This window comes from Microbacterium excoecariae, from assembly GCF_011326725.1.
Lineage (GTDB): Bacteria > Actinomycetota > Actinomycetes > Actinomycetales > Microbacteriaceae > Microbacterium > Microbacterium excoecariae.
The window spans coordinates 1,303,158-1,360,281 of record NZ_JAANCO010000001.1 but is presented as its reverse complement, the minus strand read 5'-3'; the positions used below and the strand labels follow the sequence as shown (position 1 = coordinate 1,360,281).

The 57,124-nt window shown below is 70.8% G+C and carries 53 protein-coding genes (2 of these 53 only partly in view); 15 read left to right on the top strand and 38 right to left on the bottom strand.

Going from position 1 to position 57,124, the window contains the following annotated elements:
- The 3 genes in view from G8E01_RS06145 to G8E01_RS06135 are tightly spaced (each overlapping or abutting the next) and all read right to left on the bottom strand, a layout consistent with a single transcriptional unit that may run on beyond the window.
- On the bottom strand, positions 1-5 hold the 5' portion of the coding sequence (locus G8E01_RS06145) for a CbiQ family ECF transporter T component (protein WP_166317282.1). The gene continues 604 nt to the left of window position 1, outside the view; the window shows 5 of its 609 coding nt (coding positions 1-5); its start codon is at positions 3-5; its stop codon lies beyond the left edge, outside the window.
- Positions 2-682, bottom strand: a complete 681-nt coding sequence (locus G8E01_RS06140; protein ID WP_166317279.1) for an ATP-binding cassette domain-containing protein — start codon at positions 680-682, stop codon at positions 2-4. Before G8E01_RS06140 ends, G8E01_RS06145 begins: the two co-directional genes overlap by 4 nt.
- Positions 679-1,269, bottom strand: a complete 591-nt coding sequence (locus G8E01_RS06135; RefSeq protein ID WP_166317276.1) for a biotin transporter BioY — start codon at positions 1,267-1,269, stop codon at positions 679-681. The genes G8E01_RS06140 and G8E01_RS06135 overlap by 4 nt, the downstream gene beginning before the upstream one ends.
- Before the next feature lie 53 nt (positions 1,270-1,322).
- Between G8E01_RS06135 and G8E01_RS06130 the strand changes: the two genes are divergently transcribed.
- Positions 1,323-1,871: a TetR family transcriptional regulator gene (locus tag G8E01_RS06130; protein WP_166317273.1), complete on the top strand. Its 549-nt coding sequence runs from the start codon at positions 1,323-1,325 to the stop codon at positions 1,869-1,871.
- A gap of 1 nt (position 1,872) precedes the next feature.
- Here G8E01_RS06130 and G8E01_RS06125 read toward each other — a convergent pair whose 3' ends face one another.
- The 7 genes from G8E01_RS06125 to sufB form a co-directional block, all read right to left on the bottom strand.
- A complete protein-coding gene (locus G8E01_RS06125; RefSeq protein ID WP_166317270.1) occupies positions 1,873-3,303 on the bottom strand; it encodes an MFS transporter in 1,431 nt (476 codons plus the stop codon).
- On the bottom strand, positions 3,300-4,454 hold the full coding sequence (locus tag G8E01_RS06120; RefSeq protein ID WP_166317267.1) for an aminotransferase class I/II-fold pyridoxal phosphate-dependent enzyme: 1,155 nt from the start codon (positions 4,452-4,454) through the stop codon (positions 3,300-3,302). Before G8E01_RS06120 ends, G8E01_RS06125 begins: the two co-directional genes overlap by 4 nt.
- Before the next feature lie 75 nt (positions 4,455-4,529).
- Positions 4,530-4,859, bottom strand: a complete 330-nt coding sequence (locus G8E01_RS06115) for a metal-sulfur cluster assembly factor (RefSeq protein WP_155048295.1) — start codon at positions 4,857-4,859, stop codon at positions 4,530-4,532.
- A gap of 10 nt (positions 4,860-4,869) precedes the next feature.
- The gene (gene sufC, locus G8E01_RS06110) at positions 4,870-5,640 is read right to left on the bottom strand and encodes a Fe-S cluster assembly ATPase SufC (RefSeq protein ID WP_166317264.1); all 771 of its coding nucleotides are present in this window, start codon (positions 5,638-5,640) and stop codon (positions 4,870-4,872) included.
- Between the two features lies 1 nt (position 5,641).
- Positions 5,642-5,968 (bottom strand): non-heme iron oxygenase ferredoxin subunit, encoded by a 327-nt coding sequence (locus G8E01_RS06105; RefSeq protein ID WP_338100755.1) that lies wholly within the window; start codon positions 5,966-5,968, stop codon positions 5,642-5,644.
- Entirely contained in the window at positions 5,965-7,182 is a 1,218-nt protein-coding gene (gene sufD, locus G8E01_RS06100) for a Fe-S cluster assembly protein SufD (RefSeq protein ID WP_166317261.1), read from the bottom strand. The genes G8E01_RS06105 and sufD overlap by 4 nt, the downstream gene beginning before the upstream one ends.
- A 2-nt stretch (positions 7,183-7,184) precedes the next feature.
- Positions 7,185-8,603: a Fe-S cluster assembly protein SufB gene (sufB, locus tag G8E01_RS06095; protein WP_155048292.1), complete on the bottom strand. Its 1,419-nt coding sequence runs from the start codon at positions 8,601-8,603 to the stop codon at positions 7,185-7,187.
- A 232-nt stretch (positions 8,604-8,835) separates the two neighbouring features.
- Here sufB and G8E01_RS06090 point away from each other — a divergent pair, with 232 nt between their 5' ends.
- Positions 8,836-9,729, top strand: coding sequence for a COX15/CtaA family protein (locus G8E01_RS06090; RefSeq protein ID WP_166317258.1), 894 nt, complete (start codon positions 8,836-8,838; stop codon positions 9,727-9,729).
- A gap of 2 nt (positions 9,730-9,731) precedes the next feature.
- Here G8E01_RS06090 and G8E01_RS06085 read toward each other — a convergent pair whose 3' ends face one another.
- Complete coding sequence (locus G8E01_RS06085) at positions 9,732-11,222, bottom strand: MFS transporter (RefSeq protein ID WP_166317255.1); 1,491 nt, start codon at positions 11,220-11,222, stop codon at positions 9,732-9,734.
- 25 nt (positions 11,223-11,247) lie between these two features.
- On the bottom strand, positions 11,248-12,183 hold the full coding sequence (locus tag G8E01_RS06080; protein ID WP_166319756.1) for a heme o synthase: 936 nt from the start codon (positions 12,181-12,183) through the stop codon (positions 11,248-11,250).
- 333 nt (positions 12,184-12,516) lie between these two features.
- On the opposite strand from G8E01_RS06080, the gene tkt reads away from it, so the two are divergent.
- The 6 genes from tkt to pgl are packed head-to-tail and all read left to right on the top strand — an operon-like array spanning position 12,517 to position 20,599.
- Positions 12,517-14,613 carry a transketolase gene (gene tkt / locus G8E01_RS06075; protein WP_166317252.1) on the top strand — a complete coding sequence of 699 codons (2,097 nt, stop codon included), beginning with the start codon at positions 12,517-12,519 and terminating at the stop codon, positions 14,611-14,613.
- Positions 14,610-15,716, top strand: coding sequence for a transaldolase (gene tal / locus G8E01_RS06070; RefSeq protein ID WP_166317249.1), 1,107 nt, complete (start codon positions 14,610-14,612; stop codon positions 15,714-15,716). The genes tkt and tal overlap by 4 nt, the downstream gene beginning before the upstream one ends.
- A complete protein-coding gene (locus G8E01_RS06065; RefSeq protein ID WP_166317246.1) occupies positions 15,713-17,311 on the top strand; it encodes a glucose-6-phosphate isomerase in 1,599 nt (532 codons plus the stop codon). The genes tal and G8E01_RS06065 overlap by 4 nt, the downstream gene beginning before the upstream one ends.
- A gap of 20 nt (positions 17,312-17,331) precedes the next feature.
- Positions 17,332-18,885, top strand: a complete 1,554-nt coding sequence (gene zwf, locus G8E01_RS06060) for a glucose-6-phosphate dehydrogenase (protein WP_166317243.1) — start codon at positions 17,332-17,334, stop codon at positions 18,883-18,885.
- Positions 18,882-19,871 (top strand): glucose-6-phosphate dehydrogenase assembly protein OpcA, encoded by a 990-nt coding sequence (locus tag G8E01_RS06055; RefSeq protein ID WP_166317240.1) that lies wholly within the window; start codon positions 18,882-18,884, stop codon positions 19,869-19,871. The genes zwf and G8E01_RS06055 overlap by 4 nt, the downstream gene beginning before the upstream one ends.
- On the top strand, positions 19,868-20,599 hold the full coding sequence (gene pgl / locus G8E01_RS06050; RefSeq protein ID WP_166317237.1) for a 6-phosphogluconolactonase: 732 nt from the start codon (positions 19,868-19,870) through the stop codon (positions 20,597-20,599). Before G8E01_RS06055 ends, pgl begins: the two co-directional genes overlap by 4 nt.
- Positions 20,600-20,677: 78 nt before the next feature.
- Here the strand turns inward: pgl and G8E01_RS06045 are convergent, their stop codons facing one another.
- The 16 genes from G8E01_RS06045 to G8E01_RS05970 form a co-directional block, all read right to left on the bottom strand.
- On the bottom strand, positions 20,678-21,031 hold the full coding sequence (locus tag G8E01_RS06045) for an RNA polymerase-binding protein RbpA (protein ID WP_155048286.1): 354 nt from the start codon (positions 21,029-21,031) through the stop codon (positions 20,678-20,680).
- Positions 21,031-21,279 (bottom strand): preprotein translocase subunit SecG, encoded by a 249-nt coding sequence (secG, locus tag G8E01_RS06040; protein WP_338100754.1) that lies wholly within the window; start codon positions 21,277-21,279, stop codon positions 21,031-21,033. The genes G8E01_RS06045 and secG overlap by 1 nt, the downstream gene beginning before the upstream one ends.
- 108 nt (positions 21,280-21,387) lie before the next feature.
- Positions 21,388-22,176: a triose-phosphate isomerase gene (tpiA, locus tag G8E01_RS06035; protein ID WP_205827232.1), complete on the bottom strand. Its 789-nt coding sequence runs from the start codon at positions 22,174-22,176 to the stop codon at positions 21,388-21,390.
- Positions 22,167-23,381 (bottom strand): phosphoglycerate kinase, encoded by a 1,215-nt coding sequence (locus G8E01_RS06030; protein ID WP_166317228.1) that lies wholly within the window; start codon positions 23,379-23,381, stop codon positions 22,167-22,169. The genes tpiA and G8E01_RS06030 overlap by 10 nt, the downstream gene beginning before the upstream one ends.
- Before the next feature lie 101 nt (positions 23,382-23,482).
- Positions 23,483-24,487, bottom strand: coding sequence for a type I glyceraldehyde-3-phosphate dehydrogenase (gene gap / locus G8E01_RS06025; RefSeq protein WP_166317225.1), 1,005 nt, complete (start codon positions 24,485-24,487; stop codon positions 23,483-23,485).
- Between the two features lie 106 nt (positions 24,488-24,593).
- On the bottom strand, positions 24,594-25,220 hold the full coding sequence (locus G8E01_RS06020) for a superoxide dismutase (protein ID WP_166317222.1): 627 nt from the start codon (positions 25,218-25,220) through the stop codon (positions 24,594-24,596).
- A 140-nt stretch (positions 25,221-25,360) separates the two neighbouring features.
- Positions 25,361-26,341: a DNA-binding protein WhiA gene (gene whiA, locus G8E01_RS06015; protein WP_166317219.1), complete on the bottom strand. Its 981-nt coding sequence runs from the start codon at positions 26,339-26,341 to the stop codon at positions 25,361-25,363.
- Positions 26,342-26,467: 126 nt separating this feature from the next.
- On the bottom strand, positions 26,468-27,346 hold the full coding sequence (gene rapZ / locus G8E01_RS06010) for an RNase adapter RapZ (RefSeq protein ID WP_166317216.1): 879 nt from the start codon (positions 27,344-27,346) through the stop codon (positions 26,468-26,470).
- Positions 27,347-27,370: 24 nt separating this feature from the next.
- Positions 27,371-29,278, bottom strand: a complete 1,908-nt coding sequence (gene uvrC / locus G8E01_RS06005; protein WP_166317213.1) for an excinuclease ABC subunit UvrC — start codon at positions 29,276-29,278, stop codon at positions 27,371-27,373.
- Between the two features lie 6 nt (positions 29,279-29,284).
- Positions 29,285-32,194: an excinuclease ABC subunit UvrA gene (uvrA, locus tag G8E01_RS06000; RefSeq protein ID WP_166317210.1), complete on the bottom strand. Its 2,910-nt coding sequence runs from the start codon at positions 32,192-32,194 to the stop codon at positions 29,285-29,287.
- 52 nt (positions 32,195-32,246) lie between these two features.
- Positions 32,247-34,331: an excinuclease ABC subunit UvrB gene (gene uvrB, locus G8E01_RS05995; protein ID WP_166317207.1), complete on the bottom strand. Its 2,085-nt coding sequence runs from the start codon at positions 34,329-34,331 to the stop codon at positions 32,247-32,249.
- A gap of 62 nt (positions 34,332-34,393) precedes the next feature.
- Positions 34,394-34,996 (bottom strand): dephospho-CoA kinase, encoded by a 603-nt coding sequence (coaE, locus tag G8E01_RS05990; protein ID WP_166317204.1) that lies wholly within the window; start codon positions 34,994-34,996, stop codon positions 34,394-34,396.
- Between the two features lie 25 nt (positions 34,997-35,021).
- Complete coding sequence (locus G8E01_RS05985) at positions 35,022-35,948, bottom strand: hypothetical protein (RefSeq protein ID WP_166317201.1); 927 nt, start codon at positions 35,946-35,948, stop codon at positions 35,022-35,024.
- Positions 35,942-36,436 carry a hypothetical protein gene (locus tag G8E01_RS05980; protein ID WP_166317198.1) on the bottom strand — a complete coding sequence of 165 codons (495 nt, stop codon included), beginning with the start codon at positions 36,434-36,436 and terminating at the stop codon, positions 35,942-35,944. The genes G8E01_RS05985 and G8E01_RS05980 overlap by 7 nt, the downstream gene beginning before the upstream one ends.
- Positions 36,437-36,572: 136 nt before the next feature.
- On the bottom strand, positions 36,573-38,030 hold the full coding sequence (gene rpsA / locus G8E01_RS05975; RefSeq protein ID WP_155049451.1) for a 30S ribosomal protein S1: 1,458 nt from the start codon (positions 38,028-38,030) through the stop codon (positions 36,573-36,575).
- A 237-nt stretch (positions 38,031-38,267) separates the two neighbouring features.
- Positions 38,268-39,050: an SDR family oxidoreductase gene (locus G8E01_RS05970; protein ID WP_166317195.1), complete on the bottom strand. Its 783-nt coding sequence runs from the start codon at positions 39,048-39,050 to the stop codon at positions 38,268-38,270.
- 139 nt (positions 39,051-39,189) lie between these two features.
- Here G8E01_RS05970 and G8E01_RS05965 point away from each other — a divergent pair, with 139 nt between their 5' ends.
- Together G8E01_RS05965 and G8E01_RS05960 are read left to right on the top strand one after the other, a co-directional pair.
- Positions 39,190-39,579, top strand: a complete 390-nt coding sequence (locus G8E01_RS05965) for a DoxX family protein (protein WP_166317191.1) — start codon at positions 39,190-39,192, stop codon at positions 39,577-39,579.
- A gap of 152 nt (positions 39,580-39,731) precedes the next feature.
- Entirely contained in the window at positions 39,732-40,877 is a 1,146-nt protein-coding gene (locus G8E01_RS05960; protein ID WP_166317188.1) for an FxLYD domain-containing protein, read from the top strand.
- A 30-nt stretch (positions 40,878-40,907) separates the two neighbouring features.
- Here G8E01_RS05960 and G8E01_RS05955 read toward each other — a convergent pair whose 3' ends face one another.
- The 7 genes from G8E01_RS05955 to G8E01_RS05925 form a co-directional block, all read right to left on the bottom strand.
- Positions 40,908-41,369, bottom strand: a complete 462-nt coding sequence (locus G8E01_RS05955) for a hypothetical protein (RefSeq protein WP_166317184.1) — start codon at positions 41,367-41,369, stop codon at positions 40,908-40,910.
- A 165-nt stretch (positions 41,370-41,534) separates the two neighbouring features.
- Positions 41,535-42,560, bottom strand: a complete 1,026-nt coding sequence (ilvC, locus tag G8E01_RS05950; RefSeq protein ID WP_166317182.1) for a ketol-acid reductoisomerase — start codon at positions 42,558-42,560, stop codon at positions 41,535-41,537.
- Positions 42,561-42,599: 39 nt separating this feature from the next.
- Positions 42,600-43,106, bottom strand: a complete 507-nt coding sequence (ilvN, locus tag G8E01_RS05945; protein ID WP_155049446.1) for an acetolactate synthase small subunit — start codon at positions 43,104-43,106, stop codon at positions 42,600-42,602.
- A gap of 5 nt (positions 43,107-43,111) precedes the next feature.
- The gene (locus G8E01_RS05940; RefSeq protein ID WP_166317179.1) at positions 43,112-44,914 is read right to left on the bottom strand and encodes an acetolactate synthase large subunit; all 1,803 of its coding nucleotides are present in this window, start codon (positions 44,912-44,914) and stop codon (positions 43,112-43,114) included.
- A 45-nt stretch (positions 44,915-44,959) separates the two neighbouring features.
- Complete coding sequence (gene ilvD, locus G8E01_RS05935; protein WP_338100753.1) at positions 44,960-46,669, bottom strand: dihydroxy-acid dehydratase; 1,710 nt, start codon at positions 46,667-46,669, stop codon at positions 44,960-44,962.
- Positions 46,670-46,744: 75 nt separating this feature from the next.
- Positions 46,745-47,506 carry a trehalose-phosphatase gene (otsB, locus tag G8E01_RS05930; RefSeq protein ID WP_338100752.1) on the bottom strand — a complete coding sequence of 254 codons (762 nt, stop codon included), beginning with the start codon at positions 47,504-47,506 and terminating at the stop codon, positions 46,745-46,747.
- Positions 47,503-48,930 carry an alpha,alpha-trehalose-phosphate synthase (UDP-forming) gene (locus tag G8E01_RS05925; RefSeq protein WP_166317176.1) on the bottom strand — a complete coding sequence of 476 codons (1,428 nt, stop codon included), beginning with the start codon at positions 48,928-48,930 and terminating at the stop codon, positions 47,503-47,505. Before G8E01_RS05925 ends, otsB begins: the two co-directional genes overlap by 4 nt.
- Positions 48,931-49,017: 87 nt before the next feature.
- Between G8E01_RS05925 and G8E01_RS05920 the strand changes: the two genes are divergently transcribed.
- From G8E01_RS05920 to G8E01_RS05910, 3 genes are all read left to right on the top strand, one after another.
- Entirely contained in the window at positions 49,018-49,257 is a 240-nt protein-coding gene (locus G8E01_RS05920) for a hypothetical protein (protein ID WP_166317173.1), read from the top strand.
- An 88-nt stretch (positions 49,258-49,345) separates the two neighbouring features.
- Positions 49,346-49,795, top strand: a complete 450-nt coding sequence (locus G8E01_RS05915) for a MarR family transcriptional regulator (protein ID WP_166317170.1) — start codon at positions 49,346-49,348, stop codon at positions 49,793-49,795.
- Complete coding sequence (locus tag G8E01_RS05910) at positions 49,792-51,018, top strand: MFS transporter (protein WP_166317167.1); 1,227 nt, start codon at positions 49,792-49,794, stop codon at positions 51,016-51,018. Before G8E01_RS05915 ends, G8E01_RS05910 begins: the two co-directional genes overlap by 4 nt.
- A 6-nt stretch (positions 51,019-51,024) precedes the next feature.
- On the opposite strand, the gene G8E01_RS05905 is transcribed toward G8E01_RS05910, so the two are convergent.
- A complete protein-coding gene (locus G8E01_RS05905; RefSeq protein ID WP_166317164.1) occupies positions 51,025-52,356 on the bottom strand; it encodes an MFS transporter in 1,332 nt (443 codons plus the stop codon).
- A 175-nt stretch (positions 52,357-52,531) separates the two neighbouring features.
- Here G8E01_RS05905 and G8E01_RS05900 point away from each other — a divergent pair, with 175 nt between their 5' ends.
- Both G8E01_RS05900 and G8E01_RS05895 read left to right on the top strand, forming a co-directional pair.
- The gene (locus tag G8E01_RS05900) at positions 52,532-53,131 is read left to right on the top strand and encodes a PadR family transcriptional regulator (RefSeq protein ID WP_205827230.1); all 600 of its coding nucleotides are present in this window, start codon (positions 52,532-52,534) and stop codon (positions 53,129-53,131) included.
- 1 nt (position 53,132) lies between these two features.
- Complete coding sequence (locus tag G8E01_RS05895) at positions 53,133-54,890, top strand: sulfatase (protein ID WP_166317158.1); 1,758 nt, start codon at positions 53,133-53,135, stop codon at positions 54,888-54,890.
- A 6-nt stretch (positions 54,891-54,896) separates the two neighbouring features.
- Here G8E01_RS05895 and G8E01_RS05890 read toward each other — a convergent pair whose 3' ends face one another.
- Together G8E01_RS05890 and G8E01_RS05885 are read right to left on the bottom strand one after the other, a co-directional pair.
- Positions 54,897-55,901 (bottom strand): substrate-binding domain-containing protein, encoded by a 1,005-nt coding sequence (locus G8E01_RS05890; protein ID WP_166317155.1) that lies wholly within the window; start codon positions 55,899-55,901, stop codon positions 54,897-54,899.
- Positions 55,902-55,923: 22 nt separating this feature from the next.
- Positions 55,924-57,124: the 3' portion of a D-arabinono-1,4-lactone oxidase gene (locus G8E01_RS05885; RefSeq protein WP_205827431.1), read on the bottom strand. It continues 65 nt past the right edge of the window; 1,201 of the gene's 1,266 nt are visible here — the last part of the coding sequence; the start codon falls outside the window, past its right edge; it ends in the stop codon at positions 55,924-55,926.

The window sequence follows — 57,124 nt, the reverse complement described above, 5'->3', positions numbered from 1 at the left end:
ATCACGCGGCCTCCGCGCGATAGGCGGCGATGATCTCGTCCGGCGCGCCGACCGCCGCGAGGCGCCCCTTCTCGAACCGGAGCGCGACGTCGCACCGCGCGGCAAGGTCGAGGTCGTGGGTGACGAGGACGACCTGCCGGGCGCCGGCGCCCGACAGCAGGAGGTCCCCGATGCGCCGGGCGTTGTGCAGGTCGAGGAGGGTCGTCGGCTCGTCCGCGACGAGGATCCGCGGCGCGCCGAGGAGGACCGCGGCGAGCGCCAGGAGCTGCTTCTGGCCGCCCGACAGACTGTAGGCCGGCTGGTTCGCGTGCGCGGCGAGGCCGAACGCCTCGAGCTGCGCCGCGACGCGGCTCGCGACCTCCCCGCGCGGGACGCCGGCGGCACGGGCCGACAGCGCGAGGTCCTCGGCGGGGGTGGGCATGAGGATCTGGGCGTCGGGCTGGGTGAAGAGGAAGCCGACCCGCTCGCGGGCGCGCTTCGGCGCGCGCCCGACGTCCACCCCGTCCACCTCCACGCGCCCCGCGGTGGGGCGTACGAGGCCGTTGAGCGTGCGCGCAAAGGTGGACTTGCCGGATCCGTTGCGCCCGATCACCGCGACGCGCGGCTCCGCGAGGGCGACCGTGACGTCCGCGAGGATCGTCGCGCCGTCGATCTCGACGCCCAGACCGTGGGCCTCGATCACGGCGCGACGGCCCGCGCGCGGCGCACGGGCGCGGGGAAGGCCGGCGGGTAGGCGCGGTACAGCGCGAGAGTGAGCGCGGTCGCGACGGCCGCCTTGATCGCGTCGCCCGGCAAGAACGCCAGGGACGTCAGCGCCGTCTCCCCGAGGCCGAGGCCCGTCGAGGCGGCCTGGACGGGAATCCCGAACGCGTAGACCACAGCAATGCCGCCCACGACCGCGCCGAGCGCCGTGCGCCACCAGGTGATGCGGCGCGCGCCGGCGTGCACGATCAGGCCGACGACCATGGCGCCGGGGAGCCACCCGATGAGATACCCCGACGCCGGGCCCAGAAACACCCCGAGCCCGCCGCGCCCGCCGGACAGCACGGGGAGCCCGATGGCGGCGAGGAGGAACACGACGCCGACGGCGGCGCCCGCGCGGCGCGCGCCCAGCACGGTTCCGGCCAGCATGACGCCAAGGGTCTGGGCGGTGATGGGGACGAGCCCCGGTACCGGGATGGGCGCGACGAACCCGAGCGCGACGATGATGCCCGCAAACACCGCGATCCGCGCGATGTCGCGCGCCTCCCACTGCCGTTCTTCCGCCACGTCTACTCCTCCTGAACACCGTTCATTGAACGCCGTTCAGTATAGTCATACGCATGAGCGAACGCGGACTCGGGCGCGCGCAGATCGTCGCCGCGGCCCTCCGGATCCTCGACGAGTACGGCCTGCCCGACCTGTCGATGCGCCGCCTCGCGGCCGACCTCGGCGTGCGGCCCAGCGCGCTGTACTGGCACGTCGAGAACAAGCAGACCCTGCTCGCCGCGGTCGCCGACCGCATCGTCTCCGAGGCCGGCGCCGCGGGCGGCCTCGCCGACACCGCGCGCGCCGTGCGCCGGGCGCTGCTCGCCCACCGCGACGGCGCCGAGGTCGTCCTCTCCTCGGCCGCCCTCGCGCTCGGCGACAACGCGGTGTACGGGCTGCTGCGCGACGCGCTCGCGCGGGAGGCGCACCCGGATCCGGATCGCGGGGCGACGGTCCTCGCGCAGTTTCTCCTCGGGCACGCCTCGCTCGTGCAGCAGCGCATGCTGGCCGCCGTGATCGGCGCGTACGACCAGGATCCGGGCGCGATCGACCGCGAGGCGCTCGCGGACTTCGACGCCGGGATCCGCGCGCTCCGCGACGGGCTCGGCCGCGGAGCCGCGTAGCTCAGCCGCGCAGCTCGGCGGCGTGTCCCAGCCGGAGCCCCGGCACGACGGAGAGCGCCGCGAGCCCGGCGGCGAGCGCGAACATCGCGACGAAGGCGCCCGCGCTCGTCATCCCGCCCAGCGCGACGAACACGAGCCCCATGATGGCCATCGTCGAGGCCGTGCCGACGGCGTCCGCGATCTGCAGCGCGGCCGAGTTGAAGCCCTGATTCTGCCGGGTGGAGTACGCGAGCGAGAGGACGGTCAGGCGCGGGTAGACCGCCCCCGCGCCGAGCCCCGCGAAACCCCAGGAGAGGATCGGCACCCACGCCGGGACGTCGAGCACGGCCGAGGCCCCGACGATCGCACAGGCGAGGATCAGGAGCGCCGCCCCACCCACGGCGATCCGCGCGTTCCCGAGACGGTCGCCCCGCGCGCCGACGAAATTCGCGCTGACGGCCCAGGTCAGGGCGGACACGGTCAGCCCGAGGCCCGCCCACGTCGGGCCGAAGCCGTACTGCTCTCGGAGCAGGTAGGGCACGTAGATCTCGGCGCCGAAGACGCTGCCGGCGACGAGACCCCGCGCCACGATCACGCTCGGGAGCCCGCGCCCGAGGCGGTAGGCGCCGCGCGGCAGGAGCGGGCGCATGGCGAGGAGCACGACCGCGAGCGCGACGACGGCGACGAGGACGCCCGCGAGGCCCGGGCCGGCCGACTCCCCCGCGCCCTCCCCTGCGATGCTGAGCACGAGCGCGCCCGCGGCGACGGCGATCGCGAGACCCACCCGCCGGCCGATCCCGCCGGTCTTCTCCCCCGGCGCTCCGGCGCCCAGGCGGCGAAGCGCCGGGGCGAGCATGGCGATCGCGACGACGGCCAGGGCCGCGACGCCGCCGAACACCCACCGCCAGTGGAAGAACTCCGTCACGGCGCCCGCGAGCGCGGGGCCGACGAGCGAGGGCACGACCCACGCGGCCGAGAACGCACCCATGACGCGGCCGTGCAGGTTCGCGGGGAACACGCGCGCGACGACGACGTACAGCGAGACGATCTGCCCGCCCGACCCGAGCCCCATCACGAGGCGGCCGGCCACGAGAACCTCCATGGATCCGGCCGCCGCGTCGATCACGAGCCCGGCGACGAAGGCCGCGGTCGCGAGGAGCAGGGGCCACACGGGGCCGCGCCGATCGGACCACGCCCCCGCGACGACCATGCCCACGACGCTCGTCGCGAACATCCCGGAGAAGGCGACGGCGTAGAGCGCGTGGCCGTCCAGGTCGTCGGCCACGGCCGGCATGACCGTCGTGACCGCGAGCGACTGGATCGCCGCGAGGAATACCAGCGCGATCGCGCCGGCCGTCGTCCACACGTACGCGCGGCCCCAGATCGAGCCGCCCTGCCGCGGCGGCTGAATGGGCAGCGGCCCCGAGTAGCTCCCGGGGTCGGCGTGGGTCACGAGGCCGCGACCCGGCCGATGCGGCGCACGGCCTCGGTGAGGACCTCGGGGCCCGTGCCGTAGTTGATCCGCACGTGGCCGGCGCCCGGCGCGCCGAACGACGGCCCCGGGTTCAGCGCGACGCGCGCGTCCGCGAGGATCCGCGCCGCCGCGTCGTCTCCGAATCCCGCGCCCGCCAGGTCGACCCACGCGAGGAATCCGGCGTCGCCCGGCGTGTACCGCGAACCCGGCACGTGCTCCGCCAGGAGATCGACGAGGAGGCGCTGGTTCAGCGCGAGGCGCGCGATCAGCGCGTCGAGCCACGCGTCGCCCTCCTCGAACGCCGCGATGCCGGCCTTGATGCCGAACAGCCCCGTGCGCCACTCCACCTCCGCGGGGATGGCCCGCACGAGCTCCCGCTTCGTTGGCGAGGCGGAGACCATGTGGGCGCACTTCAGACCCGCGAGGTTGAAGGCCTTGGACGCCGAGAGCACGGCGACGCCGACCTCGGCCGCCTCCGGGGAGACGGACAGGAATGGGGTGATCTCCGTGCCCGGCATGCCGAGGGGCGCGTGGATCTCGTCGCTGATGATCGTCGCGTCGTGGCGCTCGGCGATGCGCGCGAGCTCGGCGAGGTCGGCGGCGGAGTGCGCCGTGCCGGTCGGGTTGTGCGGGTTGCACAGCAGCATCGCGACGGCGCCGCCGGCGAAGGCGCGCTCGATGCCGTCGAGGTCGAGGCGCCACGCCCCGCCCTCCTCCATGAGGGGGACCTCGACGGCCTCGGTGTGCGCCTCGTCGTGCACCATGAAGAACGGCGGATACACCGGGGGCGTCACGACGACCCGGTCGCTCGGCGCCGCGACGGCGCGCACGAGCTCCGCGACGCCCATCATCACGTCGCACGTCGTGCGCACATCGGCCGGGTCCACGTCCCACCCGAAGCGCCGGGCGGCGAAGCCCGCGAAGGCCTCCGGATAGCGCGTGCGCGGGGGCACATAACCCGTGTCGCCCACGCGCAGGGCCTCCGCGAGGACCCGCTCGATGGGCTCGGCGAGCGCGAAGTCGGTCTCGGCGACGAACAACGGCAGGACGTCGGCGTCGTGCGTCGCCCACTTCGTGCTCGTGCGGGTGCGGAGGACATCGAGGGGCAGGGCGTCGAGCGGCGTGGTCACGGTCTCGACCCTAATACCCCTCCCCGACAACGCACCGCGGGCCCCGGGACGAATCCCGGGGCCCGCGGCAGGGGCTCAGATCGCGAAGCCGAGCGCGCGCATCTGGTCGCGCCCGTCGTCCGTGATGCGCTCGGGGCCCCACGGCGGCATCCACACCCAGTTGATGCGGAAGCGCTCCACGACGCCGTCGAGCGACTGGGCGGTCTGCTCCTCGAGGACGTCCGTGAGCGGGCACCCGGCGCTCGTGAGCGTCATGTGGATCACGAGCGCGTCGTTCTCCTCGTCCCACGCGAGGTCGTAGATGAGCCCCAGGTCGACCACGTTCACCCCAAGCTCGGGGTCCATGACGTCCTTGAGCGCCTCCGTGACCTCGTCGTACTTCTCCGACGTGAGGGTGGCGGTCATGGGTGCGACCTTACGCCTCGAGCGGGGCGTCCGCCGGCAGGTACGCGGCGTAGCCCTCGCTCTCGAGCCGCTCGGCGAGCTCCGGGCCGCCCTCCTCGACGACCTGGCCCGCGACCATGACGTGGACGAACTCGGGCGTGATGTACCGGAGGATCCGCGTGTAGTGCGTGATGAGCAGCACGCCGAGGCCCGAGTTGTCCTTCGCCCGGTTGACGCCCTCGGAGACGATCTTCAGCGCGTCGACGTCGAGGCCCGAGTCGGTCTCGTCGAGGATCGCGATCTGCGGCTTCAGGAGCTCGAGCTGGAGGATCTCGTGGCGCTTCTTCTCGCCGCCCGAGAAGCCCTCGTTGACGTTGCGCTGCGCGAACTTCGGGTCCATGCGGAGGTTCTTCATGCCCTCCTTGACGTCCTTCGTCCACGTGCGGATCGAGGGCGCCTCGCCGTCGATCGCCGTCTTCGCGGTGCGCAGGAAGTTCGTCACCGTCACGCCGGGGATCTCGACGGGGTACTGCATCGCGAGGAACAGGCCCGCGCGGGCGCGCTCGTCGACGCTCATCTCGAGGACGTCCTCGCCGTCGAGCGTGATGGATCCGCCCGTGACGGTGTACTTCGGGTGACCGGCGATGGTCGACGCGAGCGTGGACTTGCCCGAACCGTTCGGGCCCATGATCGCGTGCGTCTCGCCGCTGCGGATCGTGAGGTTCACGCCGTTGAGGATCGGCGTCGTGCCCTCATCGGTCTCGACCGTGACGTGCAGGTCGCGGATCTCGAGAACAGCCATGTCAGTTTTCCTTCTTCACGTTGATGTCAATGAGCACGTCGTCGCCGTCGATCTCGACGGCGTAGACCGGGACGGGCTCGTAAGCGGGGAGGTTGAGGGGCTTGCCCGTCTTGAGCGAGAACGCGGATCCGTGCGCCCAGCACTCGAGCGTCTCGCCCTCCACGAAGCCCTCCGAGAGGGAGATGTCGCCGTGCGTGCAGGTGTCGCCGATCGCGTGGATCTCGTCGTTGCTGTCGAGGACGAGGGCGATCGGAACGCCATCGACCTCGACGCGCATCGGCTCGTCCTGGACGAGCTCTCCGCGCGCACACACGCGCGTCGCGCTCACGCGCGGACCCCTTCGGCGATCTCGCGCTCGATGTCGGCGATGAGCGTCGCCTGCAGCTCGGGCACCTGGATCCGCTGCGGGATCTCGGCGAGGAAGCCGAGGACGATGAGCCGGCGGGCCTCTTCCTCGCTGATGCCGCGGGCCTGCAGGTAGAAGAGCTGCTCGTCGTCGAACCGGCCGGTCGCGGAGGCGTGCCCCGCGCCCTTGATGTCGCCCGTCTTGATCTCGAGGTTCGGGATCGAATCCGCGCGCGCGCCGTTCGTGAGCACGAGGTTGCGGTTGGCCTCGTAGGAGTCGGTTCCGGTCGCGTCCGGCCCGATGAGCACGTCGCCGATCCAGACGCTGCGCGCCGACTCGCCCTGCAGAGCGCTCTTGTAGAGCACGTCGCCCGTGGTGTCGGCGCCCTTGTGGAAGAGGTAGACCTGGCTCTCGAAGTGCTGGCCCGAGTCGCTGTACGACAGGCCGAACATCTCGCCGTTCGCGCCCTGGCCCGACAGCTCGAGCGTCGGGTTCACGCGGACGACGCCGCCGCCGAAGGTGATGACGAAGTGGGTCAGCGACGCGTCGCGGTCCACGCGCGCCTGGTGCGCGGCCGCGTGGTTCGCGTCGTCCGCCCACTTCTGCACCGAGATGACCGTGAGCTGGGATCCGTCGCGCGCGAGGATCTCGACGTTCTGGGCGTAGTCGGCGGATCCGGTGTGCTGCAGCACAACCGTGCCCTTCGACATCGCCTCGGCCTCGACGACGATGTAGCCGTCGGCCCGGCGCCCGGCGCCGAGCCCAGCGATGTCGAGCACGATGGGCTCGGCGATCTCCGCCTCGCGCGGCAGGCGGATGTGCAGCGCCTCGCGCGCGCCCTGGCCGGCGACCGCAGCGGTGATGTCCTCCGGCTCGAAGAACTCCCCGCGCGGGGCCTCGCCCGCCGCGAGCGTCGCCTGCCCGTACTCCCCGCCCGAGGCGAAGGAGTAGGAGACGCCGCCTTCCTCACCGGCGGGCTCGAACAGCGACGAGATCCGCGAGATCGGCGTGTGCTTCCAGTTCACCTCGCGCCCCGTCGGCACGCCGAAATCGGCGGGCGACGCCGAGCGCGGCCGCTCGGAGCGGGTCTGGATGGGGGCGGCGGAGCCCTCCTGCGAGCCGATGAGGGCTCGCACGGGGTCCACGTGGGCGTGCGCGTCCTGCGCCTCGACGGGCGCCTGGGTGTGGGTCGTCATTCCTAGCCGACCGATCCTTCCATGCCCATCTCGATGAGCTTGTTGAGTTCCAGCGCGTATTCCATCGGCAGCTCGCGCGCGATCGGCTCGATGAAGCCGCGCACGATCATCGACATCGCCTCGGTCTCCTCGAGGCCGCGGCTCATCAGATAGAAGAGCTGCTCCTCGCTGACCTTCGACACCGTGGCCTCGTGGCCGAGAACGACGTCGTCGACGCGGATGTCGATCGCCGGGTAGGTGTCCGAGCGCGACTGCGTGTCCACGAGGAGCGCGTCGCACACGACAGAGTTGGCCGAGTGGTGGGCCTTCTCGTCGACGCGCACCTCGCCGCGGTAGCCGGCGCGGCCGCCGCCGCGGGCGATCGACTTCGAGACGATCGACGACTGCGTGTACGGCGCCATGTGGATCATCTTCGCGCCCGCGTCCTGGTGCTGGCCCGGGCCCGCGAACGCGACCGAGAGCGTCTCGCCCTTGGCGTGCTCGCCCATGAGGAAGATCGACGGGTACTTCATCGTGACCTTGGATCCGATGTTGCCGTCGACCCACTCCATCGTCGCGCCCTCTTCGGCGATCGCGCGCTTCGTGACGAGGTTGTAGACGTTGTTCGACCAGTTCTGGATCGTCGTGTAGCGCACGCGGGCGTTCTTCTTCACGATGATCTCGACGACGGCCGAGTGCAGCGAGTCGCTCTTGTAAATCGGGGCCGTGCAGCCCTCGATGTAGTGGACGTAGCTGCCCTCGTCGGCGATGATGAGCGTCCGCTCGAACTGGCCCATGTTCTCGGTGTTGATCCGGAAGTAGGCCTGCAGCGGGATCTCGACGTGCACGCCCTTCGGGACGTAGACGAAGGATCCGCCGGACCACACGGCGGTGTTGAGCGCGGCGAACTTGTTGTCGCCCGCGGGGATCACCGTGCCGAAGTACTCCTCGAAGAACTCGGGGTGCTCGCGCAGGGCCGTGTCGGTGTCCATGAAGATGACACCCTGGCTCTCGAGGTCCTCGCGAATCTGGTGGTAGACCACCTCGGACTCGTACTGCGCCGCGACGCCCGCGACCAGGCGCTGGCGCTCGGCCTCGGGGATGCCGAGCCGCTCGTAGGTGTTCTTGATGTCCTCGGGCAGGTCATCCCAGGTCTGGGCCTGCTTCTCCGTCGTCCGGACGAAGTACTTGATGTTGTCGAAGTCGATGTCGCTGAGGTCGGCGCCCCACGTCGGCATCGGCTTCTTCCCGAAGAGCTTCAGCGCCTTGAGGCGCGTCTTCAGCATCCATTCGGGCTCGTTCTTGAGGCGGGAGATGTCGCGGACGACGGCCTCGCTGAGTCCGCGCTGGGCGCTCGCGCCGGCGACGTCGGAGTCGTGCCAGCCGAACTCGTACACCCCCAGCCCTTCGAGTTCGGGGCGGTCGATCAGCACTTCAGACATGACGGCTCACACTCTCCTCAGGGGTCTCGACCAGTGTCATCTGTCCCACCGCCTCGGAGCACCTGGCGGCGTGGGTGGACCCTGCATGGCGGCGCAGGTTTCGCGCCTAGACTGTTTTCGGATGCGATTCGAGCCCATCGGGCCCGCATCCTTCACCACAGATTCTACAGGTTCCGCCCGGACCGTCGTCGGCTCTGACGATGTGCGTCCGCGGCCGAGGAGGCGCCCCGCCATGACCGCCGTCACGTCCGCTCCCACCCGCTTTTCGACGGTGTTGTACGTCTTCGCGTGGCTGTCGTTCCTCGCCGAGGTCGTCATCATCGCGACCGGGGGGACCGTGCGCCTGACCGGATCCGGGCTCGGCTGCACCGAGTGGCCGCTGTGCACCCCCGATTCGCTCGTGCCGACGGAGGCGATGGGCGTCCACGGCGTCATCGAGTTCAGCAACCGGCTCATGTCGACGGTCGTGGGCGCGCTCGCCCTGGTCGTGCTCGTGCTGGTGTGGCGCCGGCGGGCCGAGCGGCGCGACCTGTTCGTGCTGGCCTGGATCGTCCTCGGCGGCGTGCTCGCCCAGGCCGTCGCGGGCGGCGTGACCGTCTGGACGGGCCTGAACGCCTTCCTCGTCGCGTTCCACTACACGGCGTCCCTCCTCCTCGTGTGCGTGGCCGCCGCGTTCCTCGTGCGCCTGTACGAGCCCGCCGGCCCCCGCGAGCGCGCGGTGCCGAAGGGCTACGCCGCCCTCGTGCACGCCACCTCCCTCGTGCTCGCCGTCACGATCGCCTTCGGCGTGCTCACGACGAGCAACGGCCCGCACTCGGGGGACGCCGACGTCGTGCGCAACGGCTTCGACGCGACGATCCTCGCCCACGTGCACGCCTGGCCCGGATACATCCTGCTCGCGCTGACCCTCGCGATCGCCGGGATCGCCTGGGCGCGCCGGCTCCCGACACGGCGCTGGTCGCTCGCGTTCCTCGGCGCGCTCGCCGTGCAGATCCTCGTCGGCGTCTGGCAGGCCAACACCGCCCTCCCGCCGCTGCTGGTCGGGATCCACATGGTTCTCGCGGCCCTCACGTCCGCCGCGTACGTCGTCGTGGTCCTGCGGCTGAAGCGCCCCGTACGGGCGTAGCCTCAGGCCTCCCCCGCCCCCGACCGCTCGCGCCGCCGGCGCGCTCCGAGGTCGACGAGGGACACCGCGAGCGCGGCCGCCACGAACAGGGCGGCCGCGAGCAGCCCCGTTCCATACGCGTCGTGGAACACCGCGCTCTCGCTACGGGTGCCGTCCTCGCGATAGATCGTCGAGTAGAACAGCGACAGGGCGATCGCCGCCCCGATCGCGTTGCCCACCCGCTGGCCGAGCTGGCCGACGGATCCGGCCAGGCCGCCCTCCGAGGGCGGGATCTCGGCGAGCGTGAGCGTCTGGTTCGGCGAGATGACGAACCCGCCGCCGACGCCGCCGAGCGCGAGCGCCGCGACCATGAGCCAGGGCGTCGCCTCGTCGGAGGCGAGCCGGGCGATGGCGACGAGGGCGACGATCGCGACGAGGACGACCGCGAGGCCGAACACGACCAGGGCGCGGCCGTACCGCGCGACGATGCGCCCGCCGTACCACGAGGTGACCGCGCTCATCAGGGCGAAGCCGATCGTGACCATGCCCGCGAACACCGCCTCGAGGCCGAGCCCGGTCTGAAGGTAGAGCGCCGTGAGGAGGAACACCGACGGCAGCGCGGCGAAGTAGAGGGTCTGGAGCGCCGTGCCGTTGCGCCAGGACATGATCCGGAACAGGCGCAGCGGCACGAGCGGCGAGCGACCACGCGCGGCGTATCGGCGCTCCCACGCGACGAACGCCGCGGCGAACAGCGTGCACGGCACGAGCAGCCACCAGCGCTCGGGGGCGTCGCTCGGGGATCCGGTCGTGAAGAGGAAGGGCAGCATGAGCGTCGCCACGACCAGCGCGAACAGGGCGAGCCCGACCGGGTCGAGGGTGAGGGCTGCGGTGCTGGGGCGCCGCACCTCGGGCAGCGCGCGCGCCGCGAGGATGAGCACGGCGAGGCACAGCGGCACGTTCATCCAGAAGATCCAGCGCCAGCCGTCCTCGGGGCCGCCGAGCGCGATGAGGAGGCCGCCGAGGGTCGGGCCGAACGCCGTCGAGAGCCCGATGACCGCGCCGAACAGCCCGAACGCGGCGCCGCGCTCCTTGCCCTGGAACACCTGCTGAATCGTGCCCATGACCTGGGGCATCTGGATCCCCGCGGCGATGCCCTGCAGAAAGCGCCCGATGACGAGGACCCAGATGTTCGGCGCGAGCGCGCACACGATGCTCGTCACCATGAAGGACGACAAGCCCACGATCATGAGCGTGCGGCGCGAACGCTGGTCACCGATGCGCCCGAAGGGCACGAGCGTGAGGCCGAAGGCGAGGATGTAGCCCGACACGACGAGCTGCAGCTCCGTGGATCCGCCGCCGAGCGCGCTCTCGATCGAGGCGAGGCCGACGTTGACCTTCGAGATGTCGAGGATCGTGAGCGCGGCGACCGCGACGCACACCCAGAAGGCGCGCCAGCGCCCGGCGTGGTCGAGGTCGATCGCGCGGGTCTGAGGGGGTTCGCCGGCGCTCGTCATGATGAGACCAGGCTAGCCGCCCGGGTCAGAACGGCAGGAGCGGATCCACGGCCACGGCGAGGAACACGAGCGTGAGGTACGTGATGGACGCGTGGAAGACGCGCATGGGGCGCGCCTCGGATCCCTGCTCCACGCCCGCCGCCGCGCGCACCGACATCGTGTACATCCGGTGGGACTCGTAGAGGAACCACGCGCCGAACACGAGCGCGCACGCGGTGTACACGAGCCCCATGCCAGCCACGGGGATCAGCAGGAGCGAGCAGGCGACGGTCGCCCACGCGTACAGCACGACCTGCAGGCCGACCTGCGCGCCGGACCGCGTCGCGCCGAGCATCGGTACGTCGGTCTCGTCGTAATCGGCGGCGTACTTGATCGACAGCGGCCAGTAGTGCGGCGGCGTCCAGAGGAACACGAGCGCGAAGAGCACAAAGGCCGCCCAGTCGAGCGAGTTCGTCACGGCGGCCCAGCCGATGAGCACGGGGAAGCAGCCGGCGATCCCGCCCCACACGATGTTCTGCTCGGTGTGGCGCTTGAGCAGGATCGTGTAGATGACGACGTAGAAGAAGATTGCGACGACGGAGAGGACGGTCGTCAGCAGGTTCGTGAAGGCGAGGAACCACACGGCCTGGATCACGGCGAGCGACCAGGCGAACACGAGGGCCTGGCGCGGCGTCACGTCGCCCGTCACGATGGGGCGATTCTGCGTGCGCCGCATCTTCGCGTCGATGTCGCGGTCGATGTACATGTTGAAGGCCGCCGCGGATCCCGCGCTCATCGCGCCGCCGAGGACGGTCGCCGCGACGAGCCACAGGTTGGGCACGCCCTCGGCCGCGAGGAACATCACGGGCACCGTCGAGACGAGCAGGAGCTCCATCACGCGCGGCTTCGTCAGCGCGACGTAAGCCGCGATCGTCCGGCGGATGTCGCGGGTCCGCCCGGTCTGCTCGGCGCCCGTGGGCACGGCATCGGGGCGAGACGTCGTCGACACGGCTGTGGCCTCCCGGTTGTTCACTCTGCGCGTAACCACCCCAGTCTAGGCCAGGCCCCACGGCGGAGACGACCAGCGTCCTCACAACCTCACGTGACCGCCCGCCGCGGGATGAGCAGCCGGAAACGGCCCCGACTCGCGCGGGGAACCGCCCCGTCGTCATCGGTCGACACCCTGGAGCGGGTACCCCGGCGAGTCACTATGCTGGGGCCGGAAAGCGCGTCGACGCTCGCGGGCCCTCGCCCGAGACTCCGGCGGAAGGTCACACGGACCGCGGCGCATTCAACCCCTCAAGAAAGGCACCCGGTGACGGAACTGCGTTGGGACGAGATTGATCGACGTGCTGTCGACACGGCGCGAGTGCTGGCGGCTGACGCCGTCGAGAAGGTGGGCAACGGGCACCCGGGAACCGCCATGAGCCTGGCGCCGGCCGCGTATCTGCTCTACCAGCGCGTCATGAACCACGACCCCGCCGACACCCACTGGCCGGGGCGCGACCGCTTCATCCTGTCGGCCGGGCACTCCTCGCTGACCCAGTACGTGCAGCTGTACCTCGGCGGCTTCGGGCTCGAGCTCGACGACCTGAAGGCGCTGCGCACGTGGGGCTCCAAGACCCCCGGTCACCCCGAGTTCGGCGAGACCGACGGCGTCGAGATCACCACGGGCCCGCTCGGGCAGGGCCTCGCCTCCTCCGTCGGCTTCGCCTACGCCCAGCGCTACGAGCGCGGGCTGTTCGACCCCGAGGCCCCCGCGGGCGAGAGCCCCTTCGACCACTTCGTGTACGTCATCGCCTCGGACGGCGACGTCCAGGAGGGCGTCACGAGCGAGGCCTCGTCGCTCGCCGGCCACCAGGAGCTCGGCAACCTCATCGTCCTCTACGACGCCAACCAGATCTCGATCGAGGACGACACCGACGTGGCGTTCACCGAGGACGTCGCCGCCCGCTATGAGGCGTACGGCTGGCACGTCCAGGAGGTCGACTGGAAGAAGACGGGCGAGTACGTCGAGGACGCCGCCGCGCTGTTCGCCGCGATCGAGGCCGCGAAGGCCGAGACCGGCAAGCCCTCGCTCATCGTGCTCAAGACGATCATCGGCTGGCCGGCCCCCGGCAAGCAGAACACGGGCGGGATCCACGGATCCGCCCTCGGCGGCGACGAGCTCGCGGCGACGAAGTCCGTCATGGGCTTCGACCCCGAGAAGTCCTTCGACGTTGCGGACGACGTGATCGCGCACACCCGCTCGCTGGCCGAGCGGGGCGCAGCGGCGCACGCCGCGTGGCAGGAGAAGTTCGACGCCTGGGCCGCGGCCAACCCCGAGCGCAAGGCGCTGTGGGACCGGCTCGAGGCCGGCGAGCTCCCCGAGAACATCGCCGACGCGCTGCCGCAGTTCGAGGCGGGCAAGGGCATCGCGACCCGCGCCGCCTCCGGCAAGGTTCTGAACGCGCTCGCCGCCGAGCTGCCCGAGCTGTGGGGCGGATCCGCCGACCTCGCGGGCAGCAACAACACGACGATCGACGGCGCCGCGTCCTTCATCCCGGCCGCGCGCTCGACCGCGAAGTTCACCGGCAACCCCTACGGCCGCGTGCTGCACTTCGGCATCCGCGAGCACGCCATGGCGGCGATCCTGAACGGCATCACGCTGCACGGCAAGACGCGCTCCTACGGCGGCACCTTCCTGCAGTTCGCCGACTACATGCGCCCGGCCGTGCGCCTCGCCGCGCTCATGAACATCCCGAGCATCTTCGTCTGGACGCACGACTCGGTCGCGCTGGGCGAGGACGGCCCGACGCACCAGCCCATCGAGCACCTCGCGGCGCTCCGCGCGATCCCGAACCTGGCCGTCGTGCGCCCCGCCGACGCGAACGAGACCGCGGCCGTGTGGCTCGAGGTCCTCGCCCGCCGCAGCGGGCCGGCCGGACTCGCGCTCACCCGCCAGGGCGTTCCGACGTTCGAGCGCGGCGAGGGCGAGGCGACCGGGGACGGCTTCGCGTCGGCGTCGCTCGCGGCGCGCGGCGCGTACGTGCTGCAGGAGGCGCCGGGCGGCACGCCCGACGTCATCCTCATCGCGACGGGATCCGAGGTCCAGCTCGCCGTCGAGGCGCGCGAGAAGCTCGCGGCCGAGGGCGTCTCCGCCCGCGTGGTGTCCGCCCCCTCGCTCGAGTGGTTCGCCGAGCAGAGCGAGGAGTACCGCGAGAGCGTCCTGCCGGCCGCCGTGCGGGCCCGCGTCTCGGTCGAGGCCGGCATCGCGATGCCGTGGCGCGCCATCGTGGGCGACACGGGCCGCTCGGTGTCGATCGATCACTTCGGCGCGTCCGCCGACTACCAGACCCTGTTCGAGAAGTTCGGTGTCACCACCGACGCGGTCGTCGAGGCCGCACGCGAGACCCTCAAGGAGAACGCATGACCTCCCCCACCGCCCAGCTCGCCGCCGCGGGCGTCAGCATCTGGCTCGACGACCTCTCGCGCGAGCGCATCTCGTCCGGCAACCTCGCCGAGCTCATCGAGTCGCGCACGGTCACGGGCGTCACGACGAACCCGACCATCTTCGCGGGCGCGCTCTCCAACGGCGCGTCCTACGAGAACAAGGTCGCGGCCCTCGCGGCCGCCGACGCGTCGATCGACGAGGCCATCTTCTCGATCACCACGGAGGACGTGCGCGACGCCTGCGACATCTTCCGCCCGGTCTACGACGCCACCGGCTCGCTCGACGGCCGCGTGTCGATCGAGGTCTCCCCCGACCTCGCGCACGACACCGACGCGACGATCGCCCAGGCGAAGGACCTGTCCTCGCGCGTCGACCGCGAGAACGTGCTCATCAAGATCCCGGCGACCAAGGCGGGCCTGCCCGCGATCACCGAGGTGATCGGCGCCGGCATCAGCGTCAACGTCACGCTGATCTTCAGCCTCGAGCGCTACGCCGAGGTCATCGACGCCTACCTGGCGGGCCTCGAGAAGGCGCGCGAGGCGGGCATCGACCTCGCCGGGATCCACTCGGTCGCCTCGTTCTTCGTGTCGCGCGTCGACACCGAGGTCGACAAGCGCCTCGCGGCCATCGGCACGGACGAGGCCCTCGCCCTGAAGTCGAAGGCGGGCGTCGCGAACGCGCGGCTCGCGTTCGAGCTCTACGAGGAGAAGTTCGCGGGCGAGCGCGCCCGCGGCCTCGTCGCGGCGGGCGCGAACGCGCAGCGTCCGCTGTGGGCGTCGACGGGCGTGAAGGACCCCGCGCTGCCCGACACGCTGTACGTCACGGAGCTCGTCGCGCCCGGCACCGTCAACACGATGCCGGAGAAGACGCTCGAGGCGACGTTCGACCACGCCGAGGTCACGGGCGACACCGTCACCACGCAGTACGCGGACGCGCACGGCGTGTTCGAGGCCCTGGCCGCAGTCGGCGTGGACTTCGCGGACGTCACGCAGGTGCTCGAGGACGAGGGCGTCGAGAAGTTCATCGCGTCCTGGCACGAGCTCCAGGCCACGGTCGAGCAGGCCCTCAAGGCCGCGAAGTGACCTTCTCCGTCCATGTCTCGGGCGCCGTTGCCGGCGCCGTCGACCAGTGGCTCCCGACGCTCGCGAGCGAGCTCGTGGCGTCGGGGATCACGGCGGGCGACCCCACCCTGTGGGGGCCCGCCGCCGAGGCCGAGGCGGCCGTGCGCCTCGGCTGGGTCGACGCCGTCACGACGTCGCGTCCGCTCGTGCCGCAGATCCTCGCGCTGCGCGAGGATCTCGCGGCCGACGGCGTGACGCGCGTCGTGCTGGCCGGCATGGGCGGATCCTCGCTCGCGCCCGAGGTCATCGCCCGCACGTCGGGCATCGACCTCACGGTCCTCGATTCCACGGCGCCGGGCCAGGTGTGGGACGCCCTCGACGACGACCTCCGCGACACCGTACTCGTGGTGTCGTCGAAGTCCGGCTCAACGGTCGAGACCGACGCGCAGCGGCGGGCCTTCGCCGCCGCCTTCCGCGACCTCGGCATCGACCCCGCCACCCGGATCGTCGTCGTGACCGACCCCGACTCCCCGCTGGAGGAGACGGCGGCTGCGGAGGGCTACCGGGTCTTCCACGCCGACCCGAACGTCGGCGGCCGCTACTCCGCGCTCACCGCGTTCGGGCTCGTCCCCTCCGGCCTCGCCGGCGCCGACATCGGCGAGCTCCTCGACGAGGCCGAGGCGAGCATGCTGCAACTCGCGATCGACAGCCCCGACAACCCCGCACTCGTGCTCGCCGCGGCGATCGCGGGCACGTCCCCGCGGCGCGACAAGCTCGCGCTCGTCGAGGACGGCACGCACATCGTGGGGCTGCCCGCCTGGATCGAGCAGCTGATCGCGGAGTCCACGGGCAAGGAGGGCACCGGGATCCTCCCCGTGCCGCTCCTGGACGTCTCTCCCGAGGTCGACAACCCGCCCGCCGACCTCCTCGTGTGCCGCCTCGTCGACGACGCCCACGAGTCGGCGGGCCGCCATCACGGCGAGATCCTCGTCAGCGGCACGCTGGGGGCGCAGTTCCTCGTCTGGGAGCACGCGACGGCGATTGCGGGCCGGATCCTCGGTATCAACCCGTTCGACCAGCCCGACGTCGAGTCGGCCAAGGCCGCCACGCGCGCGCTGCTGGACGATCGCCCCGAGCTCGCGGCCCCCGCCTTCACGGAGGGCGGCATCGAGGTGCGCGTCTCGGATCCGCTCCTGGCCGAGTCCGGCACGATCGCCGGCGTCCTCGACGCGCTCTGGGCGCGCCTCGGGGAGGACGGCTACGTCGCCATCCAGGCCTACCTCGACCGCACGGACGTGCCGCACCTGGCAGGACTGCGCGAGATGGTGGCCGCCGACTCGGGCCGCCCCACGACGTTCGGGTGGGGCCCGCGCTTTCTGCACTCGACGGGGCAGCTCCACAAGGGCGGGCCCCGGACGGGAGTGTTCCTCCAGCTGACGGAGCGCTCCGAGAAGGACCTCGAGATCCCCGGGCGTCCCTTCACGTTTGGTCAGCTCATCGAGGCCCAGGCCGCCGGAGACGCGGGCGTCCTCGCCGGCCTCGGCCGCCCCGTCGTCACGCTGACCCTGACCGATCCCCAGGCCGAAGTGCTCCCGCTCTTCGAAGCCGCTTCCTAACCTCGCCTCTCAAGGGAAATATGTCTGCTCCCATCCAGCGCGGCGTGAACCCGCTGCGTGACAGCGACGATCGCCGCCTCAGCCGCATCGCCGGCCCGAGCGCCCTCGTCATCTTCGGCGTGACGGGCGACCTGTCGCGCAAGAAGCTCATGCCCGCCGTCTACGACCTCGCCAACCGCGGGCTCCTCCCCCCGGGCTTCGCGCTCGTGGGGTTCGCCCGCCGCGACTGGGATGACCAGGACTTCGCGCAGGTCGTGCACGACGCCGTCAAGCAGCACTCGCGCACGGAGTTCCGCGAGGAGACCTGGCAGCAGCTCGTGCAGGGGATCCGCTTCGTACAGGGCGAGTTCAACGACGCCGCGGCGTTCGCGCGCCTGCGCGAGACGATCGACACGCTCGACCGCGAGCGCGGCACGATGGGGAACCACGCGTTCTACCTCTCGATCCCGCCGAAGTCGTTCCCCGACGTCGCCCAGCAGCTACTGAACTCCGGCCTCGTCGACGAGTCCGCGGACAGCGGGGACCGCTGGCGCCGCGTCGTCATCGAGAAGCCCTTCGGCCACGACCTCGAGTCGGCGCGCGAGCTGAACGACGCCCTCGAGGCCGCCTTCCCGAGCGATTCGATCTTCCGCATCGACCACTACCTCGGCAAGGAGACGGTGCAGAACATCCTCGCGATGCGCTTCGCGAACGAGCTGTACGAGCCGCTGTGGAACCGCAACCACATCGACCACGTGCAGATCACGATGGCCGAGGACATCGGCGTCGGCGGGCGCGCGGGGTACTACGACGGCGTGGGCGCGGCCCGCGACGTCATCCAGAACCACCTCCTTCAGCTCCTCGCCCTCACGGCGATGGAGGAGCCCATCAGCCTCTCGGCCGAGCACCTGCGCGCCGAGAAGGAGAAGGTGCTCGCCGCCGTGCGCCTGCCGGAGGACCTCTCGACCGCCACGGCGCGCGGGCAGTACGCCGGCGGCTGGCAGGGCGGTGAGGAGGTCACGGGCTTCCTCGACGAGGACGGGATGAACCCGCGCTCGACGACCGAGACCTACGCCGCCATCAAGGTGGGCATCGAGACGCGCCGCTGGGCGGGCGTGCCGTTCTACCTCCGCACGGGCAAGCGCCTCGGCCGCCGCGTCACCGAGATCGCCGTCGTGTTCAAGCGCGCGCCCGAGCACCTCTTCTCGCGCGGCCGCGACCGCTCCGAGCTCGGCCAGAACGCGCTCGTCATCCGCGTGCAGCCCGACGAGGGCGTCACGCTGCGCTTCGGCTCCAAGGTTCCGGGCAACGGCACGCACGTGCGCGACGTGACGATGGACTTCGGCTACGGGCACGCGTTCACCGAGGCGAGCCCCGAGGCATACGAGCGCCTCATCCTCGACGTCCTCCTGGGCGACCCCCCGCTCTTCCCGCGCCACGAGGAGGTCGAGCTGTCCTGGCGGATCCTCGACCCGATCGAGAAGTATTGGGCCTCGCGGGACGAGCCCCTCGAACAGTACGAGCCGGGCTCCTGGGGTCCCCAGTCGGCCGATGCCCTGCTGCAGCAGGATGGACGCGTCTGGAGGCGCCCGTGATCATCGATCTCAACGAGACCACCGTCAGCACGGTGGCCCGCAAGCTCGTCAGCGTGCGCGAGGAGGGCGGCGCGGTCGCCCTCGGCCGCGTGCTGACCCTCATCATCAAGAGCGACTACCGCCCTGTCGAGGAGGCAATCGAGGCCGCGAACGACGCCTCGCGCGAGCACCCCATGCGCGTCATCGTCCTCGTGACGCATCCCGAGGACGCCTCGCGCCTCGACGCGCAGATTCGCGTGGGCGGCGACGCCGGCGCGAGCGAGGTCGTCATCCTCCGCGCCCACGGCGACGCGGGCAGCAACCCCGAGTCGCTCGTGACGGGCCTCCTGCTCCCCGACGCCCCCGTCGTCGTGTGGTGGCCCGATTCTCCGCCGGCCGCGCCCGCGCTCGATCCGCTCGGCCGCATCGCGCACCGCCGCATCACCGACTCGTCGACCTCGCCGGAGGCGGCGGATCGCCTGCAGCGCCTCGACGAGACGTATCGCCCGGGCGACACGGACCTCGCGTGGACCCGCCTGACTCGGTGGCGCGAGCAGCTGGCCGCCGTGGTCGACCAGCCCCCGTACGAGGACGTCACGGCCGTCGAGGTACGCGGCGCGAGCACATCGCCGTCGACCGCGCTCCTGGCCGCCTGGCTCGGCCTCGCGCTCGAGGTGCCGGTCGCGTGGCAGTACGAGCGCCCGAGCACCTGGGATCACGGGATCCACTCGGTGCGCCTGGCGCGCCCGAGCGGCGACATCCTCCTCGAGCGGCACTCGCCGACGCACGCCACGCTGACGCAGCCGGGCCAGCCCGATCACGACCTCCTCCTGCCGCGCCGCTCGCTGCGCGAGTGCCTCGCCGAGGAGCTGCGCCGCCTCGACCCCGACCGGCTCTACGGCCGCGTCATCACCGACGGGTGGGACGCGCTTCGCGCCCCCGCCGAGACGCACGGCACCGCCGCAGTCCCGACGATCCCGAGTGACGACGCGGAGTCGGCAGAGTGAGCGCCGAGGTGGAGGTCGTCGAGCTGCCGACCAAGGCCGACGTCGCGCAGCGCGCGGCCGAGCGCCTCGTCGCGGAGCTCGTCCCGCTGACCGCCAGCGAGAACGTGGCGCACGTCGCGCTGACGGGCGGATCCCTCGGGATCGCCACCCTTGAGGCGATTGCCGACCTTCCCGAGCGGGCCGACGTCGCCTGGTCGCGCGTGCACCTGTGGTGGAGCGATGAGCGGTTCGTGCCCCGCGCCGATTCCGAGCGCAACTCCCGCCAGGCCCGCGCCGCCCTGCTCGACGCGCTCGATCTGCCCGACGTGAACGTCCACGAGCCGTGGGCGACCGAGGACGGCACGCTCGACGACGCCGCCCGCGCGTACGCGGACGAGCTCGCGGCGCACGCCGCCGAGGGGGCCCAGGCGCCCGCGTTCGACGTGTGCCTGCTCGGAATGGGACCCGACGCGCACGTCGCGTCGCTGTTCCCCGGCCGCGACGAGGTCCACGTCACGGGAGCGACCGTGCTCCCCGTGCGGAACTCCCCCAAGCCGCCGCCCGAGCGCGTGACGTTCACGCTGCCGGTCATCAACGCGTCCGCTCGCGTCTGGCTGGTCGTCTCGGGCGCGGACAAGGCCGAGGCGGTCGCGAAGGTCCGCTCGGGCGCCGACGCCGCCGACGCCCCCGCCGCGGCCGTGCGTGGCACCGCGGAGACGGTGATGTTCGTCGCGCGCGACGCGCTGTAGGCCACGAGACGCGACGACGCGGCCCCGCGGAATCCTCACCGGATCCGCGGGGCCGCGTCGTCGTGTGTGTGCCGGGCTCTACGCGCCGCGCTTGTCGCGGAGCTTCTGGAGCGCCTCCTCGAGCAGGCCGTCGGCCTCCTCGTCGGTGCGGCGCTCCTTCACGTAGGCCAGGTGCGTCTTGTACGGCTCGTTCTTCTCGGGCGCGGGCGGGTTGTCCTTGTCGCGCCCGGCCGGGAGGCCGCTCTTGGGATGGTCGACGATCGCGGGGATCTCCTCGTCGGGGATGTCCGCCGAGTAGTACTTCACGACCTCGTTGCCCAGGCCGTCCCAGTAGGTGATCGCCACCCGCTCAGCCTGGTGGCCGTGGTCCTGCTCCCCCATCGGGCCGGACCCGACGCGGGTCCCGCGGATCGCGCTCGCGCCGCCGGCCATCAGAGGACCTGGAACTTCGTGATCAGGCCGAGGCCCACGATCGAGAGGAACCACACGAGCGCGAGCACGATCGTCAGGTAGTTGAGCATGCGCTCGGCGGATCCGGACGAGCTGACCGCCTGCGTCATGCCGCCCCCGAACATGTCGGAGAGGCCGCCGCCGCGGCCCTTGTGCATGAGGATGAACAGCGTCAGCAGGAGGCTCGTGATGCCGAGCAGGACCTGCAGAACGATCTCGAGAATCTGCACGGTGTGGCCTTTCCTTCGTGCCCGCCAGTCGGCGCGCACAAGCAAACAGTATACGGGGTGGGAAGGGCCCGGCGGGGCGTGCCTGGCCAGGCGCGCCCCGCCGGATCCTCACACGCCGACGTGCTTCTGGTAGCGGATGATCGCGCTGAACTCGTCGACCTTGAGGCTGCCGCCGCCGACGAGCGCGCCGTCGATATCGGGCTCGCGCATGAAGGCGGCGATGTTGCCCGACTTCACGGATCCGCCGTAGAGCACGCGCGTGCGCTCCGCCGCGTCTTCGCCGAGCTTCTCCCGAATCACGTCGCGCAGCTTCTGGCAGACCTCCTGGGCCTGCTCGGGCGTCGCGGCCTGACCGGATCCGATCGCCCAGACCGGCTCGTACGCGACGACGATCTCGGACGTCGCCGAGGCCGACTCGAGCGCCTTCTCGAGCTGCGCGACGGGCACGGCGCTCGCGCCGAACTTCTCGAGGTCCTCGCTCGTCTCACCCACGCAGATGACCGGAACGAGCGCGTGCTTGAGGGCCTGGGCCACCTTCGCGGCGACGACCGCGTCGTCCTCCGCGTGGTACTCGCGGCGCTCCGAGTGGCCGATGATGACGGATCCGCAGTTCAGCTTCGCGAGGAATTCGCCCGAGATCTCGCCCGTATACGCCCCGGAGTCGTGCGTCGACAGGTCCTGGGCGCCGAGCCCGAAGGGGATCTTGTCGGCGTCGAGGAGCGTCTGCACGCTGCGCAGGTCGGTGAACGGCGGGAACACCGTGACGTCGACCGAGTCGGCCTCGTGCGCGGCGTCCTTGAGGCTCCAGTGGAGCTTCTGCACGAGGGCGACCGCCTGCAGGTGGTCGAGGTTCATCTTCCAGTTGCCCGCAATCAGCGGGGTACGGGTCACGCCCATCCGAGGACCTCCAGTCCGGGAAGCTTCTTGCCCTCGAGGAACTCGAGGCTGGCGCCGCCGCCGGTCGACACGTGGCCGAACTGGTCGTCGGCGAATCCGAGGGTGCGCGCGGCCGCGGCCGAGTCGCCGCCACCGACGACCGTGAGGCCGCTCGCGCGCGTGAGGGCGTCGGCCACGGCGCGCGTGCCCTCCGCGAAGGCCGGGAACTCGAACACGCCCATCGGGCCGTTCCAGAACACGGTCGTCGACGACGCGATCGCGTCGGCGAACAGGCGCGCGGTCTCGGGCCCGATGTCGAGGCCGAGCGCGTCGGCGCCGAACTCCGTGCCCTCGAGCGCGTCGCTCGGGGCGACCGCGTGCCCGGCGTCGGCCGAGAAGGACGCGGCCATCTCGGAGTCGACGGGGAGGATGAGCTCGACGCCCTTCTCCTCCGCCGCCTGGATGTAGCCGCGGGCCGTCTCGATCTGGTCGGTCTCGACGAGGCTCTTCCCGATCGCGTGCCCCTGGGCCGCGAGGAAGGTGTAGGCCATGCCGCCGCCGATGAGCAGCTTGTTCACGCGCGGCAGGAGGCTGTCGATGACGCCGAGCTTGTCGCTCACCTTGGAGCCGCCGAGCACGACCGTGTAGGGGCGCTCGGGGGCCTCCAGCAGGCGCTCGAGCACGGACACCTCGTGCGCGACGAGCGCGCCGGCGGCGCTCGGGAGGATCTGCGCGAGGTCGTAGACGCTGGCCTGCTTGCGGTGGACGACGCCGAAGCCGTCCGACACCATCACGTCGGCGAACGCCGCGAGCTGCTCCGCGAAGGCGCGGCGCTCGGCGTCGTCCTTCGCCGTCTCGCCCGCGTTGAAGCGCAGGTTCTCGAGGACAGCGATCTGGCCGTCCTCGAGCGCGTCGACGGCCTCCTGAGCGGCGGATCCGACGGTGTCGCTCGCGAACGCAACGGGGCGCCCGAGGAGCTCGCCGAGGCGCTCGGCGACCGGCGCGAGGGAGAACTGGGGGTCGGGCGCGCCCTTCGGGCGGCCGAGGTGGGAGGACGTCACGACGCGTGCGCCCGCGTCGAGCAGGGCCGTCAGTGTCGGGAGCGCCGCGCGCACGCGCCCGTCGTCCGTGATCCGCCCGTCGGAGAGCGGAACGTTGAAGTCGCAACGGACGAAGACGCGCTTACCCGCGAGGTCGCCCAGGGAATCAAGAGTTCGAAGTGTCATCGTTCGCCAATCTACCGCGAACGCCCGCCCGCACGCGCACGGTGTGCGCGGCGGACGGGCGTCCGGTCATCTCGGGGATGCGTGCCGTGAAGGCGCCTGGGTCAGAGCTGGCCGCCGACGTAGACGGCGAGGTCGACGAGGCGGTTCGAGTAGCCCCACTCGTTGTCGTACCAGGACGACACCTTGGCGAGGTTTCCGCTGACGCTCGTGAGGCCCGAGTCGAAGATCGACGAGTGCGCGTTGAGCTGGATGTCGCTCGAGACCAGCGGGTCCTCCGAGTACTGCAGAACGCCCTTGAGGGGGCCCTCCGCGGCGGCCTGGTAGGCGGCGTTGATCTCGTCGGCGGTCAGGCCGTCCTTCGTGACGAGCGTGAGGTCGACGATCGAGCCGGTCGGGACCGGAACGCGGTAGCTCGTGCCGTCCAGCTTGCCGTTGAGCTCGGGGAGGACGAGGCCGATCGCCTTCGCCGCACCCGTCGAGGTCGGGACGATGTTGATCGCGGCGCCGCGCGCGCGGCGGAGGTCCTTGTGCGGACCGTCCTGGAGGTTCTGGTCGGCCGTGTAGGCGTGCGCGGTCATCATGAAGCCGCGCTCGATGCCGAACGCGTCGTTGAAGACCTTGGCCAGCGGGGCGAGCGCGTTCGTCGTGCACGACGCGTTCGAGATCACGTGGTCGGTCTCGGGGTTGTAGTCCGTGTGGTTGACGCCCATGACGAACGTCGGGGCCGGGCCGCTCGCGGGAGCGGAGATGATGACCTTCTTCGCGCCGGCCTGGATGTGCTTCTCGGCGGCCTCGGGCTTCGTGAAGAAGCCGGTCGACTCGATGACGATGTCCACGCCGAGGTCGCCCCACGGGAGGTTCGCGGGGTCGCGCTCCGCGAACGCCTTGATCCGCGTGCCGTCCACCGTGATCGACTCGTCATCGAACGTGACGTCGCGGCCGAGGGGGCCTCCGACCGAGTCGAACTTCAGCAGCTGCGCGAGCGTCTTGTTGTCGGTGAGGTCGTTTACCGCGACAACCTCGATGTCGGCGCCCTGGGCGAGGGCGGCCCGAAGGAAGTTGCGTCCGATGCGGCCGAAGCCGTTGATACCGATCCGTGCGGACACTGTGTGTCTCCTCATGTGCATGCCCCGAGGGGCGATTGGTGGGTCTGGAAGAAAAGTGGGGGGCGTCGGGCCGGCGGATCCGCACTCCACCGGCCCGACCGGGGACTTAGTTCGCGACGAGCAGGCCCGCGGTCTTCTCGCGCGCCGTGTCGAAGCGAAGCTTCACGTTGTCCCAGTTGACGATGTTCCAGAACGCCTTGACGTAGTCCGCCTTGACGTTCTTGTAGTCCAGGTAGAAGGCGTGCTCCCACATGTCGAGCAGCAGCACGGGAACCGTGCCCGCCGCGAACTGCGACTGCTGGTCGAAGAACTGCTGGATGACGAGGTTCTCGCCGATCGAGTCCCAGAACACGCCCGCCCAGCCGGAGCCCTGGATGCCCAGCGCGGCGGCGGTGAACTGGCCCTGGAAGCCCTCGAAGGAGCCGAAGTGCTCGTCGATCGCCGCGGCGATCTCGCCCTCGGGACGCTCCTGGCCCTCGGGGGTGAGGTTCGTCCAGAAGATGGAGTGGTTCGTGTGGCCGCCGAGGTTGAACGCGAGGTCCTTCTCGAGCTTGTTGATCGAACCGAAGTTGCCGGACTCGCGGGCCTCCGCCATCTGCTCGAGCGCGGTGTTCGCGCCGGCGACGTACGTCGCGTGGTGCTTCGAGTGGTGAAGCTCCATGATCTGCGCGCTGATGTGGGGCTCGAGCGCGGCGTAGTCGTAGGTGAGTTCGGGAAGCGTGTACTTAGCCATAAGTCGCTTTCTCTTTCGTGCCGGTTTCTCGGCATCGCACGCTGCGATCCGAGCGGACAGTCATCATCCTAGTGACGGTGGCGCCGATGGTGGCCGGGCGCCGACATCTCGTGGCGACTCGCGCGCAAAGTCGGGCGGGATTACGCGGGCTCGCCCTGCGCCGGCACGGCCGACTCGGTGCCGGGGATGCCCTGCGCGACCGCGCGCTTGTCCGCCATGGCGAGCAGGCGGCGGATGCGGCCCGCGACGGCGTCCTTGGTGAGGGGCGGATCCGCGTGATGCCCGAGCTCGTCGAGGCTCGCGTCGCGGTGCGCCAGGCGCAGGTCGCCCGCCTGCTTGAGGTGCGCCGGCACGTCCTCGCCGAGGATCGCGAGCGCGCGCTCCACGCGCGCGCAGGCCGCGACGGCCGCCTGGGCCGAGCGGCGCAGGTTCGCGTCGTCGAAGTTCACGAGGCGGTTCACGCCCGCGCGCACCTCGCGGCGCTGACGCATCTCGTCCCACGATTCGGCGGCCTTCTCCGCGCCCATGGCGAGGAGGATCCCGCGGATGGCCTCCGCGTCGCGCACGACGACGCGCGGCACCCCGCGCACCTCGCGCTGCTTGGCGGCGACACCCAGGCGGTGCGCGGCGCCGACGAGCGCCATGCCGGCCTCGCCGGAGGGGCACTCGACGTCGAGCGAGGCGGAACGGCCGGGCTCGGAGAGCGAGCCGGACGCGAGGAACGCCCCGCGCCAGATACCCGCGAGGTCGTCCGTGTTGCCGGTCGTGAGCCGGTTGGGGAGCCCGCGCACGGGGCGCCGGCGCATGTCGAGCAGGCCCGTCTGCCGGGCGAGGGTCTCGCCGCCGCGCACGACGCGCACCGCGAAGCGCTCACCGTCGCGCGCGCCGGACGCCTGAATGTGGGCCAGCTCGGGGCGCACGCCGTAGATCTCGGCGATGTCGCGCGCCGTGCGCACGGCGAGCCGTCGGTCGTCGACCTCGGCCTCGACGGCCACGCGACCGGCGATCGACTTCAGGCCGCCGGCGAAGCGCAAGAGCGCGGTCGTCTCGGCCACACGCACGTTCGGGCGCGGGTCGCGCACGGCGATGAGTTCGGCCTTCACTTCGGCGGTCAGTGCCACGGGACTCCTCACATGAAAAGGCTGGGGGCTCCGTCGGGAGCGGTGCTTCAGCCTACCGGCCGGGGCCCGGATCCACCGTGGCCGAACTCCCAGCGGACGGCGCTATAACGGGGTCAGCGCACCCCGTCACTCGCGCCCGAGATCGCGGTGCCGCACGCGCACCCGCAACCCGGGGATCCGCTCGAGCAGCGCGGCCAGCGCGAGGGACATCGCGACGGAGCGGTGCTTTCCGCCCGTGCACCCGATGGCGATCGTCGAGTGACTCTTGTTCTCGCGCTGATAGCCCTCGATGATCGGCGTGACCGCCTGGACGTACGCGTCGAGGAACTCCGTGGCGCCCTCCTGCGCCAGGACGTAGTTGCTGACCGCCTCGCTCTCGCCCGTGAGCGCGCGCAGGTCGTCGCGCCAAAAGGGGTTCGGCAGGAATCGCATGTCGGCGACGAGATCGGCGTCGGCGGGCAGGCCGTACTTGAACCCGAAACTCAGGATCGTCGTGCGGTGACGCGGGGCGCCCTCCTCCTCGAACAGCTCCGCCGTCCGCGAGGCCAGCTGGTGGATGTTCAGCCCCGTCGTGTCCACGACGATGTCGCTGCCCTCGCGGATGCTCTGCAGCTGCCGCCTCTCCTCGCGGATCCCGTCGAGGATCGTGCCGGCGCTCTGCAGCGGGTGCGGGCGCCGCACCTGCTCGAATCGGCGGACGAGCGCATCGTCGCTCGCGTCGAGGAAGAGGATCCGCAGGTTGTTCGCGTCCCGGAGCTGCTGGGCCGTGGCGGGCAGCTCGGCGAGCAGGTCGCCGCCGCGGACGTCGACCACCGCGGCCACGCGCGGGAGCTCGGACCCGACGCGCCCCGCGAGCTCGAGCAACGGCCGCAGCATCTGCGGCGGCAGGTTGTCGACGACGTACCAGCCGTGGTCCTCGAGCGCGTTGGCGGCCGTCGTCCGCCCGGCCCCGGACATGCCGGTGACGATGAGGACTTCCCCTCGGGCGCTCGGCTCCTCGCTCACGCCCCTCACACTATCGCGCGCGCCCTACCCCCGCGCCAGGTGTGCGTGCACCGACTGCGCCAGCGTCGGCCCGATCCCCGGGAGCTCCTCGATCTGCTCCGTCGTCGCCTGGCGCAGCGCCGCGACGGATCCGAAGTGCGTCAGGAGGGCCTTGATGCGCTGCTCCCCCAGCCCGGGCACCTCGCTGAGGACCGTGCGGATGTCGCGCTTGCGCCTCGCGCGCTGGTGCCGGATCGCGAACCGGTGCGCCTCGTCGCGCAGGCGCTGCACGAGGTAGAGCGCCTCGGACGAGCGGGGCAGGATCACGGGGTAATCGTCGCCCGGGAGCCACAGCTCCTCGAGGCGCTTGGCGATGCCGGCGAGCGCGATCTCCGTGTGGCCCGATTCCTCGAGCGCGCGGCGGGCCGCCGCCACCTGGGGCTGGCCGCCGTCGACGAGGAGCAGCTGCGGCGGGTAGGCGAATCGCCGCCGCGTCCCGGTCTCGGTGACGCCCCCCTCCTCCGCGCTCGTCGCGACGTCCGCGGCATCGGGCACGACTTCCGCGGGCTCGTCGAGGTGAGCAAGGCGCCGCGTCAGGACCTGGTACATGCTGTCCGTGTCGTCGGTCGTCGACGCAATGGAGAACGACCGGTACTGGTCCTTGCGCGGGAGCCCGTCCTCGAACACGACCATCGAGCCGACGACGTTCGTGCCCTGCAGGTGCGAGATGTCGTAGCACTCGATGCGCAGCGGGGCCTCGGCCATGCCCAGCGCGCTCTGCAGGTCGGCGAGCGCCTGGGAGCGCGTGGCGTAGTCACTCGTGCGCTGCGACTTGTGGCGCACGAGCGCCTGCTGCGCGTTGAGCGTCGCGTTGCGCATGAGCTCGGCGCGCTGGCCGCGCTGGGCGACCTGAATCTCGACACGCGTGCCGCGCCTGTCGCTGAGGAATGCCTCGAGCTCGTCGTGGGCGGGCGGGAGCTCCGGAACGAGGACGCGGCGCGGGATGTCCGCGCGTTCGGCGTCGCCGTAGGTGCGCTGCAGGATCTGGTCGACAAGCTCGCCGCCGCCGATGTCGAGCTCCTTGACGATCGTGTGGGACGAGACGCCGCGCACGCGCCCCTGGCGGATGACGAAGTGATGCACGGCGGCGTCGAGCTCGTCCTCGGCGATACCGAAGAGGTCGGCGTCCGCGTCCTCCGGCAGCACGAGCGCGCTCTTGGTAAGGACGGCGTCGAGCGACTCGAGCTGGTCCCGGTACACGGCCGCCCGCTCGTAGTCCATGGCCGCCGCCGCCTCGCGCATGCGCGCCGAGATCTCGCGGGTGAAGCGCTTGTCCCCGCCCTGCAGGAAGGCCACGAAGTCGTCGACGACCGCCCGGTGTTCCGCGACGGTGACGCGGCGCGAGCACGGCCCGCCACACTTCCCGATCTGGCCGGGGAAACAGGGCTTGCCAGTCTGCATCGCCCGCTTGTAGGAGGCGTCGCTGCACGTGCGGATCGGAAACACCTTGAGCATGAGGTCGATCGTGTCGCGGACCGCCCACACCTTCGGGTAGGGGCCGAAATACTTCGCCCCGCGGATCTTGCGGTTGCGCGTGACCATGACCCGCGGCGCCTCATCGGCCATCGTGATCGCGAGGAACGGGTACGACTTGTCGTCGCGGTACTTGACGTTAAACGGCGGGTCGTACTGCTTGATCCACTGGTACTCGAGCTGGAGCGAGTCGACGTCGGTCGGGACGACCGTCCACTCCACGCCCGAGGCGGTCGTGACCATGCGGCGCGTGCGCTCGTGCAGCGTGTGGAGGGGGGCGAAGTAGTTCGACAGGCGCTGCCGGAGGTTCTTCGCCTTGCCGACGTACAGCACGCGCCCCTCGGCGTCGTGGAAGCGGTACACCCCCGGGTTCGTCGGGATCTCTCCCGGACCGGGCTTGTAGGGAAGCGGCGACGTCATGGGCGCCTACCGGCCCGCGCGCTGGGCCTTCGCGGCGCTCGCGCGCTGCGTGAGTCCGAGAGTCTCCGCGAGGAAGGCTCCGGTGTGGCTGTCCGCGACGCGCGCGACCTGCTCGGGCGTGCCCGTCGCGACGATCGTACCGCCGCCGGATCCGCCCTCCGGGCCGAGGTCGACGACCCAGTCCGCCGACTTGACGACGTCGAGGTTGTGCTCGATGACGACGACCGTGTTGCCCTTCTCGACGAGGCTGTTCAGGACCTCGAGGAGCTTGCGCACGTCCTCGAAATGCAGGCCGGTCGTCGGCTCGTCGAGCACGTAGACGCTGCGGCCCTTGCTGCGCTTCTGGAGCTCGGTCGCGAGCTTGACGCGCTGCGCCTCGCCCCCCGACAGGGTCGTCGCGGCCTGACCGAGCCGCACGTACCCGAGCCCGACGTCGACGAGGGTCTTCATGTAGCGGTGGATCGCCTGGATCGGCTCGAAGAACTCGGCTGCCTCGGCGATCGACATCTCGAGCACCTCGGCGATGTTCTTGCCCTTGTAGTGCACCTGCAGCGTGTCGCGGTTGTACCGCTTTCCGCCGCACACCTCGCAGTCGACGTACACGTCGGGGAGGAAGTTCATCTCGATCTTGAGCGTGCCGTCGCCCGAGCACGCCTCGCACCGGCCGCCCTTGACGTTGAAGCTGAACCGGCCGGCCTGGTACCCCCGCACCTTCGCCTCGGGGGTCTCCGCGAACAGGGTGCGGATCCGGTCGAACACCCCCGTGTAGGTCGCGGGGTTCGACCGCGGGGTGCGCCCGATGGGTGCCTGGTCGACGTGGATGACCTTGTCGACGTGATCCAGGCCCGTCACGCGCTTGTGCTTGCCGGGCACCGTGCGCGCTCCGTTGAGCTTCTGCGCGAGCACCTGGTAGAGGATGTCGTTGACGAGCGTGGACTTGCCGGATCCGCTCACGCCCGTGACCGCCGTGAAGACCCCCACGGGGAAGTCCGCGTCGACGCCCTGGAGGTTGTTGGCGTGGGCGCCGACGACGCGGATCATGCGCTTGCGGTCGATGCGTCGGCGCTTCTTCGGCACGGCGATCTCGCGGCGGCCCGAGAGGTAGTCGCCCGTGATCGAGCGTTCCTCGCCGAGCAGCTCTCGGTACGGCCCCGAGTGGATGACCTCGCCGCCGCCGACGCCCGCGCGCGGTCCGATGTCGACGACCCAGTCGCTCGACTCGATCGTCTCCTCGTCGTGCTCGACGACCACGAGCGTGTTTCCCAGGTCGCGGAGCGCCTCGAGCGTCTCGATGAGGCGGCGGTTGTCGCGCTGGTGCAGGCCGATCGACGGCTCGTCGAGCACGTAGAGCACGCCCGTCAGGCCCGTGCCGATCTGCGTCGCGAGCCGGATCCGCTGGGCCTCGCCGCCCGAGAGCGACCCCGCGGCGCGGCTGAGGGTGAGGTAGTTCAGCCCCACGCGGAGGAGGAATGCGAGCCGCACGCGAATCTCGCGCAGGACCTGCGCGGCGATCATCGCCTCGCGCTCGGTGAGCTCGATCGACTCGACGAGCTCCATCGCGTCGTCGAGGCTGAGCTCCGCCGTCTCGGCGATGGAGCGGCCCGCGACCTTGACGGCCAGCACCTCGGGCTTGAGCCGCGCGCCGTGGCACACGGAGCACGGGATCTCGCGCAGGTAGTCGGCCCAGCGCGCGCGCTGGGTGTCGGACTCGGCCTGGGCGTACTGCCGCTCGATGTAGGGCACGACGCCCTCGAAGCCGCTCGCGTAGCGCACCTCGCGACCCCAGCGGTTCTTGTACTTCACGTTGACGCGGTAGTCCTGCCCGTAGAGGACGGCCTCCCGCACGGCCTCGGGAAGGGCGAGCCACGGGGTGTGCAACGAGAAGTTGAGGTCGTCGGCGAGGCCCTCGAGGAGGCGCTCGTAGTACTGGAAGAGCCCCTTGCCCTGCGTCGTCCAGGGGACGATGACGCCGTCGGCGATCGACAGCTCCTCGTCGGCGAGCATGAGGTCGACGTCGACCGACATCTTCGTGCCGAGGCCCGAGCAGGCGGGGCAGGCGCCGAACGGCGCGTTGAACGAGAAGGTGCGCGGCTCGATCTCGGTGAGCTGCAGGGCGTGCCCGTTCGGGCAGGAGAGCTTCTCGCTGAACGACTGCCAGGCGTCGTCGCCCTCCTCGTCGACGAAGTTGACCTGGATCACGCCGTCGGCGAGCCCGATCGCCGTCTCGACGGAGTCGGTCACGCGGCCGATCATGCCGTCGCCACGGGCGACGAGGCGGTCGACGACGACGGAGATGTCGTGCTTGTACGACTTCTTGAGCTTCGGCGGCTCGGCGAGCTGAATGAGCTCGCCGTCGACGATCGCGCGGGCGTAGCCCTTGGATCCGAGCTCGGCGAAGAGGTCGACGAACTCGCCCTTCTTCTGGTTCACGATCGGCGCGACCACCTGGTAGCGCGTGCCCTCGGGAAGCGCCACGAGCTGGTCGGCGATCTGCTGGACGGTCTGGCGCTCGATGCGGGCGTCGCAGACGGGGCAGTGCGCGATCCCGATCCGGGCCCATAGCAGGCGCATGTAGTCGTAGATCTCGGTGATCGTCCCGACCGTCGAGCGCGGGTTGCGGTTGGTGGACTTCTGGTCGATCGAGACGGCCGGGCTGAGGCCCTCGATGGCGTCGACGTCGGGGCGATCGACTTGGCCGAGGAACTGGCGCGCGTAGGCGCTCAGGGACTCGACGTACCGGCGCTGCCCCTCGGCGAAGATCGTGTCGAACGCGAGGCTCGACTTGCCGGACCCGGACAGGCCCGTGAAGACGATCATCTTGTCGCGCGGAACCTCCAGGTCGACGTTCTGGAGGTTGTGCACGCGGGCGCCGCGCACGGTGATCTTCTGATCGGTGTCTACAGGAATGATCGGCACGTGAGAGATCCTAGTTCGAAACTATGTTCGTTCGGCGCGGAAACGCCCAGGTTCAGGCGTGGCCCGCCTTCACCATCTGTCGCAGCTCGTACTTGAGGTCCTTGACCTCGTCGCGCAGCCGCGCCGCGAGCTCGAACTTGAGCTCCTCGGCCGCCGTGAGCATCTGCTGGGTGAGGTCGGCGATCGTCTGCTCGAGCTGATCGGCGCCCTCCGCGGCGAGCCCCTCGTGCGACGCGGGCGCCGGCGCCTTCCCGCGGCCGCCGTCCTTGACGCGCGGGTCGCGCCCCCGTTTCGCGAGGAGCTCGGCGGTGTCGGCCTCCTCGCGCGCGAGCGCGTCGGTGATGTCGGCGATCCGCTTGCGAAGCGGCTGCGGGTCGATGCCGTGCTCCGCGTTGTAGGCGGTCTGGATCTCGCGGCGCCGGTTCGTCTCGTCGAGGGCCCGCTGCATCGAGTCGGTGACCTTGTCGGCGTACATGTGGACCTGTCCCGACACGTTGCGGGCGGCGCGGCCGATCGTCTGGATGAGCGAGGTCTCGCTGCGGAGGAAACCCTCCTTATCGGCGTCGAGGATCGCGACGAGCGAGACCTCGGGGAGGTCCAGCCCCTCGCGCAGGAGGTTGATACCCACGAGCACGTCGTACACGCCCTGGCGCAGCTCGGTGAGCAGCTCGACGCGGCGCAACGTGTCGACGTCGCTGTGCAGGTATCGCACGCGCACCCCGTGCTCGTCGAGGAAGTCGGTGAGCTCCTCGGCCATCTTCTTCGTGAGGGTCGTGACGAGAACGCGCTCGTCGCGCTCCGCGCGGGCGCGGATCTCCTCGAGGAGGTCGTCGATCTGCCCCTCGGAGGGCTTGATGACGATCTCGGGGTCGATCAGGCCCGTCGGGCGGATGATCTGCTCGACCACCCCGTCGGCGATCCCCATTTCGTACTTGCCCGGGGTCGCGGAGAGGTACACGGCCTGGCCGATCCGCTCCTTGAACTCGTCGAAGCGGAGGGGCCGGTTGTCGAGGGCGCTCGGGAGACGGAAGCCGTGGTCGACGAGCGTGCGCTTGCGCGACGCGTCGCCCTCGTACATGGCGCCTATCTGCGGGACCGTGACGTGGGACTCGTCGATCACGATGACGAAGTCGTCCGGGAAGAAGTCGAGCAGGGTGTGCGGCGGCTCCCCCGCCTCGCGGCCGTCGAGGTGGCGCGAGTAGTTCTCGATGCCGGAGCAGAAGCCGATCTGCTGGAGCATCTCGATGTCGAAGGTCGTGCGCATCTTGAGCCGCTGCGCCTCGAGCAGCTTGCCCTGCCCCTCGAGCTCCGCGAGGCGCAGCTGCAGCTCGTCCTCGATCGTGGTGATCGCGCGCGCGACGGTGTCGGTCCCGGCCGCGTAGTGCGTCGCGGGGAAGACCGCCACCGCGTCCATCTTCTCGATGACCTCGCCCGTCAGCGGGTGCAGCCGCTGAATCGCCTCGATCTCGTCACCGAAGAGCTCGATCCGGATCGCGTACTCCTCGTACACGGGAATGATCTCGATCGTGTCGCCGCGCACCCGGAAGTTGCCGCGCGAGAAGTCCACGTCGTTGCGGTTGTACTGCATGCCGATGAACTGGCGGATCAGCGCGTCGCGGTCGTAGTGCTCCCCCACCTGCAGAGCGACGAGCGAGCGCAGGTACTCCTCCGGCGATCCGAGGCCGTAGATGCAGGAGACCGTGCTCACGACGATGACGTCGCGCCTGCTGAGGAGCGAGTTCGTCGTCGAGTGGCGGAGCCGCTCGACCTCGGCGTTGATCGAGCTGTCTTTTTCGATGAAGGTGTCGGTCTGCGGGACGTACGCCTCGGGCTGGTAGTAGTCGTAGTAGGACACGAAGTACTCGACAGCGTTGTGCGGCATGAGGTCGCGGAACTCGTTCGCGAGCTGCGCCGCCAGGGTCTTGTTGTGGGCGAGCACGAGCGTCGGGCGCTGAATCTGCTCGATGAGCCAGGCGGTCGTCGCCGACTTCCCGGTTCCGGTCGCACCGAGGAGGACCACGTCGGTCTCCCCCGCGTTGATCCTCTGCGCGAGCTCGGCGATCGCGCGCGGCTGATCGCCCGAGGGCTGGTACTCGCTGACCACCTCGAAGGGCCGGACACTGCGCGTCGTCTGCATGGTCCCAGGCTATGCCCGACCACCGACATCGGTTCGAGCGGGCGCGGATGCCCTGCCGCCTGTCAGGCTGCGGGGGCGACGCGCTCCCACACGGCGTCGGCGCCGCGGAGGGTGTCGGTCACGGATCCGCTCGTGTCGACGACGACATCGGCGAGCGCGAGGCGCTCGGCGTCGGACGCCTGGCTGCGCACCCGCGCCTCGGCGTCGGCGCGGGCCATACCGCGATCCTCGACGAGGCGGTCGACGCGCGTCGCCGCGGGCGCGTGTGCGACGACGATGAGGTCCCACTCGTCCGAGCCGCGGGCCTCGGCAAGCAGGGGAACGTCGTAGACGACGACGGCGCGCGGATCCGCGTCCAGCGCGGCGCGGAACCGGCGCTGGGTTTCCTCGCGCACGGCGGGGTGGACGATCGCGTCCAGCTCGGCGCGGCGCGCGTCGTCGTGAAAGACGATGCGGGCGAGCGCGGCGCGGTCGAGGGTCCCGTCCGGCGCGAGCACGCCGTCGCCGAAGGCCTCCGCGATCTCGGCGAGCACGGCCTGGCCGGGGCGCTGCAGGTCGCGGACCACGCGGTCGGCGTCGATCACGATGGCGCCGCGCTCGGCGAGCCGGCGCGCGATCGTCGATTTCCCCGACGCGATCCCGCCGGTGAGGGCGATGAGGGGCATGCCTCGAGCCTAGCGATCCCTGCGCTCACCCGACGGCCGCGCACCCCGGCCCCGCCGGGTTTTCCTCGCACGTGCGCGCGACGAGGAACGACTGCTTTTCGTACACGGTGACGTCCACGACGGGCGCGTCGGACACGACGAACCCGGAGACCTCGTGCACGCCCCACGGGCCAAAGTCCACGCTCGCGGCGTAGGAGGTCGACACGCGCACCGGGTACGTCCCGCGGTCGGCATACGCGTGGCTCGTAGCCGTCGGCGTCAGTTGCTCTTGCCCGAGCGCCTCCCACGTCGCCGCGGTCGGGCCCGCCTCGACCACCGTGCCGTCGCCGTAGTCCACGGTCAGGAACTCGGGCGTGAACGTCACCTCGATGGGCAGGCCGAACAGATCGCCGCCGACGGTGCGCGCTTCCGGCGCGAACGCCACGTTCATCGGGGCGTGCGCGATCGCGATTCCGTACGGCTCGATCACCGGCTCGCCGGCGCCCGGCGCGAACGAGGCGACGTCGCGCGCGACCAGCGCCGGGATGACGGGGGCCTCGGGCTCGGGATCCTCCGGAGAACCCGGAACCGCCGGTTCCTCTTCCGCAGCCTCCGCGCACGCGGGACCGAGGACATCATCACCCGGGCCGAGACAGTTCCACCCCTCGATGAGGTCCGGCGACGGCGCGGGAGGCGCGTCGCCGCCGCCCGTCTCGACGACCGGCACGGATCCGCCCGGCGCCACGCCGCTCCCGCCGCTCCCGGTGTCACCGCCCCCGCCTCCGCCGCCGCCGGTCGCGATCTCGTCCCAGATGTCGAGGGAGGAGTCGCCGTCTGCTCCACACAGGCCGGCCTCCACGGCAGCGAAGTGGCATTCGTTCGTCGGGAGAATTTGAGCGCCAGACAGCGCCCCATCATTCATCGTGGGTGGTGCGAACACGCCGGTTGCCACGAGCATCATCGCGGTCAGCATGCCAAATCAACTTCCGATAGTTCAGCGAGCTGTACCGCATCCCCCACGCTGACGAAGTCGACGCGTACGACATACGCACCGTTGGGGCGCGTCTGCGTCCATTTCCCGTCGCTATCCCGAACTTCGACGTCCGAGGAATCGATGCAAGCTTCGGCGCTCACAGCAACGGCGCGCTCAACTACGTCAAATGACACAGCCTCAAATGTCACAACACGCGATTCCCCTCGTGCAGCGATTTCAACGCCAGAAGTGCGCTCTTCCCACTCTTCAACTTGATCCGCGAGAGCACCCGTTACGTAGCGTTCAGGGTGTCCTTCGGTGTTCGAAAGTGCAGATTCAGAAATGTACGCCCGAAAAGTCTCCTCCGCCGCGGCGTAGGCCTCTTCCTCGGTCCAGGCGGGCTCGGGCTCCGGCTCGGGCGCGCAGCCGGCGAGGAGCACCAGGGACACGGCGGCGCTCAGGGCGGCGATAACGACGGAGGAACGCATCCCCACACGCTACGAGGATCCGGCGGCGCGCGCAGAAGTTCTCCACAGGGGTCGCCGCGGGAAGGGGGCCGGAAACGCGAAACGGGCCGGATCCCGAAGGATCCGGCCCGTCTCCGCTCAGAGCGTGATCAGGCGATCAGTTGCCCGCGAGCTGCTCGCGCAGCGCGGCGAGAGCCTCGTCGTCGGCGAGGGCGCCGGCGCCGTTCGACTCCGTCGAGAAGCTGCTCGCGGCGCCGGCCGGCGCAGCCTCCTCGGCGTTCGCCTCGGCCTCGATGGCCTTGGCGACCTGCTCCTTGTGCTGCTCCCAACGAGCCTGCGCCTGGGCGTACTCCTGCTCCCAGGCCTCGCGCGCCTCGTCGTAGCCCTCGAGCCACTGGTTCGTCTCCGGGTCGAAGCCCTCGGGGAACTTGTACTCGCCGTTCTCGTCGTACTCCGTGGTCATGCCGTAGAGCGACGGGTCGAACTCGGTGCCGTTCGGGTCAACCATGTCGTTGGCCTGCTTGAGCGACAGCGAGATGCGGCGGCGGTCCAGGTCCACGTCGATGACGCGGACGAAGAGCTCCTCGCCCACCGAGACGACCTGCTCGGCCATCTCGACGTGCTTGTGCGACAGCTCGGAGATGTGCACGAGGCCCTCGATGCCGTCCGCGACGCGCACAAACGCGCCGAACGGAACGAGCTTCGTGACCTTACCGGGCGTGATCTGGCCGATCTGGTGCGTGCGGGCGAAGACCTGCCACGGGTCCTCCTGCGTCGCCTTGAGCGACAGCGAGACGCGCTCGCGGTCGAGGTCGACCTCGAGAACCTCGACGGTGACCTCCTGGCCCACCTCGACGACCTCGCTGGCGTGGTCGATGTGCTTCCAGGACAGCTCGGAGACGTGCACGAGGCCGTCCACGCCGCCCAGGTCGACGAACGCACCGAAGTTGACGATCGACGAGACCTGACCCTTGCGGACCTGGCCCTTGTGCAGGCCGTTGAGGAACTGCGCGCGGGTCGCCGACTGCGTCTCCTCGAGGAGGGCGCGACGCGAGAGCACCACGTTGTTGCGGTTCTTGTCGAGCTCGAGGATCTTCGCCTCGAGCTCCTGGCCGAGGTACGGCGTCAGGTCGCGCACGCGGCGCAGCTCGATGAGCGAGGCCGGGAGGAAGCCGCGAAGGCCGATGTCGAGGATGAGACCACCCTTGACGACCTCGATGACCGTGCCCTTGACGACACCGTCGTTCTCCTTGATCTGCTCCACGTCGCCCCAGGCGCGCTCGTACTGCGCGCGCTTCTTCGACAGGATCAGACGGCCTTCCTTGTCCTCCTTCTGGAGAACGAGGGCCTCGATGTGGTCGCCCACCTTGACGACATCGTCGGGGTTGACGTCGTGCTTGATGGACAGCTCGCGCGAGGGGATGACGCCCTCGGTCTTGTATCCGACGTCGAGCAGAACCTCGTCGCGGTCGATCTTGACGATCTCGCCGTCGATGATGTCGCCGTCGTTGAAGAACTTCAGAGTCTTCTCGACCGCGGCCAGGAAGTCCTCTGCAGAGCCGATGTCGTTGATCGCGACCTGCGTGGTGGCCGAGGCGGTCGTTGCGTTAGTCATGTAGTGGTTTGCCTTCAGGGGTTGTGATGATCGGGCCTCGTGTTCCGGCCGCCTCCCGCAGGGACGCGACGTGGTCTGTGGAACCGGGGCGATGAATGGGATACACCGCGTCACACGGCAGTCTCACGCTCCGTACCGAGGGCACGAGGCATCGACGCGCGCACGCGTGACGCTCCAGGGTAGCACGACGGGGCCCGGATCCGCCGCGTGCGATTCCGGGCCCCGCGCAGTGGCGCTTCAGTACTTCGCCGACTGTCCACCGTCGATCGGCAGCACGGCCGCGTTGACGTAGCTCGAGTCGTTCGAGAGGAGGAACGCGACGACCGCCGCGATCTCGTGCGCCTCGCCGTAGCGCTTGGTCGGGTTCGCCTGGATGAACTGCTCCGCGGCGGCGCGAGGGTTGTCCGGGTCGATCTGCTTCATCGAGTTCTCGACCATGGGCGTCCAGATGGCGCCCGGCGCGATCGCGTTGACGCGCACACCGAACTGGCCGTACTCGACCGCCGAGTTGCGGGTCATGCCGACGACGCCGTGCTTCGCCGCCGCGTACCCCGACTGGTTGCCGACGCCGCGGATGCCGCCGACGCTCGCGGTGTTCACGACGGATCCGCTGCCCTGCTCGTGCATGACGGCCAGCACCTTCTCGAGCCCGAGGAACGCCCCGGTGAGGTTGATCGAGATCACGCGCTCGAACTCGGCGGCGGTGAAGCTCTCCGTCAGGTTCTGACGCCCCTCGATGCCCGCGTTGTTGAAGAAGCCGTCGATGCGGCCGAAACGCTCCGTGGTCGCGGCGACGTACGCCTCGACGTCGGCCTCCTTCGACACGTCGGCCACGACGGTCAGCACCTCCGCGGTCGGAGCGGCATCCAGGACCGCCTGCTTCGAGGCCGCCAGCCCCTCCTCCGAGACGTCCACGAGCGCAAGCTTCGCGCCCTCGCCCGCCACGCGCACGGCGGTCGCGCGGCCCAGGCCGGAGCCGCCGCCCGTGATCAGAATGACCTGTCCTGCAAATCGGCTCATGACGAGCCTCCTTTCGTGATGCGGTGCGCGTCCTCGCGCACAATTCGACACTAGTCGATCTAGCGCCTCCGGGCGCCGCCGGACGCGATCCGCACGGCCCCTCCCCCCCGCCCGGCCGCGCGCGAATTAGGCTGACGCCATGACCAGCCCCGCACGCACACTCGGCCGCCTCGCCCTCGGATCCGCGCTCGCCTTCGCCGGCGTCGCGCACCTCACCTTCGCGCGGAAGGAGTTCCAGGCGCAGGTGCCGGAGATCATGCCGTTCTCCCCGGACACGACGGTCGTCGCCTCCGGCGTCGCCGAGGTCGCGCTCGGCGCCGCGCTGCTGACCGCGCGCCGCCGGCGGCGGACCGTCGGGCGCGTGGCCGCGGTGTTCTTCGCCGCCGTCTTCCCCGGCAACATCTCGCAGTGGATCCATCGCCGCGACGGATTCGGGCTCGACACCGACGACCGCCGCTTCGCGCGGCTGTTCTTCCAGCCCGCACTGATCGCCCTCGCCCTCTGGTCGACGTCGCGACCCGCGCGCTGAGGGCTGCGGCCGCGCCGCATGGGGACTTCTCCCCCTGATGCCGCGGGGCGTCCGCCGATATCCTGAGGGCGCGGTCTGGCGCCGGGGGGAGGCACCCGCACAGCCGTCGCGCGGGGCGACCGCCTCGCAGGCCTTCGTCCCCAAGGAGCGACATGTCCGACATCACCCCGCCGAACGGCGCCGGCCCGGCCCGGAACGAGCCGCCCGCGCAGCCCGGTCCCGGCGCGCCGACCCCGCCGGCAGCCCCGCAGCCGCCCGTCTACGCGCCGCCGCCCGGCGCGGGCGCCCCCGCGGCGGGTCCCGGCGCGGGCAGCCCCTACGGCTACCCCGCGGCGGGCTCCCCCGTCCCGCCCGCTGGCGGATCGCCCTACGCCCCGGCGCCGCCGAGCGGCGGAAAGGGGCGCGCGATCACGGCGCTCGTCCTGGCGATCGTCGGCGGCGTGATGTGTCTGATCCCGTTCGCCGTCTTCCTGGGGATCCCGCTCGTGATCGTCGCGGTCATCCTCGGCATCGTCACCGTCGCGAAGAAGTCCGCCGGCCGCGGCCAGGGGATCGCCGCGATCATCGTCGGCGGCGTCGCCTTCCTCGTCGGCCTCGTCATGGCGGCCCTGACCGCGTTCATCCTCGTGGGGTTCGCGTTCTACGAGGACGCCGGCTACACGTCCGACCCCTACGGCGGATCCATCGTCGATGAGTACGTCGACGACCTCGAGGGCGAGGAGCAGGCGGCCCTCGAGAACCTCACCGTCGCGGAACAGGCCCTGTGGACCGCCCAGTACGACGACAGCGCGCAGGTGGTCGTCCTCATCGACAACCCCGACGACGTCGTACTCCCCGGCGTCGACGTCACCATCGAGGCCGTCGGCGAGGACGGCACGATCCTCGACACGACGTGGGACTACGTCACGCTCACGCCGGGCACCTCGATCGCGGCGGGGTACTTCGCGGCCGCGACGGAGGACGAGAGCGCCGACCTCAACGTCGTCTTCGACGGATACGGGCTGAGCAGCATTCCGAGCGACGAGTTCGGCGGCTTCGAGGTCGGCGAGCTGGAAGCAGAGACGGAGGACGGGTGGACCGTGGTCTCGGGCGCGGTGTCGAACCTCGACGACGTCGACGCGGAGAGCGTCGAGGTCGAGCTGTTGATTCGCGACGCCGACGGCGAGATCGCGGGCCTGGACTGGACGTACGTCGAGCGCATTCCCGCCGAGGGCAGCGCGCGGTTCTCGATCGACCTGTACGACAGCGTGCCCGAGGGCGCCTCGTACGAGGCGTTCGTGCAGGCCCCCGGGTTCTGATCGCCCCGCCCGCGCCGCGGGGGCGATTCCTCACGCGGCGCGGACGGATCCCTCCGAGTCGACCACCAGCGCGACGCCCTCGTCCGACACCACGAGCTGCGCGCGCAGCGCCTCGGGATCGTCCGCGAACGCCCGCGTCATCTGCCGGATCCACGAGCGATCCGCGAGCGTGAGGCGCGCGGGGCCCGGGCGCTCCCACGCGACCACGGCGTAGGAGGCGGGCGTCTGACGCACGACGCGGGCGATGACCTGCCCCGTCAGCTCCGCCGCGGTGATAGCGCCGGAGGACGGCATGGCGGCGACGTCTGACGGATCTGCCGCGCGGTCGTCCAGGGGAATGAGCACGCCGGTCGAGCGCATCCGCGCGTCGAGCAGGAGCAGCCAGACCCGCGCGACCGTCGCCGTGTCCAGCAAGGAGGCGACGAGGCGCACGAGGTCATCGTCGCGGGTGAGCGGGCGATCCTTGAGGGCCTCGATCTCGTTGTCGTTCATGCGCCCAGCCTCGCGCGGCGGCGGCTGGCGCGATCCCCCGCCGGGCCCGATCGGGGACAACTCCCCCGCCTTTCGCCCTGGGGACGGGGCAGACCGCACGCAGACCGGCCCCGGTCGGCCTCGCGATGCGCGAGCCCGACGGGGGCCGGTCGATTCCCGCGCGGCTTAGCGCGCGGCGGTTCCCTCGACGTAGTCGTCGTCGCTGTTCTTCCACGAGAACAGCGAGCGGAGCTGCTTGCCCGTCGTCTCGATCGGGTGCTGCTCCTCCTCGGCGCGGAGCTTCGTGAACTCCGGGGCGCCGGCGTCCTGGTCGTCGATGAAGCGCTTCGCGAACGCGCCGGACTGGATGTCGGCGAGGACCGCCTTCATGTTGTCCTTGACGTGCTGGTCGACGACGCGGGGGCCGGAGACGTAGTCGCCGTACTCCGCCGTGTCCGAGATGCTCCAGCGCTGCTTGGCGATGCCGCCCTCCCACATGAGGTCCACGATGAGCTTGAGCTCGTGGAGGACCTCGAAGTAGGCGATCTCCGGCTGGTAGCCCGCCTCGGTGAGGGTCTCGAAGCCCGCCTGAACGAGGTGGCTCATGCCGCCGCAGAGCACCGCCTGCTCACCGAACAGGTCGGTCTCGGTCTCCTCCGTGAAGGTCGTCTTGATGACGCCGGCGCGCGTGCCGCCGATGCCCGCCGCGTACGAGAGCGCGAGGTCCCACGCGGATCCGGTCTCGTCCTTCTCGACACCGATGATGTCGGGGATCCCGCGGCCCGCGGCGAACTCGCGGCGGACCGTGTGGCCCGGCGCCTTCGGCGCGATGAGGATGACGTCGACGCCCTCGGGCGCCTCGATGAGACCGAAGCGGATGTTGAAGCCGTGCGCGAAGGCGATCGCCTTGCCGGGCGCGAGGTTCGGCTTGATGCCCTCGGCGTAGATCGCACGCTGGTTCTGGTCCGGCGCGAGAATCATGATGACGTCGGCCCAGGCAGTCGCGTCCGCGACCGTCTTGACCGGGAAGCCGTCGTCCGACGCCTTCTGCGCCGACTTCGAGCCCTCGCGCAGCGCGACGGCGACCTCGACGCCCGAGTCGCGAAGGTTCTGCGCGTGGGCGTGGCCCTGCGAGCCGTAGCCGACGATCGCGACCTTCTTGGACTGGATGATCGACAGATCGGCGTCTGCGTCGTAGAGGATCTCTGCCACAGTGTGCTCCTTGCTTGGTGGTTCGGTGAGAAAACGGGGTTAGCGCAGGACGCGCTCGGAAATCGACTTCGGACCGCGGCCGAGCGCCAACAGGCCCGACTGCGAGATCTCCTTGATCCCGAAGGGCGTGATCGCGCGCTGGAACGCGTCGACCTTGCCCTGGTCGCCGGTGATCTCGATCACGAGCGAGTCGGGGGCATAGTCGACGACGTTCGCGCGGAAGAGGTTCACGACTTCCAGGACGTTCGCGCGCGAGGAGTTGTCGGCGCGCACCTTGACCAACATGTGCTGGCGCTGCACCGACGCGGCCGGATCCAGCTCGACGATCTTCACGACGTTGATGAGCTTGTTCAGCTGCTTCGTGACCTGCTCGAGCGGAAGGTCCTCCACGTCGACGACGACGGTGATCCGGGACAGCCCCGGCACCTCCGTCACGCCCACGGCGAGGGAGTGGATGTTGAAGCCGCGGCGGGCGAACAGCCCCGCCACGCGCGTCAAGAGGCCCGGGGTGTCCTCGACGAGGAGGCTCAGAACGTGCTTCGACATGGCGCTCAGATCTCCTCACCGAATGCGGGAGAGTGTTCCCGGGCGTACTGGACGTAGCTGTTGCTGACACCCTGCGGCACCATCGGCCACACCATGGCGTCGCTCGAAACGACGAAGTCGATGACGACGGGCCGGTCGTTGGTCTCGAGGGCGAGCCGGATCGCGTCGTCGATCTCCTCCTCCTTCTCCACGCGGATCGCGAGGCACCCGTAGGCGTCGGCGAGCTTCACGAAGTCGGGGATCCGGCGCGTGTCGTGGCCCGTGTTCAAATCGGTGTGCGAGTAGCGCCCGTCGTAGAACAGCGTCTGCCACTGGCGCACCATGCCGAGCGACGAGTTGTTGATGATGGCGACCTTGATGGGGATGTTGTTGAGGACGCAGGTGGCGAGCTCCTGGTTCGTCATCTGGAAGCAGCCGTCGCCGTCGATCGCCCAGACAGGGCGGTCCGGCTCGCCGACCTTCGCGCCCATGGCCGCGGGCACCGAGAAGCCCATCGTGCCCGCGCCGCCCGAGTTGATCCACGAGTTCGGCCGCTCGTAGCGGATGAACTGCGCCGACCACATCTGGTGCTGGCCGACGCCCGCGACGAAGACGCCCTCGGGGCCCGTCAGCTCTCCGATGCGCTGGATGATGTGCTGGGGGGCGAGCAGGCCGTCCGTGGGCGGCGTGTAGCCGAGCGGGTACTGGTCCTGCAGGCCGCGCAGGTACTGCCACCAGCCCGCGAAGTCGGGGCGGTCGCCGGCGGTCGTCGAGCGGTACGCCGTGTCGAGGTCGACGAGGACGTCCTTCACGTCGCCCACGATCGGCACCTCGGCGTGGCGGATCTTTCCGATCTCGGCCGGGTCGACGTCGACGTGGACGACCTTCGCGTTCGGCGCGAACAGCGCGGCCTTGCCCGTCACGCGGTCGTCGAACCGCGCCCCGAGGGCGACGATCACGTCGGCCTCCTGGAGCGCGAGCACGGCGGGCACGGTGCCGTGCATGCCGGGCATGCCGAGGTGCTGTTCGTGCGAGTCCGGGAACGCCCCGCGCGCCATGAGCGTCGTGACGATCGGCGCACCGGTCGTCTCGGCGAAGGTGCGCAGCTGCGCGGACGCGCGGGCGCGGATCACGCCTCCGCCCACGTACAGGACGGGCTTGGCCGATTCCGCGATCATCGCGGCGGCCGCCTGGATCTGCTTGCCGTGCGCCTTCGTCACCGGACGATAGCCCGGGAGGTCGAACTTCGGCGGCCAGACGAAGGGCACCTCGGCCTGCTGCGCGTCCTTCGTGATGTCCACCAGCACGGGCCCGGGGCGCCCCGTGCTCGCGATCTCGAAGGCCTGCGCGATCGCGCGCGGGATGTCCGCGGCGTCCTTGACGAGGAAGGAGTGCTTCGTGATTGGCATCGTGATGCCGACGATGTCCGCCTCCTGGAACGCGTCCGTTCCCATCAGCGTCGAGAACACCTGACCCGTGATCGCGACGAGCGGCACCGAGTCCATGTACGCGTCGGCGATCGCGGTGACGAGGTTCGTCGCGCCGGGGCCCGACGTCGCGATCGCGACGCCGACGCGGCCGGTCGCCGAGGCGTAGCCCTCCGCGGCGTGTCCGGCGCCCTGCTCGTGGCGCACGAGGATGTGGTTGAGCGACTCGGCGCTCATGAGCGCGTCGTACGCGGGAAGGATCGCGCCGCCCGGCAGGCCGAAGACGTCGTCGACGCCGAGCAGCTCGAGCGAGCGGACGACGGCCGCGGCGCCCGTCATGACGGGCGCGTGCGAGCTGGTCGCGGGGGGACGCGGGAAGGCGGTCGTGGGATCTGCGGGCATAGTAATTCCCTGATCGGTTGGGGACGACGTGGGCGAGGACGCGGGTCAGCCGGTGACGGCGCCGACGGCGGCGGAGCCAACGAGCTTGGCGTACTTCGCGAGAACGCCGCGGGTGTAGCGCGGGGGAAGCGGCTCCCAGCCAGAGCGGCGGGAGGCGAGCTCAGCCTCGTCGACGAGTAGGTCGAGAGTGCGAGCGGCGACATCGACCCGGATCAGATCGCCATCGCGCACGAATGCGATCGGACCTGCGTCCACCGCCTCGGGTGCAATGTGGCCGATGCACAGGCCGGTTGTGCCGCCGGAGAATCGACCGTCCGTCAACAGTAGTACATCCTTGCCGAGGCCGGCGCCCTTGATGGCCGCCGTGATCGCGAGCATCTCGCGCATCCCGGGGCCGCCCTTGGGGCCCTCGTAACGGATCACGACGACGTCGCCGGCCTGGATCTCGCCGTTCGTGAGCGCGTCCATGGCGGCGCGCTCGCGCTCGAACACGCGCGCGGGGCCCTCGAACACCTCGGCGTCGAAGCCGGCCGTCTTCACGACCGCGCCCTCGGGGGCGAGCGTGCCGTCGAGGATCGTCAGCCCGCCGGTGGCGTGGATGGGGTTGTCGAGCTCGCGCACGACCGTTCCGTCGAGCGGCTCAGGGTCGAGGTCCGCGAGGTTCTCCGCGAGCGTCTTGCCCGTGACGGTCAGCGCGTCCCCGTGCAGGAGGCCCGCGTCGAGCAGCGCCTTCATGACGACCGGCATGCCGCCAGCGCGGTCGAAGTCCTGCGCGACGAACTGGCCGAAGGGCTTCACGTCGGCGAGGTGCGGCGAGCGCTCCCCGATCCGCCGGAAGTCGTCGAGCGTCAGGTCGACGCCCGCCTCGCGCGCGATCGCGAGGAGGTGGAGAACGGCGTTGGTGGATCCGCCGAGGACCATCGCGACTGTCACGGCGTTCTCGAACGCCTTCTTCGTCAGAATGTCGCCGGTCGTGATGCCCTTGCGCAGCATCTCGACGACGGCCTCGCCCGACCGGTGCGCGTACATGTCGCGGCGCCGATCGGCGCTCAGCGGCGTCGACGAGCCCGGCAGACTCATGCCCAGCGCCTCGGCGACGCACGCCATCGTGTTCGCGGTGTACATGCCGCCGCAGGCGCCCTCGCCCGGCGCGAACCCGCACTCGATCTTCTTGAGGTCGGACTCGCTCATCTGGCCGGCCTTGCACGCGCCGACGGCCTCGAACGAGTCGATGATCGTGATCGTGCGCTCCGTGCCGTCGTCCATCTTCACCCAGCCCGGGGCGATGGATCCGGCGTAGAGGAAGACGCTGGCGAGGTTGAGGCGCGCCGCAGCCATGAGCATTCCGGGGAGCGACTTGTCGCAGCCCGCGAGGAGCACCGTGCCGTCGAGGCGCTCCCCCATGACGACGGTCTCGACACTGTCGGCGATGACCTCGCGGCTCACGAGCGAGAAGTGCATGCCCTCGTGGCCCATGGAGATGCCGTCGGAGACGGAGATCGTGCCGAACTGCAGCGGGTAGCCGCCGCCGGCGTGCACGCCCTCCTTCGAGCCCTGCGCGAGCCGGTCGAGGGAGAGGTTGCAGGGGGTGATCTCGTTCCAGCTCGACGCGATGCCGATCTGGGGCTTCTCCCAGTCGTCGTCGCCCATGCCCACCGCGCGCAGCATTCCGCGCGACGTCGTGGCCTCGATGCCGTCGGTCACCACGCGACTGCGCGGCTTGATGTCGATTCCCGCACTAACGTTGTCACTCACGCACGCAGTCTATTCCCAGATTCGCGCACCCCCGAACGGCTTGCCGTTCTGCCCGCGGAGACGCGAGCGAAGCAATCAGGATGCGCGGTGCTGCGCGAGGCGCGTGAGCACGGCGGCGAGCTCCGGCGTGTCGGCGACGCGGTAGCGCGCGGCCGTCTCGCCGTCGCCCACGCGGATCCCCAGGTCGCCATCCTCGAGCGAGCGCAGCGCGTCCTCGTCGGTGACGTCGTCGCCGGCAAAGAGGACGGCCGAGGCGCCCGTCTCGCGTCGCAGCTCGGCGATCGCGACGTCCTTGCCCTCGTGCCGGTCGGCGAACTCGACGACATGCTTCCCCGTGCGCCGGCGCCAGGCCGGGGCCTCGCGCTCCATGAGATCGTCGACGGCGGCCTGCGCCCGGGCCCCGCCCGCCGGATCCGCGAGGCGCGTGTGCAGGGCGAATCCGAACGCCTTGTTCTCGATCCACGCCCCGTCGATCCCGGCGATCGCGCGCTCCGCGTCTTCGGCGAGGCGCGCGGATCCGCCCGCGACCACGCCGGGCGCGGGCTCGTCCTGCCCCGGGCGCCAGCGCTCCGCGCCGTGCGAGCCGACCAGCCAGATCGGCGAGTCGTCGCGGTGCTCGGCGATCACGCGCAGGTCAGCGAGCGTGCGGCCCGACACGAGCGCGACCGTCGTGCCGGGGGTGTCCGCGAGCGCGGCGACCGCCCGGGCGGCATCGGGGGTCGCGCGCGCCGACATCGGTTCGTCCACGAGCGGCGAAAGGGTGCCGTCGAAATCGAGCGCGACGAGGAGTCTCGGCGCCGTTCCCAGCCGCGCGAGCGCCTCGTCGAGGTCGCTCACGCGCCGTCTCCGTCCGCATGACGGCGGCGGCGCAGCTCGTCGATGTCGGCGAGGAACGTGCGCCCCCACTTCTCGACGTCGTTGTCGAGCACCTTGCGCCGCATGGTCTTCATACGCCGGGCCTGCTCCGCGACGGGCATCTCCAGGGCGCGCATCATCGTCTCCTTCATGCCCTCGATGTCGTGGGGATTCACGAGCAGCGCGCTCCCCAGCTCGTCGGCGGCCCCGGCGAACTCGCTGAGCACCAACACTCCCGTGTTGTCCGCGCGCACCGCCACGTACTCCTTCGCGACGAGGTTCATGCCGTCGCGCAGCGCCGTCACGAGCATGACGTCGGCCGCAAGGTAGAGCGCCACCATCTCCTCGCGCGGGTACCCCTGGTGGAGGTACCGGATCGCCGTGTTCTCTACGGTGGAGTAGTCGCCGTTGATGCGCGCGACCGTCATTTCGATCTCGTCGCGCAGGTCCTGGTACGCCTCGACACCGGGCCGGCTGGGGCTCGCGACCTGGACGAGCGTCGCGTCGTGTCCCGAGATGTCGCCGTCGGCGAGCAGCTCGCCGTAGGCCTTGAGCCGGTGGCGGATCCCCTTCGTGTAGTCGAGGCGATCGACGCCCAGCATGAGCTTCGCGGATCCCACCTGGTCACGAATCGCCTGGGCGCGCGCGATGATGTCGGGCCGCCGCGCGAGCTCCAGGAACTGCTCGGCGTCGATCGAGATGGGGTACGGCTTCGCGATGACGAGCCGCGTCCCGTCGCCGTCCGGCACCTGCACCGTGTCGCCCTTCGTGGGATGGTTCAACAGGCGCCGGATCGAGCGCTGGAAGTTGCCCGCGTCTGCGACGCGCTGGAAGCCGACGACGTCGGCCCCGAGGAGCCCCTGGAGGACCTGCGCGCGCCAGGGCAGCTGCGCGAACAACGCGTATGCGGGGAACGGAATGTGGTGGAAGTAGCCGATGGTTACATCCGGGCGGAGGGCGCGCACCATCTGCGGGACCAGCTGCAGCTGGTAGTCCTGCACCCAGACGAAGCCGCCCTCGGCGACCACCTCCGCCGCCGCGGCAGCGAACCGGCGGTTGACGGTCACGTACGCGTCCCACCACGACCGCTTAAATTCCGGCGCGGCGATGACGTCGTGGTAGAGCGGCCAGATCGTGCCGTTCGAGAAGCCCTCGTAGTAGTCCCGCAGGTCGTCGGGGCTCAGGCGCACCGGGACCAGGAGGTTGCCGTCGAACTCGAACGGCTCGACGTCGAGGTCGGCCTTCCCTCCCCACCCGACCCACGCGCCGTCGAGGTTCTGCATCACCTGCTCGAGGGCCGTGACGAGACCGCCGGGCGAGCGGCGCCAGACCGGCTCGCCGTCCGGCCCCTCCACCCGGTCGACGGGGAGGCGATTGGCGACGACGACGAGATCTGCGCGAGACATGGCACTCCTTGGTGTCGTCGCCAGCCTAGTGATCCGACGACCTGCGGGGCAATGACGGATCCGCGCACGACCGGGTAGCGTGGGGCCATGCGCAAATACCTGCTCGGCACGGGAATCATCGGCGCCGTCTCGACCGGCTGGTCGCTCCTCCGGGGCGCGGCCCATCAGGAGTTCACGTGGCGCGTCGCGCTCGCATGGGCCGGGTGGGCGATCTCGATGGCCCTGTCGATCGGCATGATCCGCGACATCCGGCGCGTGTCGCACGGGCAGCCGATCCCCGCGGACTCGCCGATCGCGGGGCGCGAGTCGAAGTACCGCCGCAGCTAGCGCGGCGGCCGAGGGCGACGGGCGACCGTCGCCCTCTTCTGCGAGCAAATACATCACATAGTTATATAACGGTGTAATATAGCCGAACGTGACTGCATCCGACGATCTCGAAGCCATCATCGTCGCGGCGCACGCGCTCACCCGCATCGCCGCCCTCGATACCCGTAACGAGGCGCCCTCCGCGCAGTGGCGCACGCTCGCGATTCTTCGCGAGCACGGCGCCCTCCGCATCGGGGACCTCGCCCGCCTGAGCCGCATCACCCAGCCGGGCGCGACGCGACTCGTGCGGACGATGACCGAGGCGGGACTCGTCGAGCGCGCCGCCGACGCCGACGACTCACGCGCCGTGCGGGTCGTGGCCACCGCCGCGGGCGACGAGGCCTACCTCGCGTGGCGGCGCCAGCTCACGGGCGCCCTGCTCCCCCGCTTCGCCGACCTCGACGACGGCGACTGGGAGGCCCTGCGGCGCACGGCGCGGCTGTTGACCGACCGCGTCGCGTCCCCCCACCCCTCGACCCCGAAGGAGATCGCGCCATGAGCCAGACCGCATCCTCGTCCCTCTGGAATCAGCCGCGAGCCGTCTGGGCGGTCGCGTTCGCGAGCGTCGTCGCGTTCATGGGAATCGGCCTCGTGGATCCGATTCTGCCGGCGATCGCCGAGGCGCTGGCCGCCTCCGAGACCGAGACGGAGCTGCTGTTCACGAGCTACCTCGTCATCACCGGCGCGATGATGCTGTTCACGAGCTTCGTCTCCAGCCGCATCGGCGCCAAGAGGACTCTCCTCGCGGGCCTCGCGATCATCCTGGTCTTCTCGCTGCTCTGCGCGCTCAGCGGATCCGTCGACGCCGTCATCGGATTCCGCGCGGGCTGGGGGCTCGGCAACGCGCTGTTCATCTCCACGGCGCTCGCGACGATCGTGGGAAGCGCCGCGGGCGGCAGCGCCGGCGCCATCATGCTCTACGAGGCCTCGCTCGGCCTCGGGCTCGCGATCGGGCCGCTCGCGGGCGGTCTCCTCGGCAGCGTCTCGTGGCGCGCTCCCTTCTTCGGCGTGACCGTGCTCATGGCCGTCGCGTTCATCGCGGTAATCGTCCTGCTCGACGCCCCCGCCACGCGCCCGCAGCCGGTCCGGTTCACCGCATCGCTACGCGCCCTCGGCCGCCCCGCGCTCGGGCTGCTCGCGGCCGCGGCCGTGTTCTACAACATGGCCTTCTTCGTCCTGCTCGCCTACTCGCCGTTCCCGCTCGGGTTCGACGCGCTCGGCATCGGCCTGACCTTCTTTGGCTGGGGCGTCGGCCTCGCCGTCACGTCGATCTGGGGCGCTCCCGCGCTCCTGCGCGTCGTGAAGCGCTCGACGGCGATCGTGATCGTCATGCCGCTGATCGCGGCGGACCTCCTCGTCGCCGGACTCGTGGCCGCGCACCCCGGCGCGCTCGTCGCGTGCATCGTCGCGGGCGGGCTCCTGTTCGGGTTCATGAACACGATCCTGACGGAGACCGTCATGGAGGCCACCGACCTGCCGCGGCCGATCGCGTCGGGCGCCTACTCGGGCGTGCGTTTCCTGGGCGGCGCGGTCGCCCCGCCCGTCGCGACGCTCCTCGCACACCACTTCGGGGACGTGGCACCGTACCTCTTCGGCACCGTTGCGGCCCTCGTCACCGCCGCGATCGTGTTCGCCGGACGCCCCCTCCTCCGCGTCGCCGACGGTCACCGGGTCGACGCGGAGGAAGAGGCGCTGGCGGTCGCCGAGGGCGACGCCGCGTAGGCCGGATCAGTCGCGCGCGGAGAGGACCTTGATGCGGTGCGTGTCGAGGTCCTCCTTCACGCGGGCCACGTCGCGGGGGTAGGTGAGGTGCAGCAGGCCCAGGACGGCCGCGTTGACGATCATCAGCACGACGAGGATCCAGAAGAACACCGACTCGAGGCCCCACGTCGTGGCCAGTTGCCCCGCGCCGAGCGAGAAGATCGCCCACCCGAGGGTCTCGAACACCGTGATGAAGACGGCCATCGCCTGGCCGCGCAGGCGCGGCGGCACGATCGACGCAACGATGGGTCGGTTCACGGGCGGGTTCATGCCCTGCGCCGCGCCCATGAGTGCCCAGAACACGCAGTAGTACAGGATCCCGTCGGCGCCGATCTGCGTGCCGAAGTAGGCCGCTGCGGCGAAGAGGACCTGCGCGAGCTGGATGAACCAGACGCGACCGCGGTCCGGCATCACCGTGTCCAGCATCCGGACGACCACCCCGCTCCCGAGCGTGCCGACGATGTAGCCGATGCCGAAGGGGGCCAGGACGATCGCGGCGGTGGCGTTGTCGAAGCCGCGGGTGTTGACGAGGAACGTCACGCCGAACACCATGATGAGGAGGTGACCCGACAGGAGCCGGGACACCATCATGATGACGAAGGACGGGACGCGGAACAGGCTCGCGATGCCCGCGAGCGAGGTCTTCTCTCCCCCGCGGTCCTTCGCCTCGAGATCCGCGAGCTGCGGCTCCGACGCCCCTACGCCGGGGTCCCGGATGAGCGCCCACTGCGCGAGCCCCGCGACGACCGCAATCGCGCCCACGAGCGCCAGCCCCAGGCGCCAGCCGTCCTCGGAGCGCGTGAACAGTCCGAGGGCCGGGCCGATGAGCGAAGCGAGACCGTTGACGGTCGCGTAGAAATAGGAGATCGCGCGGCCGCGGTCCTTGTCCTCGAACGAGTCCATAATGAGAGCCGTCCCGACGGGCGAACCGCCGACCAGCGACGCCGCCATCAGCACGTTGAGGACGAGCAGGCTCACGAAGTCGCCGCTGAACGCCGACGCGATGCCGAAGGCACCACCCAGGATCGACGTGACGACCAGCACGAGCTTGCGCGACGTGCGCCCGCCCAGCCACGTCCAGAGCGGGCCCGCCGGCGCCGAGGCCACCTTGCCGGCCGCCGTGATGATGCCGAGGTGGCCGGCGTTGAGCCCGAGTGCCGCCGCGATCGTCGGGAAGATCGTGCCGATGATGCTGCCCTCGGTGCTATCCACGACCGTCGACCCCGTGAGGGTTGCGAGGTTGCGCCAGCGATGCTTCACCGGCGTCACCGCCTGGCGCGCCTGCTGTTCCACCACCATGGTGTGCTCCTGTCTCCATCGTCAGGTTCGGCCGCCATCGACCGAATCGTCCCGCGGCTCGATGCCGCCGGGGAAGCATGACACAAGTATCACCCGCGCGTCAACGCTAAGTGGTTGAAATGCTTATTCCTTTTGTGTCATGGTGGGAACACGTCTGACGAAGGGGACGGACACGATGAAGCTGGAACACCTCCTGCTCGGCGTCCTGGCCACCAAGGCCAGCACCGGCTATGACCTCAAGAAGTACCTCGACGAGCACGGCCGCTTCCTGCGCTCGAACACGCAGATGAGCCAGGTCTACCGATCGCTCGGGCGCATGGAGTCCGACGGCTGGGTGCGGCACTCGATCGAGGAGCGACCGGGCGCCACGGACGCGAAGCGATACCGGCTCACCCCGGAGGGCGGAACCGTCCTCATGGACTGGCTGACGAGCGCCTACCAGCCGCCCTCGCGCTTCGAAAATCCCGAGCTCATGGCCCGGCTGAGCCTGGCCGGGTTCCTGCGGCGGATGGACGTCCTACGTCTGCTCGACACGGAGCTTGAGGTGCGCACGGCAGAGGTCGCGAGATTCCGCCACCGCGATCGCCGCATCGAGATGGATCCGGACCTTCCCTTCGACCCCGAACTTCACACCACCGTGTCCGAGTGGGCGCACGAGACGGGATCGGGCGCGATGGACGCGCACATCCTCGCGGTCGCCCGGCTGCGAGACGCCATTGCCGACGCCCCGGACCACCCGCCGCTCATCCCGATCATCGCCGCCGAGGGGAACTAACATGCGCGCCATCGTCCTGATGTTCGACAGCCTCAATCGCCACATGCTCCCCGCATACGGCGACACGGTCGTCGACGCCCCGAACTTCGCCCGGCTCGCGGAGCGCGCTGTGACGTTCGACAACTTCTACGCCGGATCCATGCCCTGTATGCCGGCACGGCGCGAGATGCACACGGGCCGCTACAACTTCCTCCACCGCAGCTGGGGCCCGCTCGAGCCGTTCGACGACTCGATGCCGGAGATGCTCGGATCCGCCGGCGTGCACACGCACCTGGCGAGCGACCACCCCCACTACTGGGAGGACGGCGGGGCGACCTATCACACGCGCTACAGCACCTGGGAGTTCTTCCGCGGGCAGGAGGGCGACCCGTGGAAGGGGGTCGTCGGATCCACCGACCCCGCCGCGCCCGTCCACGCGCGCATGGTCGCTCAGGATGCCGTCAACCGCCGGCACATGCCGACGGAGGCAGAGCACTCCCAGACCCTGACCGTCGACGCCGGGATCGAGTTCCTCGACACGAACGCGGGCGCGGATCGCTGGATGCTCCAGCTTGAGCTGTTCGACCCGCACGAGCCGTTCTTCGTGCACGACGCGTACCGGCGCCGCTACGGCGACGCCCCCGAGCAGCCGTTCGACTGGCCGGGGTACCGCAAGGTCACCGAGAGCACGGACATGGTCGCCGAGGCCCGATCCGAATACGCCGCGCTCGTGTCGATGTGCGACCATTCCCTCGGCCGAGTGCTCGACGCGATGGATCGCCATGACATGTGGCGCGACACCATGCTCATCGTGAACACGGATCACGGCTTCCTCCTCGGCGAGCACGGCTGGTGGGCCAAGTCGGTCCAGCCGTGGTTCAACGAGCTCGTGCACCTGCCGATGTTCCTCTGGGACCCGCGCACCGCGGGCGCCGACGAGCGCCGCGGCGACCTCGCGCAGACGATCGACATCGCGCCAACCCTCCTCGGCTTCTTCGGCGTCGACGCCACGCCCGACATGCAGGGGCGCGATCTCGCCCATCCCGAAGCCGCGCCGCGCGAGCGGGCGCTGTTCGGGATCCATGGCGGCCACATCAACGTGACCGACGGGCGCTACGTCTACATGCGCGCCAGCGCCGAGTGCGCGGGAGGCCCGCTCGAGGAGTACACGCTCATGCCCACCCACATGCGCGCCCGATTCGCGCCCGACGAGTTGGCGGCGTGGGAACCCGCCCCGCCCCGCGCGTTCACGAAGGGCCTGCGGACCATGCGAATGCCGGCGCGCGCGGGGTGGCTCAACTCGTGGAGCCACGGCACCCTGCTGTTTGATCTCGAGAACGATCCGCACCAGACCGCGCCCCTCGACGACGAGACCGTCGAGGCGCGCATGGCGCAGCTCCTTGTAGAGGAGATGCGGGCGTCGGACGCGCCGGACAGCCAGTTCGTCCGCCTGGGCCTGCCGCGGACCGGGGCTATCGGTTCCGAGCACCTGCGCGTGCGCGCCGACCGCGCGCGCGCCGCCGCGCTCGCCGAGCCGCTGCCGCACGCCGCCGACGTGCCGCAGTCCGACCTGCTCGCGGCGCCGCTCGTCGAGCTCGCCCGCGTGGCCACGCAACGCCGCGCGATCGAGGGTGTGGCACCCGACCTCTTCCGGACGGAGGCGCTCACCCTCCCGCCGAGCATGAGCGTGTGGGATCTCGCGGCGATGGGCGCGCTCACGGCGGATCAGCTCCTGCAGATCGGCCGGGCCCTCGACGCGGCGGTGGCGTCGACCGCGTAGGCCGGATCAGCCGGACGCCGACTCGCGCTCGACGACGCGAAAATCGGCGAGCAGCTCCCGCGGGGCGGCGTCCGGATCCGCGATCCGCTCGACGAGGGCGTCGACCGCGCGCTCCGCGATCCACGCCCGCCCCGGATCGACCGTCGTGAGCGTGGGGATCGAGTACGCGGCCTCGTCGATGTCGTCGAACCCGACGACGGCGACGTCCGCGGGGACCTCCAGGCCGGCCTCGTCGAGCGCGCGCAACGCCCCGAACGCGAGGGTGTCGTTGAGCGCAAACAGGGCGTCGAACCGCGCGCCACTCGCGAGCAGGCGCCGCGTCGCGTGGAGGCCGTCGACGCGGTGCCACTCCCCCGCGGGCGCAATGAGCGCCTCGTCGACCGCGAGGCCGCGCCCCTCGATCGCCTCGCGATAGCCCCGCAGTCGCAGACCCGCGGATCCGATGACCTCCCCCTCGTGCGCGCCCACGAGCGCGATGCGGCGTCGCCCGCTGTCCAGGAGGAAGTCGGTGGCGGCCCGCGCCGCCTCCACGTTGTGCATCGTCACGTGATCGGCCGGACCGCCGAAGATCCGCTCGCCGAGGAGGACGAGCGGATAGTCGACGGCGAGGGCGCCCGCGTCGTCCTGCCCCATCTCCAGCGGGCTGAAGATGAGCCCGTCGGTCATCTTGACGCGCGCGGCGCCGAGGAGGGCCAGCTCGCGCGCGCGCGTGCCGCCGGTCTGCTCGACCTGCACGGCGAGACCCCGCCGCTCGGCGGCGGCGATGACGGCCGCCGCAAGCTCCGCGAAGTAGCTCAGCGCGAGATCGGGCAGCGCGAGGCCGATGACGCCCGTGCGCCCCGACCGGAGGTTCCGCGCCGTCTGGTTCGGCGTGTAGCCGAGCTCAGCGATCGCGCGCTCGACCCGATCGCGCGTGTCCGGGCGGATGTGGGGGTAGTCGTGGATCACGTTCGAGACCGTCTTGATCGACACGCCGGCCTCGCGCGCGACGTCCTTCAGCGTCGCGGGCACGGTGCCCGCCGAACGCCGGCGGTCATGCGCCGAGCCCCACGCGGTCGAGGAACGCGTTGCCGAACACGCCCGACGGATCCACCCGCGCGCGGAGCGCCCGGAAGTCCTCGAATCGGGGATACAGCTGGCGGAGGCGCTCCGCCCCCATGTCGAACACCTTGCCCCAGTGGGGGCGCGCATCGAAGGGCTCCAGCGCCTCCTCCAGCACAGGCAGCACCTGGCGCACGGCCTGCTCGTCGCGGTGCCACGTGAAGTGCAGCGCGACGCTGTCCCGCCCCGACGAGGGGCTCAGCCACTGGTCGTCGGCGGCGATCGTCCGGATCTCGCACACGTGCAGGACCGGGGAGATCGCCTCCCCCCGCGCGCGCACGGCGGCGATCGCGGCCGCCGCGTGCTGCCGCGGCACGAGGTACTCGCTCTGCACCTCGTCGCCGACCGACGGCGTGAAGTCCAGGCGGAAGTGCGGCAGGCGGGCGAACCAGGGGCCCGGCTCGCCGAGCTGCGGGCTGCAGGCCTCCGCCACCGCTCCCGCGATCGGGTGCCGCGGGCCATCGGCGCGCACGGCGCCGAGCAGGTCGGCCGCCGGGGCATCGCCCGGCCCCGCGGCGAGCGCGCGCCGCTTGACCCACACCGCCTGTGCGCGGTCCCCGGGCGCCCAGGTCGTGAAGATGCTCACGCTGTGACCGAGGGCGCTGACCTCGTCGAAGCGCTCGAGGATCCGGTCCCACAGCGGCCCGTCGAAGACGGTCTGCGCGACCTCGTAGGCCGGTTCCGTTTCGAGCTCCAGGCTCGTGACAATGCCGAGTGACCCGAGCGAGACGACGGATCCGCCGAAGTCGGCGTCGCCGCGCCGCACCGTGCGCAGCTCGCCGTCGGGGCCGACGACCGTCACCGCGCGGACGGCGGCTGCGAGCGAGGGCACCCGGTCGCCGGATCCGTGCGTTCCCGTCTGCACGGCGCCGGCGACGGAGATGTGCGGCAGCGACGCGAGGTTTGCGAGCGCGCGCCCCGCTGCGTCGAGCTCGCCGACGATGTCGCCGTAGCGCAGGCCGCCCGCGACGCGGACGGCGCCCGGCAGGATCTCGACCTCGCGCGGCATGCGCGCGAGCGAGATCAGGGCGCCGTCCGTGTCGGCGATGTCGGTGAACGAGTGCCGCGACCCGAGCGCGCGCACGCGCCCGCCCGCCGACACGGCGCCCCGCAGCTCCTCGAGAGAGGTGGGC

Excerpts from the sequence above, each read along its gene's own strand:
- tpiA (WP_205827232.1), bottom strand. The coding sequence starts at position 22,176 with ATGGGCGTGACCCGTACCCCGCTGATTGCGGGCAACTGGAAGATGAAC.
- G8E01_RS05985 (WP_166317201.1), bottom strand. The coding sequence starts at position 35,948 with ATGCTGACCGCGATGATGCTCGTGGCAACCGGCGTGTTCGCACCACCC.
- G8E01_RS05895 (WP_166317158.1), top strand. The coding sequence starts at position 53,133 with ATGCGCGCCATCGTCCTGATGTTCGACAGCCTCAATCGCCACATGCTC.
- sufB (WP_155048292.1), bottom strand. The coding sequence starts at position 8,603 with ATGTCTGAAGTGCTGATCGACCGCCCCGAACTCGAAGGGCTGGGGGTG.
- G8E01_RS05980 (WP_166317198.1), bottom strand. The coding sequence starts at position 36,436 with ATGCGTTCCTCCGTCGTTATCGCCGCCCTGAGCGCCGCCGTGTCCCTG.
- G8E01_RS06115 (WP_155048295.1), bottom strand. The coding sequence starts at position 4,859 with ATGACCGCCACCCTCACGTCGGAGAAGTACGACGAGGTCACGGAGGCG.
- zwf (WP_166317243.1), top strand. The coding sequence starts at position 17,332 with ATGTCTGCTCCCATCCAGCGCGGCGTGAACCCGCTGCGTGACAGCGAC.
- rpsA (WP_155049451.1), bottom strand. The coding sequence starts at position 38,030 with ATGACTAACGCAACGACCGCCTCGGCCACCACGCAGGTCGCGATCAAC.
- G8E01_RS05910 (WP_166317167.1), top strand. The coding sequence starts at position 49,792 with ATGAGCCAGACCGCATCCTCGTCCCTCTGGAATCAGCCGCGAGCCGTC.
- G8E01_RS06090 (WP_166317258.1), top strand. The coding sequence starts at position 8,836 with ATGACCGCCGTCACGTCCGCTCCCACCCGCTTTTCGACGGTGTTGTAC.
- G8E01_RS06020 (WP_166317222.1), bottom strand. The coding sequence starts at position 25,220 with ATGGCTAAGTACACGCTTCCCGAACTCACCTACGACTACGCCGCGCTC.
- sufC (WP_166317264.1), bottom strand. The coding sequence starts at position 5,640 with ATGGCTGTTCTCGAGATCCGCGACCTGCACGTCACGGTCGAGACCGAT.
- G8E01_RS06130 (WP_166317273.1), top strand. The coding sequence starts at position 1,323 with ATGAGCGAACGCGGACTCGGGCGCGCGCAGATCGTCGCCGCGGCCCTC.
- G8E01_RS05920 (WP_166317173.1), top strand. The coding sequence starts at position 49,018 with ATGCGCAAATACCTGCTCGGCACGGGAATCATCGGCGCCGTCTCGACC.
- G8E01_RS06030 (WP_166317228.1), bottom strand. The coding sequence starts at position 23,381 with ATGACACTTCGAACTCTTGATTCCCTGGGCGACCTCGCGGGTAAGCGC.
- sufD (WP_166317261.1), bottom strand. The coding sequence starts at position 7,182 with ATGACGACCCACACCCAGGCGCCCGTCGAGGCGCAGGACGCGCACGCC.
- tal (WP_166317249.1), top strand. The coding sequence starts at position 14,610 with ATGACCTCCCCCACCGCCCAGCTCGCCGCCGCGGGCGTCAGCATCTGG.
- G8E01_RS05900 (WP_205827230.1), top strand. The coding sequence starts at position 52,532 with ATGAAGCTGGAACACCTCCTGCTCGGCGTCCTGGCCACCAAGGCCAGC.
- G8E01_RS06085 (WP_166317255.1), bottom strand. The coding sequence starts at position 11,222 with ATGACGAGCGCCGGCGAACCCCCTCAGACCCGCGCGATCGACCTCGAC.
- G8E01_RS05925 (WP_166317176.1), bottom strand. The coding sequence starts at position 48,930 with ATGTCTCGCGCAGATCTCGTCGTCGTCGCCAATCGCCTCCCCGTCGAC.
- coaE (WP_166317204.1), bottom strand. The coding sequence starts at position 34,996 with ATGCCCCTCATCGCCCTCACCGGCGGGATCGCGTCGGGGAAATCGACG.
- G8E01_RS05965 (WP_166317191.1), top strand. The coding sequence starts at position 39,190 with ATGACCAGCCCCGCACGCACACTCGGCCGCCTCGCCCTCGGATCCGCG.
- G8E01_RS06045 (WP_155048286.1), bottom strand. The coding sequence starts at position 21,031 with ATGGCCGGCGGCGCGAGCGCGATCCGCGGGACCCGCGTCGGGTCCGGC.
- G8E01_RS05905 (WP_166317164.1), bottom strand. The coding sequence starts at position 52,356 with ATGGTGGTGGAACAGCAGGCGCGCCAGGCGGTGACGCCGGTGAAGCAT.
- uvrB (WP_166317207.1), bottom strand. The coding sequence starts at position 34,331 with ATGCAGACGACGCGCAGTGTCCGGCCCTTCGAGGTGGTCAGCGAGTAC.
- G8E01_RS05960 (WP_166317188.1), top strand. The coding sequence starts at position 39,732 with ATGTCCGACATCACCCCGCCGAACGGCGCCGGCCCGGCCCGGAACGAG.
- G8E01_RS05955 (WP_166317184.1), bottom strand. The coding sequence starts at position 41,369 with ATGAACGACAACGAGATCGAGGCCCTCAAGGATCGCCCGCTCACCCGC.
- ilvN (WP_155049446.1), bottom strand. The coding sequence starts at position 43,106 with ATGTCGAAGCACGTTCTGAGCCTCCTCGTCGAGGACACCCCGGGCCTC.
- G8E01_RS05940 (WP_166317179.1), bottom strand. The coding sequence starts at position 44,914 with ATGCCCGCAGATCCCACGACCGCCTTCCCGCGTCCCCCCGCGACCAGC.
- uvrC (WP_166317213.1), bottom strand. The coding sequence starts at position 29,278 with ATGACGTCGCCGCTTCCCTACAAGCCCGGTCCGGGAGAGATCCCGACG.
- G8E01_RS05970 (WP_166317195.1), bottom strand. The coding sequence starts at position 39,050 with ATGAGCCGATTTGCAGGACAGGTCATTCTGATCACGGGCGGCGGCTCC.